Below are 57,671 nucleotides of genomic sequence, written 5' to 3'. Positions count from 1 at the left end.
CGCCTTGCGCCTCCTGCCACGGCATGCATGGTGAAGGCAACAGCGTTACTCCGGCTCTGGCGGGTCAGGTGCCCGAATATTTCGTGCGTACCATGAAAGCCTACCAGGGACATCATCGCAATAACGACGTGAACGCAGGCATGTCCCAATTCACCCACGATTTAACGGATGCGGAGATTGATGCACTGGCTCAATACTACGCCTCCCTAAACCGTAAACCATAAGGAGTCTGCCATGACTGGAATTAAAGCCATTATTTGGGGATTGATCCTCACGTTTGGTTCGGTTGCTCTGATGTGGTGGTTGAGCACACTGACTGTCGTATCACTGTAAGTACACCGTGCACAAAGCCTCTCACAATCGCGATTGTGGGAGGCTTTTCTATTTATAGGACACAAAATGAAGTTATTACGTCTTTTTTCCATACTGGAAGGCAGCTCCTTGCTGCTCCTGCTGTTTATTGCGGTGCCGCTTAAGCGCTTGCTCGACCTGCCCGAAGCGGTTTCGATCATCGGCCCGATTCACGGCGCGCTTTTCATCACTTTCAATGTGTTGCTGCTGTGGGGATTGATGAGCTCTCGCCTGAATGCCAATCAAACCCTGTTGGGTTTTATCGCCTCGCTGATCCCCTTTGGCAGTTTTATCTACAAAGCCAAAGTATTAAACAAGGCAGACGCATAATGCCAAGCACCGCCCATCCCTTGATTATGGAGGCGCGCGATCATGAATGCGATATTCAGGGCGTGGTCAATAACGCCCATTACCAGCACTATTTTGAACATGCCAGACACCGCTTTCTGCTTGAAAACGGCATCGACTTTGCCGCTTTAGCCAGACAAGGCATCAATCTGATGGTGTCCAAAATCGAAATCGAATACCTGCATTCGATCAAAGCGCACGACCGTTTTTACATTACGGTCGAAGTCAGCGCGCTGAGCAAACTGCGCTACCAATTTGTGCAACACATCTTTAAAGCAGGTTCGGATACCTTGCTGGCGACCGCCAAAACCACCGTCGTCACGGTGGATGCCATGCAAAAACCGCTACGCCGTTCCCCGCTTGCCCAACTTATCGCGAAACACATCGCCAACCGGTTCAGTCAAGGAGAGACAACATGACAACGCTTCTGAAAATCGCCATGACGAGCCCCAACGGACATACGCTTTCCGGCCATGCCGGCAAATGTCCCGGATATTTAATCTTTGAAATCGCAGACGGTCAAATCGTGCGCCAACACCACGTCAAATTAAACCGCGAACAAACCTTGCGCCACCTTGAAGGCGGTTTATCACACCATCCCGAACATCCGTTACACGGCATCAACGCCTTCATGACACAAGGGCTGGGTGACGGCTTGCTGCAACGCCTGCAACAGGACAATATCGCCGTTTACCAGACAGCCGCAGAAGACCCGATCAGCGCCCTTAAGCAACTGAACTTGCTTTAAAACGGATAGCCTACCCGGCCTGTTGAGTTTTTACGGCCCGATTTTTTCAGGCTTGCAAAAACAAAAAAGCCAGCATACAGCTGGCTTTGTAAGGCTTACAAGCGGTTATGAATCAAGCCAGATCGAATCGATCGGCGTTCATCACTTTCACCCAGGCATGCACGAAGTCTTTGACGAACTTCTGCTGATTGTCATCTTGCGCATAGACTTCCGCGTAGGCGCGCAGTACGGAGTTGGAGCCGAATACCAAGTCAACGCGGGTGGCCGTCCATTTCACCGCCCCCGTTTGACGGTCGCGGATTTCATAAAGGTTCTCACCCACCGGATGCCAGGTATTCGCCATATCAGTCAGATTAACGAAGAAATCGTTGCTCAACACGCCGACACGCTCGGTAAACACACCGTGTTCAGTGGCACCGTGATTGGTGCCCAGCACACGCATGCCGCCCACCAGCGCGGTCATTTCCGGTGCGGTTAGCCCCATCAGCTGAGCGCGATCCAACATCATCTCTTCCGGCGAAACCACATAATCCGCTTTCAACCAGTTGCGGAACGCATCGTGCAATGGCTCCAGGTATTCAAACGATTCAACGTCCGTCATCTGCTGCGTGGCATCGCCGCGTCCCGCAGCAAACGGCACAGTTAGCTTTACCCCGGCTTCATTGGCGGCTTTTTCAACTGCGGCGCTACCGCCGAGTACGATTAAATCCGCCATGCTCACGGGTTTGTGCAGATCCGCCCGGATGCCTTCCAAAACCCCCAGCACTTTTTGCAGGCGCTCAGGCTCGTTACCCAACCAATCTTTCTGCGGTGCCAGACGGATGCGCGCGCCGTTGGCGCCACCGCGCATATCCGAACCGCGGTAAGTGCGCGCACTGTCCCAGGCGGTGGCTACCAATTCGGCTATCGTGAGTCCGCTTGTGAGTATTTTGGTTTTTAAATCGATAATTTCCGCATCGCTTAGCGTGTAATCGACCTTGGGTATAGGGTCTTGCCAAATCAGGTCTTCAGCCGGAACATCGGCGCCCAGATAACGCGACTTCGGCCCTAAATCGCGGTGCGTCAGCTTGAACCAGGCACGCGCAAAGACGTCGGAGAAGTAATCCGGATTCTCGTAAAACTTCTTGGAGATCTCACGGTAAATCGGATCCTTAATCATCGCCATATCAGCGTCGGTCATAATCGGGTTGTAGCGTTTGCTCGGGTCTTCCACATCCACCGGCTTGTCTTCTTCCCTAATATTGACCGGCTCCCACTGATGGGCGCCGGCCGGTGATTTTTTCAGCTCCCAATCATAGTTGAACAGCAGGTAAAAATAACCGTTGTCCCACTGCGTCGGGTGCGTGGTCCAAGCCCCTTCGATACCGCTGGACACGGTGTTGCGGCCAATGCCCCGGCGGGTATGGTTATTCCATCCCAGCCCCTGCTCTTCAATGTCGGCCGCTTCCGGAACCGGACCCAACTCTGCTGCATTGCCGTTCCCGTGACATTTCCCCACTGTGTGACCGCCGGCGGTCAAGGCGACCGTTTCCTCGTCGTTCATCGCCATGCGTTTGAAGGTAACGCGCACGTCTTGCGCTGTTTTCAAAGGATCAGGCTGACCGTCCACCCCTTCTGGATTCACATAGATCAAACCCATCATAACGGCGGCTAGCGGGTTTTCCAGATCGCGCTCGCCGGAGTAGCGGCTGCCTTCGCTACCGGATGGCGCCAGCCACTCTTTTTCAGAACCCCAGTAGATATCCTTTTCCGGATGCCAGATGTCTTCGCGTCCGCCGCCAAAACCGAAGGTTTTCAGGCCCATCGACTCATACGCCATATTGCCGGCCAGAATCATCAAATCGGCCCAGGAAATCTTGTTGCCGTATTTCTTTTTGATCGGCCACAGCAGACGGCGTGCTTTATCGAGGTTAACGTTGTCCGGCCAGCTGTTCAAGGGGGCAAAACGCTGATTACCGGTACCCGCACCGCCACGACCATCGGCTACCCGGTAAGAACCCGCCGAGTGCCAGGCCATGCGGATCATCAGGCCGCCGTAATGCCCCCAATCGGCCGGCCACCACGCCTGAGAGTCGGTCATCAAGGCTTTCAGATCGTTTTTAAGCGCTTCCAGATCGAGCTTCTTGAACTCCTCGGCGTAATTGAAGCCCCGGTCCATCGGGTTGGTTTTGGTGTCGTGCTGATGCAGAATATCCAGATTAAGCGCGTTCGGCCACCAGTCCATCACTGACGATTTGGCCTCCGTGTTCGCCCCGTGCATCACCGGGCATTTACCTGCTGAGTGTGTCATGTCATATCTCCTCGGATCACGTCTAAAGGCTTGCATAAGCCTCTAGCTAGGTATAAGTCCTTAGAGTTCGTTTTACCAATAAATTAAACTGAAGCTATTGATAGTTTTTAACAATATTGATGAGCGCGCTCGACCTCACCCGCGCTGTTTGGCGGGATAGCCGGCTGTTGACCCTCCCATTGACACGCAGGCGCTCTGCCTGCCCACCTCTTCATTTTTTTTGATAGGGACATCCGCCCATTTAATTAATCCGGCACAACGCCGCTTTCCGCAGACCCGGCCTGTTGAATTTTTATTCGCGACTTTTTCGCAAGCCCGCTTCCAGGGCTTTACGCTCTTCCATCCAGCGTTTCTCGTCAAAATCGACATTCATGCAGTCGTAGCAATGCTCTTTGAAAATCCCGATCTTGGCGAGCATCCAATGCAGCTTGCAGCCCAGGCAAAACCCGAATACCGCTTCCAGCCACATCAGCAGAAAACACACCCCCACCAGCAAGGGGATAAAATCGGGCATCCAGTTGGCATCGGTGGGCAATAGCTGGCTGGCAACCAGCCCGTTGATAAAGCGCGCCGCCGTGTCGGGATTAAAAAACAGTAAGCAAGAGACAATCAGCGTGGCGCCGATCGACCAGGCAAAACGCTTGGGTTTTAAGGGTTCCCATTTAGGGCGGATATGGCGTGTCAACAAGGTCGCCAGATGGATCGTGGGCGACAAATAGGCGGTTTTGGTAAACATCCCGGCCAACATCTCAAACAGGCCGTAGAGCAACACCAGGCTGGGAACCGTGTAGTCGAAAGCGGTGCGAAACGCCTGCACATTGAAAATCGTGCGCAACTCATCGGTCATATCAAACGTTTCTTCCGCAAACGTATTGGGTACTACTGTCCAGGTCGGCGCCAGCACCGTCGTAAAGAGCACAATCACCATATAAATCGGCAAAATCAACATCAGGCCGGCACGCATCTGCACCGCATATCTGTTAATAAACACCACCTCTTCGGATTGGTCTCTAAACCATAAATGCTTGAAATGATAACGCCACATTGCTCTTACCTCTGCTCATTTAATAGGTGTCATGTGCCTATAGCATAAGAAGTGTAGCGGTCATTATCAATCAGTACATACCCTAAAAATACTTAGGCCGGATAAAAGGATATTATTAAACGCTTATAAACGGCTCTCAAAACAAAAAAGCCAGCAAGAAGCTGGCTTAAACAAACGCGTTTTGAAACGTCTTAAAAATGAACAGGGCGGGTAGGCTTCTCCGTTTTAGGAAACAAGCCCCTGCTTTTTCTGAATCGATTTGATGTTAATCAACATGGCAATCGAGATCAGCAACGCCACCACAAAGAAGCCTGAGAACACATACAAGGTTTCCGCATAAGAACCGGTAGCGTCCTTCACCATCGAAATAATCAGCGGCCCTACCAGACCGGCCGCGGCCCAGGCGGTGAGCACATAGCCATGAATCGCGCCCAGTTCCTTGGTGCCGAAAATATCGCCGATATAAGCCGGCAATGAAGCAAACCCGCCGCCGTAACAGGACATAATGAAATACAAAATCACTTGGAAAATAATGATTTCGGTAATCGACGGCAACGCATAAAACGCAACGGCCTGGGTCGCAAAGAAAATGATGTAAACGACGGGTCTCGTCAAATAATCAGACAGCGATGCCCAGAAAATACGCCCGGCGCCATTGAAAATCCCCATCAGACCCACTGCCGCCGCCGCGACCAGTGCCGACACCCCAAGCACCTCCTGCAACAACGGCGATGCCACGCCGATGATCGCAATCCCGCAGGTCACGTTAATGAACAGCATCAGCCATAAACCATAGAAACGCGGGGTTTTAACGGCTTCATGCACCCCCAGCATCGCCAGGTCTTGTTTGATGGTTTTGTGGCCGGCTTCCACCTTTTTCTTGAAGCCTTCAGGCAAGTAGCCCTCTTCCGGTTTTTCCAGATACAAAGCCGATGCAAACATAATCACAAAATAGGCCGCGCCTAGAATGATAAAGGTTGAAGCGACACCCACTTCGGAAATCAGAACCTTGATGGTCGGCCCCCACACGGCGGAAGCGAAACCGAATCCCATGATCGCCAAACCGGTCGCCATGCCGCGCTTATCCGGGAACCATTTGACCAGTGTGGAAACCGGGGCGATATAGCCGATCCCCAGACCACAGCCACCCAATACGCCATAGAAAAAATAGAGCAGCATTTTGGATTCCATCAGGATCGCAAGACCTGACCCGATAGTGCCCAAACCAAACAGCACGGCGGCAATAATCGCGGAGGCTTTCGGGCCGTTTCTTTCAACAAACTTGCCCATTAACGCGGCGGACAACCCCAAAAAGAAAATCGCGATACTGAATGCAATCGTTACATCCGTTAAGGTCCAATTCATCTCGGCCTTGATCGGATTAACGTAGACACTCCACGCATAGACCGAGCCGATACAGATATGCACCCCCACAGCCGCCAAGGCCATCAACCATCTATTTTTTCCCATTTGAATCCCCCTCTAAAAACTTCTCGTAAAGCAAACTGAAATTAAACCATAACAATATCGTGGATAAGTTTGCCCATGTCTACAAGCAACCGCGATTATCAAATTCAATAATTCTTACACCCTTATAAAAGGAAATAAAACGCGGCACGCCATCTGTATCAATCGTTTACCCGCCCTAGAAAGCTTCTGCCTCTAATCGGCCTTGAAACCGATCCACGCCCCCGATAACCTGGGCATGGCGCTGATAACCGACAGGACCAACGAAGCAAAATACGGCAAAGACTGCACCAGCAGCACGCCCAGCCACCAATTCACCTCTAAGGTTTCAAAGCCGAAATTCAGATAGAGTGCGATGGCACAGGCAACCAGCATCATAGCCATCAGTGCCTCTTCGTAGGCATCTATCAAGGCCTGCCAAAGACTATGGCTGTCTGCCAGTTTCGGCGTGCGCAGAAACGGCATTTTCCGACCTATAAACAGTCCGTAAAGCACCGCTTTGGCAATCGTGTGCGACAAGGCCAAACCGGCCGTAGCCGCCGCCACCGCCGTGCCGAAACGTGCGCCGACATGCCCCATATACAGCACCATCATCTTGCTGATTTTAAAACCGAAAAAGAAGATCGGGATCAGCGCCAGTTTCCAGTCGGGCGCATTGTAGTGGATCGGATCATACAGCATCAGCAGAGTCCAAACGATGGCCAGCAGCGTGAAGAGGTAGTTAAAACCGTCCGCAATCCACGGCAACCAGCCGGCAAAAAAGTGATAACGCTGCCCGGGTTTCAGCTTGGTCTTTTTCCAATCCAAAAAGGCCGCGGCGTGTTCGCGCAAAATCTGCATGGCACCATAAGCCCAGCGGTAGCGTTGTTTTTTATAATCGATGTAGGTATCCGGCATCAGCCCCTTGCCGAAACTCCGCTCGCTATAGACCGCCGAATAGCCGTTCTCGAAAATACGTAACCCCAGTTCAGCGTCTTCGGTAATGGTCGTTTCGCCCCAACCGCCGACCTCCTCAAGCACACCTCTGCGCACCATGGTCATGGTGCCGTGCTGAATGATCGCATTGCGTTCGTTTCGTGTGACCATGCCGATATGGAAAAACCCCTTATATTCCGCATAGCACATCGCCTTGAAGGCGTTCTGGTGGTAATCGGAATAGTCTTGCGGCGCTTGCACGATGGCGACCTGCGGCTCTTTGAACTGCCCCACCATTCGCTGCAACCAGTCGGGTCTGACAACATAATCGCTGTCGATAACGGCAATCACCTCTGCACGCTCGTCGGTTCGCGCCAAGGCATAATTCAAAGCGCCGGCTTTAAAACCGCTCAAAGGGGCCACATGATAAAAGCGGAAACGTTCGCCCAACTCCTGACAGTAAGCCTCAACCGGCCGCCATACCGTTTCGTCGCGCGTATTGTTGTCGATGACCAAGACTTCGAAACACGGATAATCCAGCTGGCTCAACGCATAAAGCGTCTCTTTCATCATCTCCGGCGGCTCGTTGTAGGCCGGCACATGAATCGACACAAACGGATGTTCACCCTCAGCCAAAGGCATCTCAACCAAGGGGCGGCGGCGCTGCTTAAACCAGATCGCCTCCGCCCATTCGTGCGCCTCGGCGAGAATGACCAAAATCACCCCCACCACACCCAACAGCAACAAGACGCCGACCACCACGCCGATCCAGGTATGGTACTCCTGCGAATAGTCGTAAATCAGCCAGATCATCAGCGAGGAAATCGCAAACGCCAGAAACGCCAAAAAACTGCGGCCACGCTTGCGTAAGGCGCCGCTGTCGATCAGCAGAAAGGTGATTAACACCACCGCCAGAATGGCCGAGGCGGCTGCCAGAAAGTGCCACTGCGGCAGGGCGATAATCGGCGTTTGCTGCTCAAACTTGAGCTTGCGGTTGACATCGTAAAGCCCCCAGTGACCGCCGACACTGCCTTCAATCGCGCTTTTCCAGGGCTGGTCGAACGCTTCCATCATGTAAAACACATAACCTTCCGCCTTGGCGCGATGGATAAAACGACGCATAAAAATCGCCTGATTGGCACGCGAAGCCACCGCCTGTTTAATCGTTCGACCTTTGCTTGGCCAGCCCACCTCGGTAATCACAATCGGTTTATTCGGAAAGGCCGCCTTCAACAGATTCATCTTAGCGACGATGTAATCAACCGCGTCCTTTAAGGCGACCCCCTCCCAGAAAGGCAGCATATGCACGGCGATGTAATCCACTTGTTCAGCCAGCTCGGGGTGCTTCATCCAGACATGCCAAGGTTCAGCCGTGCTCACCGGCACTTTCACCTGCTGACGCACCTGCTGCAACCACGCGATCAGCTCAGCTTCGTTGAGATCCTCGCGCAGCAGCACTTCGTTACCGACCAGCGCACGCACGATGTTGTAAGGCGGCTCTTCAATGAGCTGAATTAACGTCTCTACTTCACGTTGATTCTTAACCTGATCCTTATCCAGCCAGGCTCCCAAGGCGATATTGATTTTGTACGGATAGGCCAACGCCGGAATTTCCCCGAACACGCCGTCCACGGTGTAGGTACGTATCGCGTCGGCTTTGCCGGACAACAACTTCAAATCCTGCTCTATCTGTTCTGGTGTCGGAAATTTATTGAGAAAAGGACTCTGGTCTTTCTGATAGGGCGAAAAGGCGAACCCGGGAATGTCATCTGGCCAGGCCGGCTCTTCAATCGGCTGATTGAAGTACGCGTAGGTACCAAACACAATAGAAATAAACAGCGCGACGACCGAAATGATGTGCATGACACCTCCAAAAAATGGCCCCTACTAATGAGCGGATTCTAGCATAAAACCCTTTAAGCCATATTCATGCTCTACGCAGTATCTCACGGAGATTTTCAAACATAAAGGCCGAAGGATTGCTGACCCGGCCTGTTCAGAATTTTCGCAGGCATTTTTGCTGCGTTCACGAGGCAACCAACAAAGTGCGTAAATAGCAAAAACAGCCTATAAAAACAAAAAAACCGGCATAAAGCCGGTTCTTTAACACTCGTTTTTTAGGAGGCGTTTTTTCTGAGTTCGCGGCGGAAGTTGGCGACGTTTACAAATGGTAAACGAGCCAACTTCCAACAAAGAAATCAGGAAAATAAGCCCCTAAAAAATTAGTTTTTCTCTTTGTCTACGATTTTGTTCGCCGCAATCCAAGGCATCATCGCACGCAGTTTGTTACCGACGACTTCGATACCGTGTTCAGCGTTTTGACGGCGCTTGGCAGTCATTGAAGGATAGTTTGTCTGACCTTCAAGGATGAACTGCTTAGCGTATTCGCCAGACTGGATGTTAGCCAGGGCTTCGCGCATCGCTTTGCGAGATTCTTCGTTGATAACGCGAGGACCAGTGACATATTCACCGTATTCAGCGTTGTTAGAGATAGAGTAGTTCATGTTGGCGATACCGCCTTCGAACATCAAGTCAACGATCAGTTTCAACTCGTGCAAACATTCGAAGTAAGCCATTTCAGGTGCATAACCTGCTTCAACCAACGTATCGAAACCGGCCTTAACCAGTTCAACCGCACCACCGCACAGAACCGCTTGTTCACCGAACAGGTCAGTTTCACACTCTTCACGGAAAGTGGTTTCGATGATACCGGTACGGCCACCGCCTACACCCGAAGCGTAAGACAATGCGATCTGCTTAGCGTTACCAGAAGCGTCCTGGTGAACCGCGATCAAATCTGGAATACCGCCGCCGCGCACGAATTCAGAACGTACTGTATGACCAGGCGCTTTAGGCGCGATCATGATAACGTCCAGGTCTTTGCGTGGTTCGATTTGGTTGTAAATGATAGAGAAACCGTGTGCAAACGCCAACGTAGCGCCTTGCTTGATGTTTGGTTCGATCTCTTCTTTGTACAGTTTTGACTGGAACTCGTCAGGCGTCAGAATCATCACCACGTCAGCGTTCGCAACAGCGGTTGCAACGTCAGCGGTTTTCAGGCCGTAACCTTCGGCTTTCTTGATAGAAGAAGAACCGGCACGCAGACCAACCGTTACATCCACACCCGAATCTTTCAGGTTAGCGGCATGCGCGTGACCTTGAGAACCGAAACCGATGATGGCTACTTTTTTGCCCTGGATGATGGATAGGTCACAATCCTTATCGTAATAAACTTGCATTACTCTATTCCTTAATAGTCGTTAAATAATCGTTAGTTTTGAATTCGATAGCGCATGCCCGAAGGCATGCCCATAATTACCTGCAATAATGGCGGGAATTATCCATTAAGCCCTTACAGGTGTAAACATTTTTCGCCGCGCATCACACCGACCGTACCGGAACGCACGGTTTCCAGAATCAGGCCGGCATCGATCGTCTGAATGAACGCGTCCAGCTTCTTGCTTTCACCCACCATCTGAATGGTATAGGTGGTGGAAGTCACGTCGACAATGTCGCCACGGAAGATATCCGCCAAGCGTTTGAACTCCTCGCGCATCTCGCCGGTCGCAGACAGTTTGATCAACATCAGCTCGCGCTCGATATGCGAACCCTCGGTCAAGTCCAATACCTTAACCACGTCGATCAGACGGTTCAGGTGTTTGACGATCTGCTCGATCTGCTGATCCGTACCCGATGTCACCAATGTCAAACGCGACAAAGATTCGTCTTCGGTCGGCGCCACCGTCAGTGCATGGATGTTATAACCACGCGCAGAAAACAGACCCGCCACACGAGATAGCGCGCCGGATTCGTTTTCCATCAACATTGAAATCACATGTTTCATCGCCGTCTCCTATACCAAAATCATTTCGTTCAGACCTGCACCGGCCGGAATCATCGGATAGACGTTCTCCTGCTGGTCGGTAATGATGTCGATAAAGACAAAACGATCTTTGTATTTGTCGGAGAAAGCGTCTGCCAACTGCTCTTTCAGACGTTTCGGATCTTCAATACGCATGCCCACATGCCCGTAAGCCTCGGCCAGTTTGACAAAGTCAGGCAACGAGTCCATATAAGACATCGAATAACGACGCTCATAGAAGAACTCCTGCCACTGACGCACCATGCCCAGGAAGCCGTTGTTCAGACAGACTACCTTGACCGGCAATCCGTACTGCATACAGGTTGAAAGTTCCTGAATATTCATCTGAATGGAACCTTCACCGGTCACACACACTACGGTCGCATCCGGATGCGCCATCTGCGCGCCCATCGCGGCCGGCAGACCGAAGCCCATGGTGCCCAAACCACCCGAGTTCAACCAACGACGCGGCTTGTTGAACCTGTAGTATTGCGCCGCATACATCTGGTGCTGGCCCACGTCCGATGCCACATAGGCGTCACCGTTGGTCACTTCCCACAAGGCTTCAACCGCGGCTTGCGGCTTGATCTTGGCGCCCAGCGTGTCGTAACGCAGGCAGTTGGTTGAACGCCACTGTTCGATCTGTTCCCACCACTCTGCCAGCGCCTTCTCGTCCGGTTTCTGTTCGGTCTTGTCCAAAATGCTCAGCATTTCCGTCAGCACCTGCTTCACCGGCCCGACAATCGGCACATCGACGATGACGTTCTTCGAAATCGACGCCGGGTCGATATCCACGTGGATAATCTTCGCATCCGGACAGAACTTCTCCAGGTTACCGGTAACACGGTCATCAAAACGCGCGCCGATGGCGATAATCACATCACTGTGATGCATCGACAGGTTCGCTTCGTAAGTTCCGTGCATCCCCAACATCCCCACAAACTGCTTGTCATCGGCCGGATAAGACCCCAAGCCCATCAGCGTGTTGGTAATCGGATAACCCAGTTTTCTCGCCAGTTGCGTCAATTCTTCCGAAGCGTCACCCAACACGACACCGCCACCGGTGTACAGAATCGGGCGTTTGGCTGAAAGCATCAACTCCACCGCTTTCTTAATCTGACCGCTATGACCTTTCGTCACAGGTAGATAGGAGCGCATCTCAACTTCTTGCGGATATTCATAGGTGCTTTTGGCGTTTTGGACATCTTTTGGAATGTCAACGACAACCGGGCCGGGTCGGCCGGTCGTAGCGAGATGGAACGCTTTTTTGAGCGTAATCGCCAGTTCGCTGACATCCTTGACCAAGAAGTTGTGTTTTACGATTGGTCTTGTAATCCCGACCGTGTCGATCTCCTGGAATGCATCCAAACCAATCAGTGCGGTTGGCACCTGACCGGTGATACACACCATCGGGATCGAATCCATATAGGCAGTCGCAATACCGGTAACAGCATTGGTCGCCCCCGGACCGGAGGTTACAAGAACCACTCCTGGTTTACCTGTAGAGCGCGCATAGCCGTCCGCAGCGTGAACTGCAGCTTGTTCATGACGCACTAAAATATGGTTCAATTTTTGGGCGTCTGTATCCAGGGCATCATAGATAGGCAGAACTGCACCACCCGGATAACCCCATATATGCTCTACTCCCTCGTCTTCGAGATATTTAACGAAGATTTGGGCACCAGTCATTTCCACAACAATGGTCCTCCATAAAAACCCGATAAATCAAAGACTTCAAAAAGCTTTGTAAAAACAACCATTAAGAAGCTTAATTATCAAGCATAAACGTTTTCAAAAACCGTCCAGGATAATGGACGGTAAAGGGAGCAATTATATAAGACTTTGCTGTACTTTAGAACTCCAAGCGGCTGTTTTTTAGCCCAAATTCGGCATTTTTCCGTTTTTGGTCAAAAACCAGCAACCGCTTGAAAACAATGAGGTGACGATCAATCAGATGCCGTCTTTGAAGAGGTGTTCGCGATAATGCTTCAGCTCGCCGATGGATTCCATAATATCGGCCATGGCCAAATGCGAACCGCTTTTTTTGAAGCCTTGATAAACAGTCGGCGCCCAACGCACCGCCAGTTCTTTAAGCGTGCTGACATCCAGATTGCGGTAATGGAAGAACGCTTCCAGTTCCGGCATCTGCTCCACCAAGAAACGACGGTCCTGACAGATACTGTTGCCGCACATCGGGGATTTTCCTTTCGGTACATACTGACTCAGGAACTCGATGGTTTGCAATTCGGCGTCACGCATGGAAATGGCGCTCTCCTTGATGCGCTGCGTCAATCCCGAATTGCCGTGGGTGGTGGTACACCACTCATCCATTTTATCCAGATCTGCCTGTGCCGTCTGAATGGCAATCACCGGCCCTTCCGCCAACACATTCAATTCGCTATCGGTCACCACCGTGGCGATTTCAATAATGCGGTGCTCTTTCGGTTCCAAGCCCGTCATTTCAAGGTCAATCCAAATTAAATTCTTATCCGACTTCATAAAACCTTCTTTTCTTACAAACTGTTTCACATACAATAGGCGCTATATTAACCGAAAAGTTTCCTTTAAACGTAGCTTAAACGTAGCTTAAACGTAGCTTGAAAACGAAGACGAACCCTAAGAAGAACGCATGAACTGGATTACTCAACTGTTTTTGACCGCGCTGATTTTGAACCTGCTGATTGAAGTCTGGTTGAACATCAAAAATCAGTTTCATATTGGCCTGCATCGTAACCAGGTGCCGCAAGAATTCAGCGAAGTCGTCACCTTAGAAGCCCATCAGAAAGCCGCCGATTACAGCCGCGCCAAACTCCAACTGGGGCGACTGGCATTGTTTTACGACGCCGCCATTCTGGCCTTTATGACACTGGGCGGCGGCTTTCAGGAACTCCACAACCTGTGGCAGCAAACCCAACTCGAACCAATCTGGCGCGATGTCGCTTTCCTGCTTTCAACCCTGTGGTTCTTGTCGGTACTGCACCTGCCTTTCAGCGTGATGAGTACCTTTAAAATCGAGGCGGAATTCGGCTTTAACCGCACCACCGCCGGCAAGTTCGTCAGCGACCTGTTCAAACAATGGGCTTTGATGCTGGCATTGGGTTTGCCGCTGATCTGGGCGATTGTGTGGATTATGAACGCCTATTTTGAACAGGCCTGGTGGCTTTACACCTGGCTGGTGTGGATGGCGTTTCAACTGGTGATTATGTGGGCCTACCCGAAATGGATTGCACCGATTTTCAACAAATTCACGCCGCTGGAAGACGAAGCCATGAAAACGCGCATTCAAAACCTGTTGGCGCGTACCGGTTTTGAATCCAATGGCATCTATGTCATGGACGGCTCCTCCCGTTCCGGCCACGGCAACGCCTATTTCACCGGATTTGGCAAAAACAAACGCATCGTGTTCTTCGACACCCTTCTGGAAAAACTCACGCCGGACGAAGTCGAAGCGGTACTGGCGCACGAACTAGGCCACTTCAAACACGGTCATATCAAACAACGCCTGATTGAAAGCACCGCGCTGAGCTTTATCGGTTTGGCCTTGCTGGGCTGGCTGGCACAACAGCCGCAGTTTTATACCGGCTTGGGGATGAGTACACAATCGCCGGCCGTGGCATTGCTGCTGTTTATGACCGCCGTGCCGATGATGTTCTTTTTTCTCGGCCCGATTATGGCCATCAAGAGCCGCAAACACGAATTCGAGGCGGATGCCTTTGCCGCCGAGCAGGTCGGCGCGCAACATCTAGTGTCGGCCCTGCTTAAGATGTACCGCGACAACGCCAGCACATTGACACCCGATCCAAGCTATTCGGCTTACCATGACAGCCATCCGCCGGCCAAAATCCGCATTGACCATCTCAATGCCTTGCCGACGAACACACAAGACATTTCTTTGGAGGTAAAACACGATGACAACCGCTAACCCACTCGTCAAAGAACTCGCCACGCAACACTGCGAGCCCATCGCCAAAGGCAGCAAGCCGCTGATTATTCCGGCGATTGAAAGCAACCTGAGTCAGCTGGAAGGCTGGGAAGCGCCTCTGAATTATGCGGAAATCAACAAGACCTTCAGCTTCAAAAACTACCATCAGACCGTCGCCTTTGTGAACGCGGTCACCTGGCTGGCGCATCGCGAAGATCACCATCCGCAAATCTGCTTTGGCTATAACCAATGCAAAATCACCCTGACCACCCACAATGCCGGCGGTTTGACGCATAACGACATGATTATGGCGGCCAAAATCAACGCCCTGCTTGAAGACTAACAACGCCTTTTATGAGCAAGCGCAAACTCACCACCCAACAAAAACGGCGTGTCAGCGACAAACGTCAGAAAAATCGTTTTGAACAGGCCGGCTCTGCAGAAAACAGCCAAAGCTTGCTCGGCGCCGAACAACCCGGCCTGGTCATTACCAGTTTCGGCAAACGCGTGCTGGTGGAAGGCGACGACGGCCAAACCTACAACTGCGCCATCCGCCAGCATTTAGGCAAGCTGGTCGCGGGCGACCGGGTCATCTGGCAAACCGATGTGGAACCGCAAAGCGGCGTGGTGATTAGCGTGCTGCCGCGCTCTCACGAACTCAGCAGGCCGGGTTTTCGCGGGCAGACCCGAATGGTGGCCGCCAATATCGATTTTATCGGTATCGTCATGCCGGTGGTGCCCGGCATCCATCCCGACATGATCGACCGTTATCTGGTGGCCGCCAAACAGCTTGATATTCCCACCATCATCATTATCAACAAGGTCGATTTGCTGCAAGGCGACGAGGACTGGGAAGCGGTGGCCGATCTGCTATTGCCGTATGATGACATGGGCATCGATATTGTGCCGGCTTCAACCGTTTCGCAGGAAGGACTGAAAGAGTTGCGCGCCATTATGGCCCATAAAAATTCGGTGTTTGTCGGCCCGTCGGGTGCCGGAAAATCGTCCTTGATTAACGCCCTGATCCCCGATCTGGGAATCCGTGTCGGTGCGCTTTCCGACGCTTCCGGCCTGGGCAAGCACACCACCACCAACAGCATCCTCTATCACCTGCCGGAATCAGCCCCCGGCTTGCACGACGGCGGCAATCTGATCGACTCCCCCGGCGTGCGTCAATTCACCCCCGCCCCCTGCAGCCTGAGTGAACTGGAAGCCATGTACCCCGATTTTGCGCCTTTTCTAGGGCAGTGCAAATTCAATAACTGCACCCACACCATCGAACCCAAATGCGCCATCAAACAGGCGGTTGAAGACGGCGACATCGCCTATTCACGCTATCAGAGTTTCCAGCGTTTGCGCGAAGAGTTCAAAGCCGCCGAACTGGAAAACAGCCATTAAAGGTTCTAGGCTTGGCTGGTAAACCACACCGACAAGCCATAAAACAATAAGGTGGTTCCCATAATCACCGCAATCCAGAACAATAAAACCAGGCCGATATGTTTGGGGCGATTAATCAACTTCAACACCAGCCAACTCAGCGCGGTCATCACCAACACCACTATCCACAATCTGAACAAATTCCTCTCCTTTTGCGCATTAAACTCACAGGATACGCACTTTCAATCAGTCCGTTTTGAGCCTGTAAAAATGCATCATCCAAGTTTTGCAAAACATTGCGTGTCACTTTATCAAAACTTACTTTAAAACCTTATGGTTTTATTCATTATTTGACTGTTTTTTCAGGGTTACTCAAGGTTTCAACCTTGACTAAGATAGGGATTTCGTTTGTAATTGCATCCAGGGAAAAACCCGAATTTTTTATCACGTGCTTTAGGAGAGTACATTATGAAAAAGTTAACAATCGCACTGGCAACTGCTGGTCTTCTATCTTTCGGTGCAGCTGCTCAAGCTGGTGACGTTGCTGCTGGTCAAGCTGCTTACGCTACGTGTGCAGGCTGCCACGGTGGTGCTGGTGAAGGCGGAGTAGGTCCAAAACTAGCTGGTCAACCAGCTGCTGACGTTGCTGCAAAACTTCACAAGTACAAAGCTGGTGAGCAATTGGGACCAATGACGTCTATGATGGCTCCTATGGCTGCTGGTCTTTCTGACGCAGACATCGAGAACATCGCTGCTTACACTGCTTCTCTGTAATTCAGAGTCAGCTTTCAAGCGAAAAACCGCTGATCTTTTTCAGCGGTTTTTTTTTGCCCTCATTTTGCTAAGAATCCAAACATTGCCGCGCTTCAATGCGCCGCGCGACTTGACCCCAACGCCATCTTGGATTTTAATGGTGGGCGATTCAGTTAATTTATGAACGGGAACGGAATAATGAAAAAATTACTACTTGTTACTTTGACCGCCGGACTACTGGTAACCGCTTCTGCTCAAGCGTCTGAAGCTCCAGCAAAAGCCAATACCTGCGTAGGCTGCCACGGTATGGACGGCAACAGCGTTGTGCCTAATTTTCCAAAACTGGCGGGTCAGCACGCCGCCTACCTGGAAAAACAATTGAAGGACTTCCGCGACGGTTTCCGTAAGGACGCGACCATGACGCCTTTCGCCAAAGGCCTGACCGACGAAGAAATCAAAGCCCTGGCGGGTTATTACGCGGCACAAGCTGCTAAGTAATCAAAGGCAAAATACTACCCGGCCTGTTGAGTTTTTTCAGGCCAATAAAAAAGCGCTCGTTTGAGCGCTTTTTTATTGGGTTTAACCGATCTAAACTGCCTTTTAAAGCAAGACTTTCTCGATACCACCGGCTTGCAGCTTATTGAGGAACTCCTCATTCCAATGCTCGCCGTAGCGGTTTTTCATCAACTCGACAACAATATAATCGGTATCCAAACCGGTGCTGTCGCTGTATCGATTCAAGCCTTGCTGACAGGCCGGACAAGAAGTCAGCAGCTTGACACTGCCATCTTTGACCTTGTCATTACCGGTCAGGTCAATCAAGCCTTTTTTCAGCTCCGCTTCTTTTCTGAAGCGCAACTGGTTGGCAATATCCGGACGTGCCGTCGCCAGAGTCCCCGCCTCGCTGCAGCAGCGGTCACTGAACTTCACCTCGGCCTTCAGCAAATCTTTGGCAACGGTGGTACCGTCCATCTGCTTCATCGGATCATGGCAAGGCGCATGATACAGATATTTTTTGCCGCTGGACTGCTCCAGTCCCATGCCCTTCTCGGTCAGGAACTCGTGGATATCCATCAAGCGACAGCCCGGGAAAATGCGTTGGAACTCATATTGCGTCAGCTGATCGTAACAGGTACCGCAGGAAACGATCACCGTTTTGATATCCATGTAGTTCAAGGTATTGGCAACACGATGGAACAACGCACGGTTTTCGGTGGTGATCTGCGAACTCTTGTCCGCCAGACCGGCCGCCGCCTGCGGATAACCGCAACACAGGTAACCCGGCGGCAAGACCGTCTGCACGCCGGCATCATACAGCGACGAAATCGTCGCCAAACCGATATCGCTGAACAGACGTTCCGAACCACAACCCGGGAAATAGAAGACCGCTTCCGAATCCTCGGTGGTTCGCGCCGGATCACGCACAATCGGCACCTGGGTTGCATCTTCCAAGCCCAGCACGTTACGGTAGCTGGATTTATTCGGACCGGTATTCAACGGTCTGCGTACAAAGTTGATGACCTGCTGCTGAATCGGCGCCGGTTGACTGGTGCTGGATGGCAACGCCTTTTTGCTGCCGAGCAGTCCGCTCCACTTGGCCAGTTTGTGTCCGAGCGTCATCGCAATGGAACCCCAGCCGATCATGGTTTTGCGCAACACCTTGATGGTCAGCGGATTGGTTGTGTTCAGGAAGATCAACGCCGCCTTAACCATCAAGCTGGTACGCTTCTGCCCCATATTCGTCAAAATGGTACGCATGCGGATGGAAACATCACCAAAGTCAATGTTCACCGGGCAAGGCGTGGCGCACTTGTGGCAGGTGGTACAGTGGTCGGCCACATCGTTCATCGCATCAAAGTGATGCAACGAAATTCCGCGACGCGTCTGCTCCTCGTAGAGGAACGCCTCAATCACCTGACCCGTGGCCAGAATCTTGTTGCGCGGTGAATAGAGCAGATTGGCGCGTGGAATATGTGTCTGGCAGACCGGCTTACATTTACCGCAACGCAAACAGTCCTTGATGTCGTTGTTCAACGCATCCAACTCGCTCGCTTCCAGAATCAGCGCTTCCTGTTGCACCAGGCTCAACGACGGCGTATAGGCGCGTTGCAACCCGGAACCCGGCAGCAATTTGCCTTTGTTGAAATAGCCTTGCGGATCCACCTTGTTCTTATAATGAACAAACGCCTCGATCTTCTCTTCTTCCAAATACTGGAACTTGGTAATGCCAATGCCGTGCTCGCCGGAGATAACACCGCCCAGCTGGTGCGCCACCGCCATAATGCGATCCACCACCTTATCGGCCAGATGAATCATCTCGTAGTTGTTGGAGTGCACCGGAATATTGGTGTGGATATTGCCGTCACCGGCATGCATATGCAGAGCTACAAACAGGCGCGCATTGCGCAGTTCGGCGTGAATTTCATCCAGTTTTTTGCGCAAGGCTTCAAAATCGTTACCGATAAAGGTCTGTCTGAGGAAGTCCATGACCTCTTTACGGTAGGAGATGCGCAATTCGCGACGCAGCAACAGATTAAGCACCTTGTCCTCAGGACGGATTTTCGCAGCGACACCTTCATGGTAAAGGTTAAGGTGTTCAGCCGCCGGCGCATCCAGATGCGCCAAAATCGATGTCCAACGCTGACGCACCTGATTGAGGTGCGCTTTGGTCGCCTCGACCTTGCCTTTGAAATAGCTGGCCGGCCCTTTACTGTCTTCAAAATCGTCCGCCTGGCTGAACTCCTTGATCGGTTCGGAGAAGTAACCATTTACCGCCTCAATAATATCGAGCTTGTTCTTGATCGACATTTCGATATTGATGCGCTCGATTTCGACGTTGTAGTCGTTGAGGCGTGCCAGTGGAATGACCACGTCTTCGTTGATTTTGAAGGCGTTGGTATGCGCCGAAATCGCCGCGGTGCGTGAACGGTCCGACCAGAAACGCTTGCGTGCTTCTTCGCTGACCGCAATAAAACCTTCGGCATCGCGTTTGTTGGCAAGCTCGACGATTTCCGAACAGGTCTTGGCCACTTCAAAGCCGTTCTCGCCGCACACATCGGCCAACAGAATCATCTTCGGCAGTTCTTTTCTATCCGCCTTGGTGTTGTATTTGACCGCCTTGATATAGCGCTCGTCCAAGTGTTCCAAACCGGCCAACAAGATACCTTGCTGCTTCTTGCTTTCGATATAGTCGGTAATCTCGACAATCGCCGGCACCGCCAAGCTCAAGTCTGTACCAAAGAACTCCAGGCAGACGGTACGCGTATGGCTCGGCATGCGATGCACCACAAAGCGCGCCGAGGTGATAATGCCGTCACAGCCCTCTTTCTGCACGCCCGGCAGGCCGCTCAAAAACTTGTCGGTAACGTCTTTGCCCAACCCGGCCTTGCGGAAAGCGGAACCGGGCATCTCCAGACGTTCCGGCGCGCCGATTTCGGTTTTGCCGTTGGTTTCATAACGCTGCATCTCGAAGACGACGGTTTTCTGATCCTGTAGCTTGCCGAGGTTATGATTGATGCGGCGAATTTCCAACCAGGTCGCATCCGGCATCACCATTTTCCACGAGGCCAGGTTGTCCAGCGTGGTTCCCCACAATACCGCCTTTTTGCCGCCGGCATTCATGGCGATATTGCCGCCGATGCAGGAGGCATCCTGCGAGGTCGGATCAACCGCAAAGACATAGCCGAAGCGTTCCGCCTGTTCGGAAACGCGACGCGTCACCACACCGGCGCCCGTCTGAATCGTAGGCACCTTGCCGATTCCCGGCAGTTCAACCTGTTCGACCAGACTCATATACTCGAGTTTTTCGGTATTGATCACGACCGAATCCGGATGCAGCGGAATCGCACCGCCGGTATAGCCGGTACCGCCGCCACGCGGAATCATCGTCAGCCCAAGTTCAATACAGGCTTTGACGATATAGACAACCTCTTCTTCCGTGTCCGGAGAGACCACCACCAGCGGCAACTCCACACGCCAGTCGGTCGCGTCGGTCGCATGCGACACACGCGCCAATCCGCCAAAATCGAGATTGTCGTTACGGGTAAATTTGGACAGTTTTTTGCGCACCGCATTGCGCAGCGCAATCTGGCGCGGGAACCACTCTTTGAACTCCACCACTGCCTTGTTGACCGACGCCAACAATTCCGCCGCCAAGGCATTACCGTTCAAACGTTTTTCCACCTGATTCAGGCGGTGGTTCAAAGCATCAATCAACGCATCGCGGCGTTTCGGGTTTTCAATCAAATCATCCTGAATATAAGGGTTACGGGTCACGACCCAAATATCCCCCAACACCTCAAACAGCATACGCGCCGAACGGCCGGTATTGCGAGAATCGCGCAAAGACTCGATTGTCTTCCAGCCCGACTCCCCTAAAAAGCGCGCTACAATCTCTTTATCGGAGAACGATGTATAGTTGTATGGGATCTCACGGATGCGTTTAGCCGGATTTGGACTCATGCTATCTGAACTCTTAACAGTGATGCTTTAAAAAACGAAACCGTTTTGCAACGGTTTAACTTATTACTCTTACCTTGCACGTAAACGCACAACGTTATTGACTCTTACGCCGTGGCAAGGCTTTCTTTTTCTTCTTTTTCATGGCAACCGGTCCATCGTCTTTCTGGCGGTTGCGTTCTGCCAATTTGTTTTTGCGACCTTCAAACGGGTTCTCGGTCACTTTGTATTCGACCGAAACAGGCGTGCCCACCCATTTGAACGCTTTGCGGAAAACATTAATCAAATAACGCGTATAAGCCTGCGGCAATTTATCGACCTGCGTGCCGTGGATAATGACACGCGGCGGGTTCAAACCACCCAAATGGGCATAACGCAGTTTGACGCGTCGCCCGCCGATCAACGGTGGTTGATGCTCCAACACGGCCTGCTCAAGAACACGGTTAAGATCGGACGTCGATACACGCTTCATCGCGGCCTGGTACACCGCATTGACGGTTTTGAACAGGTCGCCCACGCCACTGCCGTGCAAAGCGGAAATCATATGCGGCTTGGCGTAATCAATAAATTGCAGGCGGAAATCCAGATCGTGATTCACTTTCTGGCGTTGCTCAGGCGTGAGGTTATCCCACTTGTTCACAGCCAATACCAAACCTCTGCCCGAATCAATCGCCAGACCGAGCAACGTCAAATCCTGGTCGGTCAAACCTTCGGTACCGTCGATCACCAGAATCACGACATGCGAATCTTCCATCGCCTCGATCGCCTTGACGATACTGAACTTTTCAATCTTTTCGGAGATATTCTTACGACGGCGCACCCCGGCGGTATCAATCAAGGTATAGGCCTGGCCGTTACGCTCAAACGGTACATAAATACTGTCACGCGTCGTTCCCGGCATATCGAATGCCACCACACGCTGTTCACCGATCATACGGTTGATCAGCGTGGATTTACCCACATTCGGACGACCGATCACCGCGACGCGGATGCCCGGGGTATCGTCCAACTCCAACTCGCCTTCCGCCGTTTGTTTTTCGGGCACCTGAGCTAAAACATGATTGATGACCTGGGTGACATTGTCGCCGTGTGCCGAAGAGATCGGCTGCGGGCTTCCCAATCCCAAACCGAAGAAATCGGCCTTAACCAGTTCGTAGTTGCAGCCTTCGGCCTTGTTGACCACGACCTGTACGATCTTGTCGAACTGACGCACATACTGGGCGATCACTTCATCGCCATGCGTCAACCCTTGACGGCCATCCACCAAAAACAGCACCGCATCCGCCTCTTCCAGCGCGGCCTGCACCTGTGACGCCATTAAAGGATCGACCCCGTCGCTTTCCCCGCTCAGGCCGCCGGTATCCACCACAATATACGGTTTCTCGCCGACGCGTCCGGTACCGTACTGACGATCACGCGTCAGGCCGGGATAATCGGCCACAATCGCATCACGCGAACGTGTCAAACGGTTAAATAACGTGGATTTACCTACGTTGGGGCGTCCCACTAACGCAATGACCGGTTTATTACTCATTGCTGTTCAGGCTCCTGTTTGGCAGAGCGCATCTCTGCCTGTTTAAAAAGCGCTAAGTCGGAAGGCTTGATTTCATAACGGTTGATACTGCCGCCGCTGTCGAGCATGTAGAGCACATTCCCTTCGGTGACCGCCCGAACCACGCGGTTCTGGTCGCCATAGTCGTTGCTGTGTTTCACGCGTGCCACAATCGTGCCGTGGGTTTTATCCAGCCAATGTACATAACCATAGCCGTCAATCGCCATTATGTTGTCCTGATACTCCACCAGGTCGGCCAGATTGCGGTACTTCAGACCTACCTGACTCCACAGTTTCGTGCCGTTTGAAAGATCATAAGCCTGGACGATATCATCTTCATCCACAACATAAATGGCATTGTCATCAACTACAAAGTCTCGGAAACCGGAAACATCCTGGGCAAAATACAAATTGCCGTTATCCAGATTAATCGATACCAGTTTGCCGTGGAAAGCCAACGCAACCAGTCGGTTATGCTTCAACACCAGTGCCGACTGTACATCCACCATACGCTCCAGATCGGTACGCCCGCGAGGAATGGCAATACGGGTTTCCCACAAGCTCTTGCCGGACTCGGCGGAAACCGCTTCGACCTTGCCGGTCTCCCAACCGATATAAAGCACACCCTGGTGATACAGAACCGGCGATGTACCGCGCAATGACAGGTTGGGAACCTGATGCTCCGTCACCCATATCTGGGCGCCATTCTCCAACTGCAAGGCATAAAGGTTGCCGTCGACGGTACGCGTAAAAATCTTGCCATCCGCAACCACCGGACGACTCAACACCTCACTGGAGAGTTGGGTCTGCCAAAGCACCTCACCCGTCTGCTCAGCCAGAGCAATCAGCTTGCCTTTGGTTGTGCCAATCAGAACAAACTTGTCGGCATAGGTCGGACCGGAAGCGATTTTTTCGGCAATTTGCGTCTGCCAAACCACCTGATCAGTCCAGCGCGACTGGTTAGCCTTTTTAAACGCCGATACCAGGCCTGTTGAATCTGCACTGAAAACCATCGTCTGGTTCTGCGCGATATTCAATCCGCCTTCGTCACCACTTTGCATGGCATGCAAAGTGACCTGCCAGTTATGTGCCAGCTGTAACGGCGAGTCTATCGAAACCAACTCCGCAGGCGTTCTGACGACCTTGCTTGAAGAACAGGCAGCCAATTCGACGGCTAAAACCAACCACGTTGCATTACGTAACCACTTCACTTATTTTTTATCCCAACTTATGGTGTTTTGTTATGGCTCAACCCAACAATCCAACCACTATGGTCGGACTGTTTCAGATAAAGCTTACTGCGCCAAATCGTCCAACTGCACTTGCGCAATACCCTTCAAACTTTTGGACGCGCCGGCGTTGCTCAACACTTTACCAAAAGCGTCGCGAGCTGCGGGTAGATCGTTCTCCCCCAGTGCAATCAACGCTTGTACATAGTCAAAATTAGCCTGCTCTACGGCCATAGCGGCATCCAGTTTAACTGTTTGCAGAGCCTGCTTCGCTTCTGAAAACGCTTTTTGATCCGCCAAAATACGCGCCAAACGCAAACTAGCCGTCTGCTGCAACGCCGCGTCCTCTGCATTGGAAATCACCCACTGCAACTGCTGCTTGGCTTCATCCACTTCGCCTTTTTCAAGATGGTATTTAGCCACCAGCAACGCCGCGCCCGCCGCATAAGGGCTTTGAGGCTGTTCCTGAATCAGTTTCAAGCCTTCGCGCGATACTTCACCAAAACTGCCTTGCTGCATATTGGCTTGCAAAATCTCATAAATTGCGGAAGCATTGGCTGACTGCGCCTGATTATAACTTGTCCAATAACGCCAGCCGGAAAACGCCACGGCCACGACTAAAACACCCGTCAGCAACTGGGTACCGTTTTTCTTCCACCAAGCCTTGATGGCTTCAACCTGTTCTTCTTCCGTTTCGTAACGATTCATCACGCTTCCTTAAAAATGAGTCATGGTATCTATTGTTTATCTCGAAATCATGCAAACAGCGGCTTTAAATAAGCCGACAATTCATCCCAGCGCAGGGTGGCCTGTTCAGTTGTATCGCGCAGCGGTTTGACGGCAACCGTTTGATCCTGCACTTCCTGGTCGCCAAGAATAATCGCATAACGCGCACCGGATTTATCGGCTTTTTTAAACTGGCTTTTGAAGCTGCCACCGCCGCAGTTCATCTGTACATTCAAAGCGGGGAAGTCGTCACGCAGCTTTTCGGCAATTACGATGCCGGGACGATTGACCTGCTCCCCCACCAGCACCAGATAAAGATCGGCATCGGTATGCGCAGGTACCAGCTGCTTGTCCATCAACAGCGCAGTCAAACGCTCCAGCCCCATTGCAAAACCGACCGCCGGCGTGGCCTTGCCACCGATTTGCTCAACCAAACCATCATAGCGTCCTCCGGCGCAAACCGTGCCTTGCGCCCCCAACTCGGTCGTGACCCATTCAAAAACCGTACGGTTATAATAGTCCAAACCACGTACCAGATTCGGGTTGACGACATAGTCGATACCCAAATCGTCCAAATAGGTTTTTAGCGCTTCAAAATGCGCTTTGGATTCTTCATCCAAATGTTCCAGTAATTTCGGAGCGCCCTCAATCAGGGCTTTCATATCCGGATTTTTACTGTCGAGGATGCGCAACGGGTTGGTTTGCAGACGGCGCAGACTATCTTCGTCCAAATGCGCTTCATGCTCCAGCAAATAGGCCACCAACTTGTCACGATACGCCTGGCGCGCCTCTTGTGAACCTAGCGAGTTGATCTGCAACTCCAGATTTTCCAGCCCCAGTTTTTCCCACAGACGTGCCGTCATGGCAATCAGTTCCGCGTCGATGTCCGCCTCGCTCAAACCGAACACCTCCACACCCAACTGGTGAAACTGACGGTAGCGTCCCTTTTGCGGACGTTCATAACGGAACATCGGGCCGCTGTAATACAGCTTCTGCACCTGGTTATGGGTCAAACCGTTTTCAATGACGGCACGCACGCAGCCGGCCGTACCTTCTGGTCGCAATGTCAAACTGTCACCGTTGCGGTCGGCAAAGGTGTACATCTCTTTCTCGACGATATCGGTCACTTCACCGATGGAACGGGCGAACAGTTCGGTTTTTTCAACAATCGGCAAACGAATCGATTGATAACCGTATTGATGCAAAGTCTGCTGCGCCTGAGCCAGCAAGTAATCAAACGCTTCAACCTCAGAACCATAAAGGTCATTCATCCCGCGAATGCCGGTAATCTGTTTTCCCATAAAACTCTCTAAACTTTCTAACCTAAATTCTATTTTTGACTATTACAGCTGCGGCCACAGCGTCCATAACAATGCCACCATCACTAGCACAAAGAGCAACCACATTATAAAACGCAAAAAACCACTTTTAATCAGCGGCTTAGGCGCATCATATTGAAAGCGACGCATGGATTTAAGTTCGCTCCCGATCTCTTCCGCTTTGGGAAACAAGGGTTCATAGAGCGCACTGTCCAGTTCCAGCAAAATGGCGTAGTTGCGTAAATAACCGCGTTCAAAAGGCGACATGGCTGGCACATCCAAATCCTGCTCTTCAAAAGCCAGAAGCTGGGTTTGTGTCAGATTCAATTTCTGAGCCGCCTCCTCCAGCGTCATCCCCTTGCGCTCACGGGCCTGAGCCAACAGTTCATTCAACGGGGTTTGGAGGTTCTCTTGCTGCTCAGCCATCTGTTTTCCTTTTATTGCAAGCTCTCAAGCTTAGCTATCGAAATGCACCCTATGCAAGGTTCGCTTGGTACGGTCTTTGACCTTTCCGGCCAACTGCCCACATGCGGCATCAATATCATCTCCGCGTGTTTTACGCACGGTACAATTCAACCCGGCATCCATCAATTTTTGCTGAAAACGATGAATCGCATTATTGGATGAACGCTTGTATTCGGCATTCGGGAAAGGGTTGAACGGAATCAAGTTGATCTTACAGGGTAGATCGCCTAGCAGTGCAATCAGCTGATCGGCATGTTCGGGCAGATCGTTGACCTTATCCAACATCACATACTCAACCGTTACGTGCTTTTTGCTGTGACCACCTTCCACGAAGCGATGCAAGGCAGGCATCAACTCTTCCAACGGATATTTCTGATTGATTGGCACCAAGATATCGCGCAATGGATTGTTGGGCGCATGCAAGGAAATGGCCAGACTGACATCGACCTCTTCCTTGATTTTATCAATCGCCGGCACAACACCCGCCGTACTGATAGTCACGCGACGCTTGGAAAGCCCGTAAGCGTAATCGTCCATCAGAATACGGGCGGCGGGAAAGACATGAGTCACATTCAGGAGCGGTTCGCCCATCCCCATAAACACCACATTGGAGATGCGGCGCTCCTCTTTGGGCTTGCAGCCGAGCGCCTTATTGGCAACCCACATCTGCGCGATGATCTCCCAGTTTTCCAGATTGCGGTTAAAACCCTGCTGCCCGGTGGAGCAGAAACGGCACTCCAGCGCACAGCCGACCTGCGAGGAAATACACAGGGTGCCGCGCGACTTTTCGGGAATGAACACCGTTTCAATACAGTTGTGGTGATCCACTTCCAACAGCCACTTGATCGTACCGTCATCGGAGTGTTGTTCAGCCACGATTTTAGGGGTGCGTACCTGCGCAATGCGCTTGAGCTTGTCGCGCAACGCCTTGCTCAGGTCGGTCATCTCGTCAAAATCGCTGACACCATGTTGATGAATCCATTTCATGACCTGCGCGGCCCGGAAAGGCTTCTCACCAATCTCAGTAAAATACGCCTGCATGGACTCACGATCCATGCCGAGCAGATCGACCTTTTCACAGAGTGTTTGTGGTTGAGCAATAGTATTTTCTGTCACGTCGAACATTCTTAGTTGTCGCCTCTGGCACACAATTCAGTCTGACTGAAAAAGTAGCTGATTTCGCGCGCCGCGCTTTCCGGCGAATCCGAACCGTGTACGGAGTTTTCGCGGACAGATAGCGCAAAATCTGCGCGAATCGTCCCTGCAGCAGCCTTCTGCGGATCGGTCACGCCCATGATCTGGCGGTTTTTCTGAATGGCACCTTCACCCTCCAAGACCTGCACAACCACCGGAGCCGAGGTCATGTAACCGATCAAAGGCTCATAAAAATCGCGCCCTTTATGCTCGGCATAAAAGCCTTCGGCCTGTTCTTTGGTTAAACGCAACATCTTCGACGCCACCACGCGCAACCCGTTGCTTTCCAGGCGTTGCAGAATCGCGCCAATTAAATTTCGACTGACCGCGTCCGGCTTAATGATCGAAAAAGTACGTTCCATCGAATTTCCCTTAAAAAATAATCGCATTATTCTAACAATTATTGTGGCCTACTGCATAAAAACAAAACCCCAGATCAAACTGGGGTCAACCGCTCGGATGCCAGACTGCAAACTTAGACGGTGAAGGATTCTCCACAACCGCAGCTGTCCTTGACATTGGGATTTTTAAAATCAAAGCCTTCGTTCAGCAAACTCTCTTTGACATAATCGATCACCATGCCATCGATATTGGCCAGACTTTTGGGGTCTACCACCACTTTCACTCCGAAAGAGTCAAACACGGCATCGCCCTCTTTAATCTCGTCGGCATAGTCCACTACGTACGCAAAACCGGCACAACCGCTGACCTTGGTACCCACGCGCAAGCCCAACCCGGAGCCGCGCTTGGCTATCATATTCTTGACGCGCTGTGCTGCTGCCTCAGTTAAAGTAACGGCCATCTCTCTTCCCTCAAATGCCTAAACACCTTAGGCGAATTTAATTTCTTTAATATTCGAATGCTTTTTATCCAGCAATGACTGCAGTGTAATATTTCCCAAGAAGGAGTCAATCAAAACACTCAAATCACTCCACAATTCATGCGACAGACACTGGTCGCCGCCATGACAGTTGGCTTTTCCTGCACATTTGCGTGCATCAATCACCTCATCAACCGCGTGGATAATCGCGCTGATTGAAATCTCATCGGCAGGACGGCTCAAGCGGTAACCCCCGCCCGGCCCTCTGGCACTTGCCACCAAGTCCGCTTTCTTGAGCTTGGCAAACAATTGCTCCAAATAAGACAACGAAATCCCTTGACGCTCTGAAATCAACGACAACGTGATTGGCCCATGCTGTTGATTTAACGCAATATCAATCATCGCTGTAACGGCGTAACGCCCTTTTGATGTCAACTTCATTGTTTTATTCCCACGTTAAATGAATGGCTAAAGTATATAATAACCTTGCATTTAACTCAAGTATTGAAATAAGCTTCTTTTATGACTGCATGACCCTATTTAATCATGCTTCTGGCCGCTTTGCTTCAAGTGCGCAGCCTGCTCCGGATCACTAGGCTCCAACACCACGTCGTCGAGCTTGGGCAGGTGCATATCGATGGTTTCCCCGCCCAAACGATGCAACGCTTGCGCCATTTTTTCGAGTTTCTCATCCTGCACCTGAATATGATCGAGCAAACTGTAAATCGCCTTCTCCACCGGATCAGTCACATCCTGCTTGACCCCATAGGCATCAAAACCGATTTTTTCCGCCATTTTTTCGCGGCGCTTCAGCGTTTCCGATTTATTGGGTTCGACGATACGTCCCGGAATCCCCACTACAGTTCGTCCTTCGGGCACCTCTTTGACCACCACCGCATTGGAACCGATACGCGCATCATTGCCGACCGTAATCGGCCCTAACACCTTAGCGCCGGCCCCAACGACGACACGATCCCCGAGCGTCGGGTGACGTTTGCCTTTCTGCCAGGTCGTCCCGCCCAAGGTCACGCCATGATAAAGCGTGCAGTCATCACCGATTTCCGCGGTCTCACCGATCACCACCCCCATGCCGTGGTCGATAAACAGGCGTTCGCCGATTTTACAGGCCGGGTGGATTTCAATACCGGTGAACCAGCGCGCCGCCGTCGAGATGAAGCGCGCCAGCCACTTCAAACGTTTGTTCCACAAAAAATGCGCTGCACGGTACCATAAAATGGCATGCAACCCCGGATAGGTCGTCAACACCTCAAAGGTATTGCGTGCCGCCGGATCGCGTTCAAACACACACTGGATGTCCGATTTGATTCGCTTAAACACCTTCACTCCTCTCCTTGCCCAAGCTGCTGAGCGCGTTCCGCCTGGCGCTGGGCGGCAGACAAAATACCGCGCAAGATATCAATCTCTTTGACATCCAACTGCGTACGGTTAAACAGTCGACGCATGCGACGCATAAAACGCGCATTTTTAGCCGGATCCAGAAACTCGATATCCTGTAGCGTCTGGAACATATGCTCGTAAAAACCTTCCAACTGGTCGGCTGTCGCCAATTTATGACGGTAGCCTTTGCTATGTTCGCGCTGCAGATCGGCGGCCATCAGACACTCGTAGGCAAAGACCTGCACCGCCTGCCCCAGATTGAGCGAGCTATAAACCGGATTGCTCGGAATATGCGCCAGATAATGACACTTATCCAGCTCGGCATTGCTTAAACCGGAATCCTCACGACCGAAAACCATCGCAATCTCACCCTCTTCGGCGGTTTGTAACGCCAGCATCGCCGTTTCACGCACATCCAGTTGCGGCCAGGCGACTTTACGCAAGCGCGCACTCGCCCCCACCACCAGCTTCGCGCCCACCACCGCTTCATCCAATGTAGCGACCACTTGGGCATTATTCAAGATATCGGCCGCACTCGACGCCCGCTGCGACGCTTCCTGACTCGGGAAATGCTTGGGGGAAACCAAGACCAAACGGCTTAATCCCATGTTTTTCATGGCGCGCGCCACCGCGCCGATATTGCCCGGATGCGAGGTTTCCACCAGCACGACTCGGATTTTGGACAGGCCGGGGTGCAGACTGTAATTGTCGAAATAGACCTGTCTTGAATCAGAATCTTGCTTGTCACTCTCTTCAATCATCTTATTTTCCGTTATAATATTTTTCTGCGCTATTTTAACGCCTTAGCCGTCAAAATTCGCAACCTTGCTCTCTTTAACAATAAAAAACACGCAAAACAGGAACTCCGCCATGCATCCTTTACTCAATATCGCGATCCAAGCTGCCCGCAGCGCCGGTCAAAAAATCATGCACCATTTGGACAACATCGATCGTCTCAATATTGAGCACAAAGGCAAGAACGACTACGTCAGCGAAGTCGACAAAGAGGCGGAGCAGGCGATTATCCAAACCATCCGTAAATACTATCCGGATCATCATATCCTCGCGGAAGAGAGCGGCAAAAACCCGGCTAAAAACAGCAAATCCGACATTGAATGGATCATCGATCCGCTGGACGGCACTACCAACTTCCTCCACCAGTTCCCACAATTTGCGGTATCCATTGCAATTAAAGAGAAAGGCAAACTGATGCACGGCGTCATTTACGACCCGCTACGTGACGAGATGTTCAGCGCCAGCCGCGGCAGCGGCGCCAAACTCAACAACTTCCGTATCCGCGTGAGCGAACAGAAAACCCTCGACAACGCGTTGTTGGCGACCGGCTTCCCGTACCATGATTTCAGCTATCTCGACAGCTATATGGCAAGCTTGAAAAGCTTTATGCAATCGACCGCCGGCATCCGCCGTGCCGGTTCTGCGGCGTTGGACTTAGCTTATGTAGCGTGCGGCCGCGTAGACGGTTACTGGGAGTTCAACCTGAAACCTTGGGATATCGCCGCCGGCGCCTTGATTGCCAAAGAGGCCGGCGCACTGGTAACCGATTTTATGGGCGGTGAAAACTACCTGCAAAGCGGCAATATTCTGGTTTCCAACCCGAAACTCTATAAAGAGATGGCGCAGACGCTGGCCAAAACCATTCCGACCGAATTGCGCAAATAACCCGGCCTGCTGACTTTTCAGCCGACCACTTTCAAAGAGGACAAGACATCAAAATCGCGTCCTCTTTGGTTTCAACCAACGCGCCCTTTTCCTCGTCCCATTCATGGCAACGGTAATAATTGGCACGCACTCCGTCACGGTTAAAGCCGCAACGTTCATAAAGCTTCAACGCCGCTTCGTTCGAACCTCTCACCTCCAGGAACATGATATTGAAATCACTTTCCTTGAGCTTGCTTTGCAATGTTTGCAACGCCTGTTTCCCCAACCCTCTGCCCTGGAACTTAGGCGCCACGCAGAGATTCAGCAGATGCGCTTCATCCAATACCGTCAGAACGCACGCATACCCCAAACCTTCACCGTCGGCATTGCAGAAAATATAGTTCAACCCCTGATCCAGGCTGTTCTCAAACCCTTGCAGACTCCAGGGAAAGTCATACGCCTGCTGCTCAATCTGCAACACCCAGTCAAGGTCACTTTCCTGCATATTACGCAAGTAACTCAGTTCCATCATCATGTAATTAACTTAAAACTATCAGAAATGTGTATCGGAAAGGGAGTGGAATCAGGCGCGCATCAGCGTTTCGTAGAAGTCGCGCTTGGCATAAGGGTCGGCCAACATATCGCTTAAACTGGGTACTGTCAACACCGCAAAGCCTTCGGCCAACTGTTCGGACAACGCGTGCTCCGGCGCCATAGACAACACCTGCTCGACATCCAACGCCATGATCTCCTCCAAGGTGGTAAAAACCGCCTCTTCGGAACTCAATACATCGGTATCGAAATAGGTCACCTGTTCTTCGGGCCAAGCGAACGCCCGGCAGATGTTCAGCCACAGTTGCCATTCGAGCGCCTCGTCGTTCTCCCAAATGGCATTCAGACCGCTGCCGATCAACACCAAACCGGCTGGCTCAAGCTGATGCCGTTCAGATAATACCGAAACAGGTGCCAACGACTGCGTTTTCAGCGAAACCGCTTCACCTTGCCCTCTGGATTCCACAACCGCGGAGGCGTTTTTTTGCGCCTGCCAAAACTCAGCAGGCCGGGTCTGCCAGACCTGGCCGCCGAGCTGTACAAACAGATCAGAGGAGAACTTGACCACGACCGAACTTATACCGGCGCTTGCGGATGAGCTTTGGCGTTGCCCGCCAGCAACTTGTTCAGGGCATTGATATAGGCTTTTGCCGAGGCGGTGACGATATCGGTATCCGCCCCCTGCCCGTTGACGATGCGCCCTGCCAATTCCAGACGCACCGAGGTTTCACCCATCGAATCGGTACCGTTGGTGACGTTGCTGACCGAATAAAGTTCCAGCGTCGCCCCCGACTTCACCAGGCTTTCAATCGCCTTGAAGGTGGCATCCACCACGCCGCCGCCATCGGCACGCGCACTGTTCTCTTCGCCATTCACCCACAAGGTCACTTCCGCATGCGGACGCTCGCCGGTTTCGGTCGCCACCTTCAAAGCCACCAGACGGTAGATTTCATTTTCGGCGCGCTCGGCGGAACTGTCGGTCACCAACGCCTGCAGATCTTCGTCGTAAATCTCATGCTTGCGATCCGCCAACTCTTTGAAACGGCCAAAGGCGTCATTCAACTCCTGCTCGGTGTCAAAGGTCACGCCCAGTTCTTCCAGGCGGCTGCGGAACGCATTGCGGCCGGAATGTTTGCCCAGCACCATCTTATTGGTCGTCCAGCCCACATCTTCGGCGCGCATGATTTCATAGGTTTCGCGGTGCTTCAGCACGCCATCCTGATGAATGCCCGACTCGTGCGAGAACGCATTGGCACCGACAATCGCCTTGTTGGGCTGTACCGCAAAACCGGTAATGCCCGACACCAAGCGCGAAGCCGCCAGAATTTCACGGGTGTTGATACGCGTATCCACCGTAAAGATATCCTGCCGCGTCTTGATAGCCATAACCACCTCTTCCAAAGCGGTGTTACCGGCACGCTCGCCCAGGCCGTTGATGGTACATTCGATCTGGCGCGCGCCGTTCTGCACCGCTGCGAGCGAGTTGGCCACCGCCAGTCCCAAATCGTTATGACAGTGCGCCGAGAAAATGGCTTTATCGGAATTGGGGATACGTTCGATCAGCGTCTTGAACAAAGCGCCGAACTGGTCGGGCACGTTATAACCGACCGTATCGGGAATATTGATGGTCGTCGCCCCCGCGGCAATCACCGCCTCAATCACGCGGCACAGGAAATCCGGCTCGGAACGCCCGGCATCTTCCGGTGAAAACTCGACGTTGTCGGTATAGTTTCGTGCCTTTTTGACCGCCCAGACGGCACGTTCCACCACTTCATCCGGCGTCATGCGCAATTTCTTTTCCATATGGATCGGCGAGGTGGCGATAAAAGTATGGATACGCCCGGAATTCGCCGGTTTGATCGCCTCGCCGGCGCGCATAATGTCGTTTTCCACCGCGCGCGCCAGACCGCAGACAGTGCTGTCCTTGACCACCGAAGCCACCGCCTTGACCGCCTCAAAATCGCCGGGGCTGGCCGCCGGAAAACCGGCTTCAATGACATCGACCCGCAGCTTTTCCAGCTGTTTGGCAATACGCACCTTCTCTTCCTTGGTCATGGAAGCGCCGGGGCTTTGCTCACCATCGCGCAAAGTGGTATCAAAAATAATGACTTGTTCTTTCATTTTCAGTGTTTCTCTTCTGAGGCGGTATCGAACCCGGCCTGTTGAGTTTTCGGCGTGCTGTTTTCGGCAATCGCTTCTGCCGGTGCCGCAACATTCTCCGCGGCCTCTTTTTTATGCTGCTTGCGCAATTCGCGGGTTTTCTTCAATGCCAGCAAGGTCATCGTCGGGCCGGAGATCGCATAAACCAGGAAAATCAGGAACAGGAACATCGCCGGCTTCAAGGTGATGACCACCGCCACCAACACGATCAGAATCAGGGTCACAAACGGCACTTTGTCTTTCAGGCTCAACTCTTTGAAAGAACTAAAACGCACATTGCTGACCATCATAATACCTGCAAACAGCGTTAGCAGCAGCGCCGCAAACGGCACGGTGGCGTTTTGCATCTGATTGGTTTCGACCATCCACACCAGTCCGGCCAACAATGCTGCGGCTGCCGGGCTTGGCAGTCCCTGAAAATAGCGTTTGTCGGCAATGCCCACCTGGGTATTGAAGCGCGCCAGGCGCAAGGCCGCCGCCGCCGTATAGATAAACGCGACGACCCACCCCAGTTTTTCAAAATCCTGCAAGGCCCATTGATAAACCAGCAAGGCCGGCGCAAGGCCAAAAGAAACCATATCGGACAGGCTGTCATATTCTGCACCAAACGCACTGGTGGAGTTGGTCATACGCGCTACACGCCCGTCCAGACCGTCGAAAATCATCGCCACAAAAATGGCGATGGCACCCGCCTCAAAATGCCCCTGCATTCCGGCTATGACCGCATAAAAGCCGGCAAACAGGGCCGCGGTTGTCATCAAGTTGGGCAGTAAATAAATGCCACGTTCAAACGGTTTCATAACACTCTCTTTCAACTAATTTAAATGTGAAATAGGCAGACGGCTGCTATTCTACTCTTTTTTAGGCTCGGCAATAAACCGGGCACGGCTTTATTAGCGAATCAAACCGCTCAGACAATCTCACCGCGCCCGACACCGAAGTAGCGGAAACCGCGTTCCATAACGCGATCCGGTTCATAGATATTGCGCCCGTCAAAAATCACCGGCTTGCGCATCAGCTGCTTCATGCGTTTAAAATCCGGATTCCAGAACGCTTTCCACTCGGTCATAATCAGCAAGGCATCCACGTCTTGCAACGCCTCATACATATCGTTTACCAGCTCCAAGCCTTCTGGATGATGCCAATGGGCGGCAAAGTCTTTCATGGCTTTGGGGTCATAGGCTTTCACAATGGCGCCTTGTTCGACAAACGCCTCGATGGTCTTCAAACTGGGTGCATTTTCGACCGTGGAGGTATTGGGTTTGAAAGACAGACCCCAGACCGCGATTTTACGCCCTTTCAAGCGCGTATCAAAAAAGCGCCACGCCTTGCGAAACAGCACCTCTTTCTGGATTTCGTTATTGCTGAGCACTGCTTTCAGCAGATCGGCATCATAACCCTTGCTCTGTAAGGTACCGACCAGGTTTTTGACATCGGCAGCAAAGCTCGGCCCGCCAAAACCGCAGCCCGGGTAGAGGTAGTTAAATCCGATACGATGATCAGAGCCCAACCCCTGGCGCACCTCTTCCATGTCGATATTGAAATGCTCGGCATTATTGGCCAGTTCGTTAATCAAGCTGATTCGCGTTGCCAAAAGCGCGTTGACTGCGTACTTGGTGTATTCGGCGGCACGCGTACTCATGACTTTAAATTGATCGATGACACGGTTGAACGGACGCATCAGATCACGCACCTGCTGAATCGCTTGCGGATCATGACTTCCCAAAATAATGCGATCCGGCTTGACGAAGTCGCTGATGGCCGAACCCTCACTGATAAATTCCGGCATGGCCACGACCGCCACTTTAGCGACCAAACCGCGCTGCGCAAACGCCAGCTTGATTTGCGCCTCGAAACGGTCCGCGGTGCCGATCGGAAATGAGCTTTGATTGACCACCAGCACATCCCCTCTGGCCTGTTCGCCAATGGTTTTGATGACCTCTTCGGCACGCTCCAGGCGCCAGGACGGCATACTCAGAATCAGCACTTCGCCATGCGCGACGCCTTTTTTCCAATCCCCCTCAAACTGCAAACGCCCTTCTTCGACCTGCGATTGCAACAAACCGTCCAATCCCGGTTCATTGCGCGGCAGAACCCCGCGCTTCAAATCGTCCACCTTGACCACGCCTATCGGCAAGGCCAGCACCTGATTACCGGTTTGAGCCAGGGCGCCGGCCGTCACCAGACCGCTCAATTCGCAACCAAATACCGATACTTTCATTTTGCAATCCTCTTAATCAGGTTTTGGGTGGATGAATCAAAGGCCTCGGATAAAGCAACATCTTTAATGGCTGCATGGGTTTCTTTGGCGATCAGCTTGCCAAGCTCCACCCCCCACTGGTCAAACGGATTGATCTCCCAGATGACCGCTTCCACAAAAGTCTTATGCTCATACAGCGCCACCAACATTCCCAAGGTTTTGGGTGAAATGGTTTTTAACAAAATCGTATTGGAAGGCTGATTGCCGGGATAATGTTTGAAAGGTGAATCGAACTTGGCCTTGATCGACTCGGGAATGGCGGCATCTCCCAACATCAACACGCGTGACTGGGCAAAACAATTGGCCATAGCCAGTTGATGCTGATAACGCAAGCTGTGATCTTTTTCCGTACCGGCATCCGTCTTGAAATCATCACGTTCGACGGGCGCGATAAAATCGCACATGACAGACTGGGTACCCTGATGCAGTAGCTGATAAAACGCATGCTGCGCGTTCGGCCCTACCTCGCCCCACAGAATCGGGCAGGTTTTGTAGCCTACCCGCTCACCGGCGCGATTGACCGACTTCCCGTTGCTCTCCATGACCAGCTGCTCAAAATACGCCGGCAAATACTTCAAACGGGCGTCATACGGCAAAATGGCCTTGGCCTGAATATCCAGAAAGTTGATATTCCAGATATCGATCAATCCCATTAAAACCGGTATATTCTGCGACATAGGGGCCGAGCCGAAATGCTTATCCAGCAGATGTGCGCCCTGCAACATCTCCCTGAATCCGTCCATTCCCACTTTCAGCGCAATCGGCATACCAATCGTCGACCACATGGAATAGCGCCCGCCTATCCAATCCCAAAACAACAGCTGATTATCCTCCGGAAGCCCCCATTCGCTCATTAAATCAGGACGGGTCGAGACCCCCAGAAAATGTTGGGACAACAGGGTTTGCGAATCTGCAATCTTCTCTTCCAACCAATCCTTTGCAGTTTCCGCATTGGAAAGGGTATCAATCGTCGTAAACGATTTGGAGGCGAGAATAAAAAGGGTGGTTTCCTGATTGAGATGGTTCAATAGATTGGATGTCTGCGTGCCGTCAATCGACGAGATGAAGTGCAAATTCACCGGCGACTCAATCGTCTGCAAAGCATGGGTGACCATCAAAGGCCCCAGATCAGACCCACCGACACCGATGTTGACGACATCGGTAATCGGCTTACCGCTGAAGCCGCGCCAGTGGCCGGAGCGGATCTTGTCGACGATTTTGGCCATTTTCTGCAGCTGCAACTCGATATCGGCCTGCACCTCGGCCGCCACACCCTGCACATCCTCACCTTCTGCCCGCGCGGCGGTATGCAGCGCCGGGCGCGCTTCCGTATCATTAACCACATCGCCGGTCAGCAGACGGCTGATCCAATCCGGCAACGCTTGCTGTTCAGCCAGGGCTATTAATAAAGAGAGGGTTTCCTCGGTAATGCGATTCTTGGAGTAATCCAAAAACAATTCGTCCAACTCAATGGAGAAGTGTTCCGCACGATGCGCATCGGCAAACAACGTTTTTAAATGCTGCTGCCCCGCTCCGTCCTGGCAATGTTTCTGCAAAGCCATCCACGCTTGACTATGTTGCACCCCCATTCATCCCCCTCTTTGACTTCAACTGTCCTGATTTATCGTTGAACCACTCATCTCATCCGGCAATATCAACGCGCCTGCAAGTCAAGTGACATCAGATATTCTCTAAATGTATCGCCGAGTTTGGCGTCGCGCAACGCATATTCAACATTGGCCTGCAAATAACCGTGCTTGTCGCCGCAATCGTAGCTTTTACCGCCTTTGAACTCAAACCCGAACATCACCTCTTCCTGCAATAACGCATCCATGGCATCGGTGAGTTGAATCTCGCCGCCGGCCCCCGGTTGGGTATGCTTCAACAAGCTCATCAAGCGCGGCGTAAAAATATAACGCCCCACTACGGACAAATTGGACGGCGCCTCGTTGACCTTGGGCTTTTCAACCAATCGCGTAATACGCAAGTCCGGCCCCTGCACTTCGGCGATACCATACTTTTCAACCTGGTCGTCCGGCACCTCCTCCAGCGCCACCACACTGGTGTGCAATTTCTGATAGGTATCGACCATTTGTGCCAGACAACCTTTCTGCGGATGGTGCATCAATACATCCGGCAACAGTACCGCAAAAGGCTCATCTTCGGCGATCACCGGCGAGGCGCACAAAATGGCATGCCCCAAACCCAAGGCTTCCGGCTGACGCACGCTCACTAAGCGAACCCCTTCCGGAGTGATTTCCCGTAACGGCAGCAGACGTTCCTGCTTGCCGCGCAGCGCCAATTCGGTTTCCAGCTCATAGTGCTTGTCAAAATGGTTTTCGATGGCGCCCTTGCTGGAATGAGTCACCAAAATAATATCGGTAATGCCCGCCTCAGCCGCTTCATGCACAATATATTGAATCAATGGCTTGTCGACGACGGTCAACATCTCTTTGGGGATGGCTTTGGTGGCCGGTAAAAAACGCGTGCCCAGTCCGGCAACCGGAAGCACTGCTTTAGTAAGGGGTTTGTAAGACATTTTTCTCTCTAAATTTAATCAATAACTATATTCAAATCGTAGCAACGCTGACACAGACGCATCAACCACAAGCGGTCTGCGCCTTTTAAATAAACAGGCTCTGATTTTCAGGCGTATGCACAAAATAGGTGGGCGCTCCGGCAAATTCGATGCCGTCGATAAAATCATCCGCTTCAAAACCGAACAGGTCGACGGTCATTTGACATGCCGTCATCTTGACCCCCAATTCAAGGCAAAGTGCGCGCAATTCGGCTATCGGCATCTGCCCCTGCCTGGCCATCTGCTTTTTAAAGCCATGCGTTACCAGTGTCGCCATCCCCGGCAAGGTCCACACCATGCCCGGCAACGCCCGATTCCAATCAATGCGCTTAAACCAGTCCGGACCGTGCGGACTGCGGATAATCATGTCGGGGCGCCCCAGAGGGGACACTTTTAAGCCGCGCGTATCCTTTAACAAACACTGCAGACCATAAAAACTGAAAAACAGCTCAACCCTTTTGTCCATCACTGCCGCACTGCTTGCCAGAATAAACGTGGCATAGGCCCAATCCAAGGTACCTTTGGAGTGGATGATGCTGAACTGTGCGGGCAAACTATCGGAATGGGGCTGTGTATGCATAAAATCATCCATGAATTTGGAATTGAATGGGGACATTATCGCTGACAAGCTGACATGCCAGCCCTTTTTGAAGGCAAAAAGCGGGAATATCCTTCAACGCCCCTCTATCAGAAACCGACACGAGAAAAGGCCGGCTCTGACCGGCTGTTTCAGCCAAATATTTTTTTAATTTAATCAGCGGCATTGGACAGGCCAATCCGGTTAAATCCAAGCATTCCATCTTGATTCCATCCAATAAAAATGAAAGTGACTAAAGTCTGGATTTATATTATCACATAACCCATAGATTGCACTTTAACCCTATAATAAACAGAAATATCGCCCAAGCCCGCGCTACCCGGCCTGCTGAGTTTATTTTTCCCTCAATCAAACGACAGACACCTGATGAACTTCTCGACACTCACCTACCCTTTTTGGTTGACCACAGGTCTGATGTTAGCCTGCCTGTTATGCACGCCCCCCGTAAAAGCGGAAACGCTGCCAAATCTTGGCTCCAGCGACTTAGTCGAATATACCCCCGAAAAAGAGGCCGAACTTGGACGCGCCTTCACGGCAGCACTGCATGAAGAATATCAAATCGTCTCGGATGCCGACATTAACAATTACATTCGTCGAATAGGGCACAAAATCGTCCAACACACAGGGGAAAATCGACACTTCGCGTTTTACGTCATCGACGAGCCGTCGATCAACGCCTTCGCAGGACCCGACGGCGTGATAGGCATCCATACCGGACTCATCCGAGCCGTACGCAGCGAAGACGAACTGGCCTCGGTCATCGCCCACGAAATCGCCCACGTGACCCAGAATCATCTATCACGACGCTATGAAGCGCAATCCGGCAGCAACCTGGCGAGCCTTGCCTCATTTATTGCCGCGATACTGGTCGGATCACAGAACGCCGAAGCCGGCATGGCGGTACTCATGGGAAGCATGGGGGCTTCCATGCAACAACAACTGAAATTCTCACGCGCCCACGAATCAGAAGCCGATTTTACCGGCATCGCCTACCTCTACAAGAGCGGTTACAACCCGTTTGCAATGGGCGACTTTTTTGGGCGTTTGGCGCAGGAGTACCGCAACAATGAATTCAAACCGCTTGAAATCCTCTTAACCCATCCCGTCACAGAGCACCGTTTAGCAGAGGCTAAAAACAGGGCCTATAGTTTCCCGCCTCTGATATTCAAGGCCGATGAAGAAAGCCTCAACCTGATTAAACTGAAGCTTAAAGCCATCAGCAAGCACGAGGATCCCACCCTGCCGGCAACACTAAGCGAAACGCAGACGTGCTACTGGAAGAGTTTACAACGGACAGACACTCTGAACATTACGGCAGATAACTCAGCGCCAATCTTTGATTGCTTACAACAAGCCATCAAAAACAACCCGACGCAGCGTCTATTCCAAACCCGATTGTTAGCATTAGCCAACCTGCAAACCAACCAGCCGGAATTCAACCCCCAAAAGCAAGCCGAATTGACACTCGAACTGTTTCCACAAGACAGCGCGGTAATCATGGAGTATGCAAAACTGCTGGAAAAGACAGGCGACACCGACAAGGCCATCAGCGTACTGGAGTCCAGAATACCCACTCTCAAATACCAATACGACCCATACAAATTATTAGCCATGCTCTATCAAAATCACCATAAGACAGCGCACGCCTACCTTGCCGAAGCACAAGCCTACTTCAATATCGGCAACCTCAAGCGTACGCAGATTTATCTCAAAAACGCGGAAAACGAAATGCCGCCAACAGACGAAAAACTCAAACAGAAAATAGCCGCGTTTAAACTAAATAACGCCAACCTGTTGAAAGAGAAGCATAAAGAAGAAAACTGAGAAACGCGCCATAAGAATTTATTAAGTTTTTATTAAATAATACTATGGGAATTTCGAGCAAAAAACTTGCGTTTCGATTTTTACTGGGTAAGCTAAGTCTCCAAGAGCAAATTTTGTTCAAAAACTATAAGAAACCCGAATACCAAACTATATAAACGGGAACGTAATAAAACTCTTTAGGAGGAGAAGAATGTTGAATTCTAGCATGAAGAAGTTGTTGACTGCTTTAGCACTTACATCTGTTGTAATGACGCCTGTAGCTGCAAACGCTGCAGATGCCGCAAAAACTTTGACACCCGTTGAACAAGGCAAGAAATTGGCTTTTGACCGTTCAAAAGGCAATTGCTTGGCTTGCCACATGACGGGTGACGGGGCTATGCCAGGGAATATCGGACCTGCATTGATTGCAATGAAGCTTCGCTACCCTGACAAGCAAAAGCTATTCAACAAAGTTTGGGGCACACCTGAAACTCAGACTGTACCAAACAGCATGATGCCTCCATTTGGACAACATGGAATCCTTACGGATGATGAGATCAGCAAAATTGTTGATTACATCTACACTCTGTAATTTTTATTGATCAAAACCTTAACCGGGAGTTTAAAACCTTATGAAACGTAGATCTTTCCTTAAAGGTACCCTTGCAACTGGCGCAGCTGCTGTAGCAGTTAATGCTGGTCTACTAACACCAAGCACTGTTCTGGCTGACTGGAATGCTAAAGCATTCGCAGCTAAAACAACTGATGACGCGCTAAACAGCGTATACGGTTCAGCTGCTGCCGCTGCTTCTGGCGACATCAAACTGAAAGCGCCAGCTATCGCTGAAAACGGTGCTGTAACTCCTGTTACTGTTGACGCTACTTCAATGAGCGGTGTTGAATCTATCGCTATCATGGCTAGCAAAAACCCAATGCCTCTAGTTTGTACTTACAACTTCGGCGCTGCTGCTCAAGGTTATGTTTCTACTCGTATCAAAATGGGTGAGACTATGAATGTTATCGCTATCGTTAAAGCTGGCGGAAAACTATTCAAAGCAGAACAAGAAGTTAAAGTAACTATCGGTGGTTGTGGCGGTTAATCCCCACTCGTAAACTATCACTAAGTTTATATAGACACTGAAGAATTAGTAAAAGGATAAAACATGGCTATCAATATCAGAATGCGTGGTAAAGCAAAAGGTGGCGTTGCAGAAGTTAAAGCGCTAATCAAGCACGAGATGGAATCTGGCGTGCGTATGAACAAAAAAACTGGTAAACCATACCCAGCTAAGTTCATCAACAACGTTAAAGTAACTGTTAACGGTGTAGAAGCAGTTAACTCTGACTGGTCTGGTGCAGTTTCTGCTAACCCATACATGGCAATCATGCTAAACGCTAACAGCGGTGACGAAGTTAAAATCTCTTTGACTGACAACACTGGTGACACTGGTGAAGAAACACTGAAAGTGTAATTTACTAAGTGGTATGCCTGCTAACTAGCAGGCATACACAGCTTGCCAAATAAAATAATAAAAGAAATAAACAGAGCTCTCGGACGGAGGATTGGAATGAAAAAAGCGTTACTAATCGCCTTATCATTGGGTGTATCGGTTACTGCCACAACTACTATGGCAGCTAACGTAGACCCTGAAACAGACCGCGCACAGCAAGTCGACTATTTCAAGGCTAAATTGCCAAAAGTTGATGTTGCTGACTACAAAGATGGCGCGTACATTTATTCAGCAGACAAAAAGGCTCAATGGGAAGCCATCGAAGAATTCCCTCCATACACTGATGCAGTCGATGCAGGTGAAGCAGCTTGGAACAAAGATAAAGCTGTTTACGAAAAATGCTTCGGCTCCGACGTTACACAAATCCGTGCAAAATACCCCTACTTTGACAACGCTGCCAATACAGTTGTGACTCTTGAAGGTGCTATCAACAAGTGCCGTACCGACAATGGTCTGAAAGAGTACAAGTGGGAAAAAGGTGATCTTGCCAACGTAAGCGGTTATCTAGCTTATCAAGCACGCGGTCAACAGATTAACGTCAAGATTGACAGCGAAGGCGCAAAAGCAGCCTATAACAAAGGCCGTGAAATCTATTTGACGCCTCGTGGTCAGCTAAACCTGTCTTGTGCTAAGTGTCACACTTACAACTCAGGGCGTTTGGCTCGTTCGAACATCTTGTCTCCGAGCGTAGGTCACACTACTCACTTCCCGGTATACCGTGCGGGCAACCAGTTCCTGAGCACGCTTCACAACCGTTACGTGGGATGTATGAAAAACATGCGTGCTACACCATTCAAAGCTCAGAGCGAAGAGTTTAAAAACCTAGAGTTCTTTGAAGCTTACATTTCTAATGGTTTAGAAATCAATGGTCCAGGCTACCGCGAGTAATCCTCACGGCTTCGCCTTAAGAACCCAGCACTCTGCTGGGTTTTTTATTGTCTGAACTTTCTACCTGCCTGTATCTTTAAATCCGGCCATAACCAACGGCGCGCTACACAGATTCTAGCTATAAAAAAACCGGCTAATGCCGGCTTATAACAAGAACTTGTGAAGGCTTCAGTACTTCAGCATCTCTTCGCCTTCGTAAATCCAATCGAATCCCTGACGAACCCAATTTTCAATGCGCATGAGCAGCTCAGGATCATTCAATCCCATCTTTTGGGCGATCATAAATACCTTGTCCTGCTCTTCTTTACCAAAGTGACCATCTTTATAGGAGATTTTAATAATCTCCTGCAAGGTAATCACTCTGGACTGCTTGCTATCCAACTTCTGAATCGACTCGCTAATATTAATATTAGCCTTATTAAGATCATATTGAATACCATAGGCATCGCTAAAGTCTTTCAGATACTGAACTTCTTCCTCGGATACATCATTGTCGGCTGCCGCAATATAGGCCGCCAAGTCAAACACAACCTGACGCTGTTCTTGGGTTAAGCGATCTGCAAACATTCCCTACTCCACTTATTTATTGCGTTCAATTTGATCTACATCACGCACAGCGCCAAACGCAGCGCTAGTCGCCATGGCCGCATAGGCTCTCAAAGCGGCAGAAACCTTACGTGTTCTTGGCGCACTCGGCTTCCAGGCATCGCGCCCTTTCGCCTTCATTGCCAACCGGCGCTCAGCCAACTCTTCATCGCTCAATCTTACATTAATTGTACGATTCGGAATATCGATCTCAATGATATCGCCATTTTCCACCAAACCAATATTGCCACCTTCGGCCGCCTCAGGTGACACGTGACCGATCGACAGTCCTGAAGTCCCGCCAGAGAAGCGCCCATCGGTTAACAATGCACATTCCTTGCCCAAGCCTTTCGACTTTAGATAGCTCGTCGGATAAAGCATTTCCTGCATCCCCGGGCCACCCTTCGGTCCTTCATAACGAATAATAACGACTTCACCGGCCTGGACTTCATCCCCCAGAATGCCCGCAACCGCTGCATCCTGGCTTTCGTAAATACGCGCCTTACCGGTAAATTTGAAGATTTCCTCGTCTACACCCGCCGTTTTAACGACACAGCCATCCTGAGCGATATTGCCGTACAATACCGCCAAACCGCCGTCTTTGGTATAGGCGTGCTCAACGCTGCGAATACAACCGTTTACCTCATCCTTGTCAAGCTCCTTCCAGCGCTTGTCCTGGCTGAAGGCTACTGTGGTACGAACATTACCCGGAGCCGCCTTAAAGAATTTTTCCACGGCCGGATTATCGGTTCTGCGGATATCCCACAACTCCAGTGCCGCCCCCATAGTCGAGGCATGCACCGTACCCACATCGGTATGCAGCAGATCACCGCGCTCTAGCTCACCCAGAATGCGCATAATGCCGCCGGCGCGATGCACGTCTTCCATATGATAAATCTTGGAGTTCGGTGCCACTTTTGACAAACAGGGAACGCGGCGAGAGATATGATCGATATCCGCCATCGTAAAGTTCACTTCCGCTTCACGTGCAATCGCCAACAGATGCAAAATGGTATTGGTCGAACCGCCCATGGCCACATCCAAAGACATTGCGTTTTCAAAGGCTTCAAGCGTAGCAATCGAACGTGGCAGAACGGAATCGTCATCCTGCTCATAATATTGCTTGGTGATTTCAACAATACGGCGTCCGGCTTCCTCAAACAAATGCTTGCGATCGGCGTGCGTGGCCAGCGTCGTACCGTTACCTGGCAAGGCAATACCCAAGGCTTCCGCCAGACAGTTCATCGAGTTGGCGGTAAACATCCCCGAGCAAGAACCGCAAGTTGGGCAGGCCGAGCGTTCGACCTCTTCGACATCACTGTCCGAACAGTGGCTGTCGGCGGCCATGACCATCGCATCCACCAGATCCAGCTTGATACCTTCGCCACCCAACACGGTCTTGCCCGATTCCATCGGACCGCCGGTGACAAAGATGGTCGGAATATTCAGACGCATCGCCGCCATCATCATGCCCGGCGTAATCTTGTCGCAGTTGGAGATACACACCAGCGCATCTGCACAGTGCGCGTTACACATATACTCCACCGAATCCGCAATCAGGTCGCGTGATGGCAACGAGTACAACATACCATCATGTCCCATCGCGATACCGTCATCCACGGCAATGGTATTGAACTCTTTGGCGACACCACCGTGCTGTTCGATCACGCGTGCGACCAACTGCCCCATGTCCTTGAGGTGCACATGCCCCGGTACGAATTGTGTGAATGAGTTGGCAATAGCAATAATCGGCTTGCCAAAATCCTGAGTTTCCATTCCTGTGGCACGCCACAGAGCACGGGCACCGGCCATGTTACGGCCGTGGGTACTGGTTCTTGAACGGTATTGCGGCATTTCAAACTCCTTAAAGCTGAGCAATGATTTCACAATCACTGCGGGGCTGTTATACTCTTAAAACTATTTGGCATTATTTTCGCATATCTGACTTTAAGATACCTAGGATATGACTCAATCGGCGCGGTTTTTTCATCAATCCGCCATTACTGACACGTGACAGGCCATGCAGAAATCTGAACTCGAATTCATCAATAGTCTTAGACAATCGTCTCGTTACATAGAACAACACCGCGAGAAAACCTGTGTTATCTACCTGCCTGGCGAACTGCTCATCACCGCGGAGAGCCGCAAACAGTTGGCACAGGATGTCGGACTGTTACACAATCTGGGCCTGAAAATAGTGTTGGTGATGGGAGCCACCCCGCAAATCAACGATGCGCTGCAAGATGCCGGCTTAAACTGGCAAACCCACCGCCATTTCCGTATCACCAGCAGCGAACTGCTACCGGTTTTTCAGCAAACCATCGGCAGCGTGCGCAGTCAGGTCGAAGCCAGTTTCAGCCAGGCCAACTGCATGCAACCCACCCCGCTGACGATCACCTCCGGCAACTGGGTCATCGCGCAGCCAAAAGGGGTCATTGACGGCGTTGACTACCAACATACCGGCAAATTAAGAAAAATCAATCATCAGGCCATTTCCGCCAACCTCAATGCCGGCCAGATCACCCTGCTGACCCCATTAGCCTATTCACTGACGGGTGAGATTTTCAATCTCAATACACTGGAACAGGCCTGCGAAGTGGCTTCCGCCCTCCAGGCGGACAAGCTGATGATTTTCACCACGCCGGAAGAGATGGCCGGCCTGCCGAAACAACTCAGTGTGCCGGAACTCCATCAGCTGATGCAATCACCGCAAAATGCCGAACAGGAACACCTACTGAAACAGGTTCGCAAAGCCAGTGAAAAGGTGCGCCGCATCCATTTAATGGATAAACAGGATCCCAGCGCCATTCTGCTCGAACTCTTTACCCGCGACGGCGTCGGCACTCTGGTATTCAGCGACCGCTATCACCAGGTTCGCCAGGCTAGCATCGAGGATGTCGGCGGCATACTCGACCTGATCGCCCCGCTTGAACAGCAAGGCGTGTTGGTCAAGCGTTCGCGCGAGTTGCTGGAACTGGAAATCGAAAACTTCATCGTGCTCGAACGCGATCACCTCATTATCGGCTGCGCGGCACTTTATCAGCATGAAAACGGTTTTGGCGAGCTCGCCTGTCTGGCGGTGCATCCGCAATATCAGGGCCAGGAACTCGGCGAAGAGCTGCTCAACGCGATTGAGGCCAAAGCCAAACACACCGTCATCAACAAGTTATTCTTATTGACGACCCATACGCACCACTGGTTTATCGAACACGGTTTTGCTTTGAGCGCGGTGAACGCACTGCCTGAAAAGAAACAGCAACTCTATAATTATCAACGTAACTCCAAAGTACTCATTAAGCCTTTATAATGGTGCTTTCTAACTCCACTCTTTAATGCTGCCAAAGCAGCTAAAGCAGCCCATGTCACGAATTACCCATATTAAAGAGCGCTTTCGCGGCTTTCTGCCGGTGGTGGTCGATGTTGAAACCGCGGGCTTCAACGCCGACACCGATGCCCTCATCGAAATGGCCGTGGTCACACTCAAGATGGACCATAACGGCGATCTATTACGCGACGCGACCTTCGCCAAAAACATTCTGCCGTTTGAAGGCGCCAACCTTGACCCCTCCGCTCTCAAATTCATCGGTATAGATGACCCTTATCATCCTTTTCGCGGGGCCGTGAGCGAAAAGCTGGCGTTGCAGTATCTGTTTGCCCCCATTCAGCAACAACTCAAGGAGACAGGTTGTACGCGTGCGATTTTGGTCGGTCATAATGCCTTCTTTGATCTGGGCTTTGTCAAAAAAGCCGCCGAACGCTGCCAACTGAAATCACCGTTTCACGAATTCAGCACCTTCGATACAGTCTCACTTGCCGGACTTGCCTACGGTCAAACGGTGCTGGCCAAAGCCGCCGAAAAAGCCGGTATGGCGTGGGACAATGCACAGGCCCACTCCGCGGTGTATGACACCGAAAAGACCGCAGACCTGTTTTGTGAAATTGTCAACCAATGGCCGCTTTATCGGGAAGTCGACTGAACCCGGCCTGTTGAGTTTTTTTGCGGCATAAAAAAACGCCCCGTGTGGTTTGTCACACGGGGCGTTTATTTTTAGAGAACCGAAATCAATCAGGCGAAATCAATCAACCTTGCGCAGCGGCATTCGCTTTTGCCATCATCTCTTTCAAATCTCCCGCTGCCGCCAGTTCCAGCGTAATATCACAGCCGCCTTGCAGTTCGCCGCCGATGTATAGCTGCGGGAAAGTCGGCCAATCCTGATATTTCGGCAAATATTCAAAAATCGCCGGATCGGCCAAGACATTCACAAATGCAAATTTTTCGCCGGTTTCCATCAATGCCTGCGCGGCACGGCTCGAAAAACCGCATGACGGCATCTGCGGGGTGCCTTTCATATACAGTACCACCGGATTATTCGTGACCTGATCGTGGATGCGCGCGAGTGTTTCTTTTTCCAAAGCTTCTGACATGGTGACTCCTTCTGCAAAGCCCATTAAACGGTTGTGTAATTTCATACTATTTTACTAGGTTATACTCTAAAAATACAGCCCAATATAGATTCGACTTATATGGAATTAGCAATGCTTATTACAATGTCTTATCCACATGCATCTGCAACCAATATTCCAATAAAGCGGCGTGCCACAACTTGCTGCCCTGAATGGCCGTAAATGCCTCAGGGGCCTCAGGATTGTCCAACAGTCTCTGCAACGCGGCTTCATTAAAGATGCCGCGTGCCTGGGCCTGCGGGCTGGTCAGCACTTTTTTCATGAAATCGTAGAACTCACCGCGCACATACTTCAATGCCGGCATCGGAAAGGCCACCTTGGGACGGTCGATCACCGCATCGGGAATCAAGCCTCGTGAAATGCGCTTTAGCAGGTATTTGCCGTTCTCTTTCAGTTTCAACTCCGGCGGCGCCGACATGACCAGTTCCACCAGCTTATGATCCAAAAACGGCACGCGCGCTTCCAGCCCCCAGGCCATCGTCATGTTATCGACGCGCTTCACCGGATCATCCACAATCAGGGTGGTTACATCCAGACGCAACACCTGATCCAAAAAGGTGTCCGCACCGGGCTCGGTCAGCCGGTCGCCGATGTAATCGGAGGTCACGTCCCCCACATGGTATTGCGGATTGATGACGTCCAGCCACTCCTGATGCGAGCGGTCGAAATAATAAGGTCTGAAAGCCGCTAGCGCCGCCTGCGGATTGGTCAGATCGATCCCTTCACCGGCCGATGCCATTTTCGGATACCAGAAATAACCGCCAAACACTTCGTCCGCCCCTTGGCCCGACATCACCACTTTGACGTCCTGAGCGACCTGTTCGGACAACAGATAAAACGCCACCGCATCCTGCCCCACCATCGGCTCGGCCATGGCCGCCACGGCATCAGACAAGCGCGGCAGCACCTCGGTATTGGAGATCAGGTATTTTTTGTGATCGGTATTGAAACGCTCCACCACCTTGTCGGAAAACTCAAACTCGCTGCCTTTCTCTTCCGGCGCATCTTCGAAGCCGATGGAAAAGGTTTTGATATTTTTAACGCCGGCTTCATGCAACAAACCCACAATCAGACTGGAGTCGATACCGCCGGACAGCAACACCCCTACCGGCACATCCGCCGCCGTCAAACGCTTGTGGACCGCTTCTTTGAGCGACTCATGCACCGCATCCACCCAGGCCTGCTCAGTTTTGGGCGCATCGGCGCCCTGCGGTCGTTTTGCCTCTAAAAACCAGAAACGTTTCTTGTAGATCTGCCCGTCCGGGTTGACGATCATCCAATGCCCGGGTTCCAACTTGCGAATCCCCTTAAGAATCGTATAGGGCGCCGGAATCACGGCGTGCAGCGTCAACTGATGATGCAACCCCACCGGATCAATCGATGTATCGATGTCGTCCGCCGTCAACAGTGCCTGGGTATTGGACGCAAAACGCACCCCTCCCTTGACCGGCGCATAATAGAGCGGCTTGATGCCCATGCGGTCTCTGGCCAGCAGCAGCTGGTGCGTGTCATCATCCCAGATTGCAAACGCAAACATCCCTTCAAAACGGCTCACGCACTCCATACCCCATTGACGGTACGCCTTTAAAATGACCTCGGTGTCAGAGTGCGAATGGAATTCGTGGCCGAGCGCCTGCAGCTCGGCGGTGAGCGCCTGATAGTTGTAGATACAACCGTTGAAAACCAAGCTCAGCTCTCGGTCACGCATCGGCTGATGGCCGCCATCTGTCAAGTCAATAATCGACAGGCGGCGATGCCCCAAGCCTACATGATCCTGCACCCAGGTGCCGCCATCATCCGGCCCGCGGCGTTCCAGTTCGCTCAACATCGGCTTCAGGCGCGATTCGCTCGCCAATTGGCCATCCCAGTAAATTTCTCCACAAATTCCGCACATCGATTTATTCCTTACCTTGCTGACGGATCTAAATATCCAATGATTGACACCATTGTATCAAAACCTGTGTTTTGAACATGGATCAGCTTAGGCAATGACGCAGACATCCATTTATCGCCCTAGAATCACCATAACCAACATGGAACGCCATAAAATAAGTAATTGACCTTAAAAAGGAATACTATTTCCTAAGCTGTTTACCTGTATTGGAAGTTCTGCTAATCTTTACCCAACCTTAGAATTCGCAGTAAAAAGGCAACGCATGTCTCAACAGATAAATTTTCTCAGAACCCTCCAACGGATTGCCGTTTTACTTGCGTCGCTCTCCGTTTCCGCGTTTGCACAGGTCGTCACCCACACGATTCCCGGCCATGACCTGAAAGCCGAGGCCGAATTTTTCAAGGGCGAGGCAAACAAACCCGCCGTGCTTATTCTGCATGGTTTTCTGACCACCAATCAGTTCCATACCGTCAAATCCATGGCCAACGCCATGCAAGAAGGCGGCTACACCACGCTCAGCCCGACACTGACTTTGAACATCAACCTGCGCAAACAATCGGTTAAGTGCAATTCCATCCACACCCACACCTTGCAGGACGACATCAACGAGATTGAAGCCTGGATCGCCTGGCTTAAACAGAAAGGTTATCAGGATATCGTGCTTGTCGGCCACTCCAGCGGTAGCCAGGAACTTCTGGCCTATCTGGAACAACAACAGGATCCGGCGATCAAATTAGCCATTTTCACGAGCCTGTTCTATCTGAATGGCCCTGAATTGGGGACACAGTCGTCAGATATCGCTTATGCGACACAAGCCATCAAAGAGAACAAACTCGCCCCCCATAAATACAGTTTTCTTTTCTGCAAAAAAGACTATTACGCCACCCCGGAGAGCTTCCTCTCCTACCAGAAGCTGGATCGCGCCTATATCCTCAAACAGCTTTCCAATTTAACCATTCCCTCTTATACTCTTATGGGAAGTGCCGACAAGCGCCACCTAGATGTGGGATTGGACTGGTTGGACGAGTTAAAAAACACCCCTACCCACCTGATCGTAGTGGAAGGCGCCAACCACTTCTTCTCCAGCGAATATGAATTTGACCTACAAGAACAACTGATTAAAATTCTTGGCCAACACTTTAAATAACCTCATTCCGGGCACTTTGTGAAAACAAAATATACATTAAAACTCACACAGCCAAGCCACTTCTATTTTGTCTCGTTTTTAACTATTGGAACCCTGCTACTATCGCTGATGATCTGGTCCTTTTATAAAGAGGGCAAGGCATTGCAGGCTTCCATGCTGCAGCAGACCCACAAAGAGGCCCAGCAGGAACTCTTTAAAGCGCTCAATCACACGCTGAACACCACCTACGAGCAGCTGCAGACCCTGGCCGACTGGGACGAAGTCCACCAGCAGCTGCACAACCCGAGTTATTACTTCTTCTGGCACGACGAACGCTTCAAAGAGAGCGCCTATTTCCAACCCTACTACCAAGAGATCGAGCTTTATAACCGCAAGGGAAGCCTGCTGGCGCCGGCCTCGCCGCAAAGCGATCTCGACAGTCTGCTGCCGGAGCACATCGACACCCTCCCCAAGGCCAGTCTGAAGTTTTCCCGCAACGACTTGCCCTATGTGGTGGTGTTTCATCCGATTTACCAACGCGACAACCAGGAACTTCTGGGATACGTCGGTCTCGCGCTGGATATCAAACAAGCCCTGCTCAAACAGAACCAGTTTTTTTATCTGGATAAAAGCTCGCTGATCTTTGAACCTAGCCCATCACTGTCAACCGAAGCGGTCATCGACCATATCCAGTTCAAAGCGGTGGACAATCCAGTCAACTTCTATTTGTGGGAGCTGATCCAGAAATTTATTCTCGAACTCATCGTCACCCTGGCGTTGGTGGCCGGCCTGGTCATGCTGCTGCTGAACAAGCTGATGCGCTCGCCGCTGATTACGCTCTCGAACTACCTGCACGCTCTTAAAGCCAATCCCAACAGCGAACAGCGTCCTCCCGCCGAAACCTTCTGGCTTAAGGAGCTGGAAGAATTTAAAGAAACGCTGTTCGAATTTCATCACAACCTGCAACAGACCCAGACACAGCTCGACCAGCAGAACCTGATTGTCTGGGAACAGGCGCGGCGTGACCCTTTAACCAATATCTACAATCGACGCGCGTTCGACGAGGCCTGGAACGAAGTCATCCAAAACTATCATAAGCACCCGATTGCCACCGCCTTCATGCTATTTGACTGCGACTTCTTCAAGGCGCTCAACGATACCTACGGCCATGAAATCGGCGACGAAGTCATCCGCATCTCCGCCAAGGTCATCCAGCAGGCACTGCCGCTGGAAAGTCCGGCCTATCGCATCGGCGGCGATGAATTTGCCGTGATTATCCAACACCGCACCGAAAAAGAGATTCTGGAAATCGCCGAGAAGTGCCTGGTGGCATTGAACGACTATCCGTTCCAGAGCATCGGCATTAAGGAAAAAATGACCTTCAGCATCGGCATCAGCAGTCTTGCCACCCAGAAGGAAGACTTTCTGACCAACCTGCCCCGCCAGGCCGACATTGCGATGTACAAGGCCAAACAGTCGCATACCAGCAAGATTCAGACTTACAACCTCATGCTCGAAACCGAAGCCAGCGCCCTGGTTTCCAACAAAGTCATCAACCGCGTGGTTTCCAGCGCCCATACCGGCAAACACATTCAGCTGCATTTTCAGCCTATCGTGTCGCTGAGCAACCCAACCTTCTACTACGAAGCCCTGCTGCGCATTGAAGGCGAAGAAGGTCTCATTCAGCCTTACGAAATCTTCAAGGTCATCGAACGCCGCCGCTTGGAAGTCGAGATCGACCAGCAGGTCATACTCGCCGCACTCGAGGTACTAAAAAAAGGACAGCTGCCCGAACGCAGCGGGCTGTCCATCAACCTCTCCGGCAAAACGCTGCTGCAGCCCAACCTGGTTTCGCTGTTCGAGCCCTTCCTGCCGCTATTGCAACGCTATAAAGTGGTTATCGAAATTACCGAAAACGTGCTCATCGACCATATCGAATACGCCCAAAAAGTGCTCAACAAACTGCGCCAGCAAGGCTTCAAAATCGCGCTGGACGACTTCGGCAGCGGTTACTCGTCAATCCGCTATCTGGCCAGCATGCCGGTTGATATCATTAAATTCGATATGTCGATGAGCCGCGCCCTGGGCTCCGACAGCAAAACCCAGCAGATCATTATGGCGACGGCGGATATGATTATCCAAGCCGGATTCGATCTGGTCATGGAAGGGATCGAAGACAGCCACATGCTCGAACAGGCCCGTCTGGCAGGCGCCACCCATGTGCAGGGTTATCTGCTGGGCAAACCCGCGCCCGACTTCACGCCGCCATCCCTTCAAGCCCATGAAGAGGCTTAAAGTCATCGGTTTGACCGGCGGCATCGGCAGCGGCAAAAGTACCGTTTGCGGCCTCTTGGCCGAGCACCATGCGGCGATTATCGATACCGACCAGATTGCCCGTGAAGTGGTGCAACCGCATAGCGAGGGATTACGTCAAGTCATCGCCGAATTCGGCCAAGACTATTTGACCGAGCAAGGTGAACTCGACCGCGCCAAGCTGCGCGCCACGATCTTTGCCGATCCAACCCAAAAACAGCGCCTGGAAGCCATTTTGCATCCATTGATACGCCAAACCATGCTGGCAGAGATTGAAACCTGCCAACAGCGTTGGCAACAAGGTGAACCTATCGCCGCGATTGTCGTGGCCATCCCGCTTTTGGTGGAAACACTGCAAGGCGAAAAACCCGACTATCTAGACGAAATCTGGGTGGTGGATTGTGACGAAGCCACGCAACTGACGCGCGCCAGCCAACGCGACGGCCAGACAGCCGCACAGATTCAAGCCATCATCCAACAACAGGCCAGCCGTCAACAACGCCTGCACTGGGCCGACCGTATTATTGACAACAACGGCGATCAACAGGCGCTGCAGCAGCAACTTAGCGAACATTTGCCCGAATGGTTTATGTTTGACAACGCCGCTTAAAACGCACAAATCCGCCTTTTAAAAACTCAACAGGCCGGGTAAACAGCTTGCTACCCGGCCTGTTGAGTTTTTTTGACGCAAACAAACGCGTTTAAACCGATTCCGGCCAAGCCCCTTTGGTCAGCGCCACACCCTGTGCGCCGTGCGCTTTAGCCTCTTCCTTATCACTCATTTTCATGCCGCCCAACGCATAGACCGGCACCGGCAGTTGCGTAATCATCTCCGCCATACCGTCCCAACCCAGTGCCTGCAAATCGGGATGCGCCGCCGTGGCCTTGATGGGGGATAACGTCAAAAAATCCGCCTGCAACTGCAACGCCGCCTGTGCCTGCGACAGATCATGCACCGATACCGCCAACAGCTTGTCATCGGAAATCGGACGCCTTGCATAGGCCCCCGCCTGCTTGGAAGACAACTGGATCCCCGCCGCCAACGGCACCCGTTCCAGCCACGCCGGTTCGGCATTCAACAACAGCTTGGCGCCGTGCAGATGGGCCAGTTCCGCCATGTCGTTGGCCAGCGTTTCAAAAGCGGCATCATCCATGCCTTTGGCCTTTAACTGCGCCAGACGCACGCCATCCTGCAAGGCTTTTTCAAAACGGGCCAAGGCATCTTCGTGGTCAATAAAATCACCGACGCTCATGTAAATATCCGGCAATAACAAGGCTTGAACGATGCCGCGATTGGCTTCGGGAAAGTTCACCTTCGCCAGATCGTCCACTGCACACCACAACAACGCCTGTCCCTCTTTGCCGTGGGCTTCACCCTCAAACTGCGCGGTTTCATAAACATGCAGCCGCACCGCGACCTTTTCATAACGCCAAGGCACCACCATGACCGGCTTCCAGGCGGCGGTTTGAACGCCGATTTCCTCTTTGAACTCGCGCTCTAAAGCGGCTTCAACGCTTTCACCCGCTTCGATCTTACCGCCGGGAAATTCCCAGAAATCCGCCAGGTGCTGATGCGCCTGACGCTGCGTCAAACAGATCTTATCCTGCTTGCGCAGCACCCCTATCGCCACGTCAATCCAGTTGATGGTTTCCTGCTGCATAGTGTTCCTTCAATCCGTTTAAAAAATCTCAACAGGCCGGGTCAGGCCCATTCCTTGATGGATTATTTTATCGCAAGCGACTCTATAGATTTAAACCTTCCCGCCCGGCTTGGGTTAAAATACAGCTCATTTCATCTAATTTACAGTGGATCACGCTATGAGTCAGTTTTGGAGCCCGATCGTTCACAAACTCACCCCTTATGTGCCCGGCGAGCAGCCGAAGGTCAGCAATCTGGTCAAACTCAACACCAACGAGAACCCATACGGCCCCTCGCCAAAAGTGTTGGCGGCGATTGCGGCGGCCAATAATGACTCTTTGAAGCTCTACCCCGATCCCAATGCCGAAGCCTTGAAACAGGCGATTGCCAACTACCACGCGCTTGACGCCAATCAGGTGTTTGTCGGCAACGGTTCCGACGAAGTCTTGGCGCACGCCTTCCAGGCACTGCTCAAGCACGATGCGCCACTGCTGTTCCCTGATATTTCCTACAGTTTCTATCCGGTGTACTGCGGTCTTTACGAAATCGATTACCGCCAGATTCCGCTGAACGACGCCTTTGAAATCGACGTTAACGATTACAAACAAACCTGCGGCGGGATTATCTTCCCCAATCCTAACGCGCCGACCGGCCGAGTGCTGCCGTTAGCCGCGGTGGAAAAACTGTTGCAAATGCACCCACATGCGGTGGTGGTGGTCGATGAAGCCTATATCGACTTCGGCGGGGAGAGTGCCGCCAAATTGATCAACCAATACGCCAATCTGTTAGTCGTGCAAACCCTCTCCAAATCGCGCTCATTGGCCGGTATCCGCGTCGGCTTTGCGCTGGGGCAGGCGCATCTGATCGAAGCGTTGGAACGCGTCAAAAACAGCTTCAACTCCTACCCGTTGGACCGTTTGGCGATTCCGGCCGCCATCGCTGCCTTTGAAGACGAAGTCTATTTCCAGCAAACCTGTGGCAAGATTATCGCCACCCGCGAAAATCTGGTCAGCCACCTCACCTCTTTGGGCTTCGAAGTGCTGCCATCTGCGGCCAACTTCATCTTTGCACGCCACCCTGAGCACGATGCGGCACAACTCGCGCAAGCGCTGCGTGAAAACGCGATTATTGTGCGCCACTTCAAACTGCCGCGCATCGACCAGTTCCTGCGCATTACCATCGGTAATGACATTGAAAACGCCCGTCTGTGCGAAGTCATGAGCCAGATTGTCGCCAAGTAAGCCACCAAACTAAGCGCATAAAAAAACCGGATTGAAATGAAGTGACCCCCAAATGTTGGACACCAACTTTGGGGGTTTTTCATGTCCAAATACAGTCGCAATACAAAAGTCACCATAGCAAAGCGCTATCTTCAGGGCGAAAATTCTACCGCTCTCTCAAC

At 51.6% G+C, this 57,671-nt stretch carries 56 protein-coding genes (1 of these 56 running past the window's edge); 21 read left to right on the top strand and 35 right to left on the bottom strand.

The window, feature by feature from the left end:
* The 4 genes from HZ297_RS09225 to HZ297_RS09210 form a co-directional block, all read left to right on the top strand.
* Positions 1 to 224, top strand: partial view of a c-type cytochrome gene (locus tag HZ297_RS09225; protein ID WP_178863048.1) — the 3' portion only. Its footprint begins 487 nt before the window's first position; only the last 224 of its 711 coding nucleotides appear in the window; the start codon falls outside the window, past its left edge; it ends in the stop codon at positions 222 to 224.
* A gap of 175 nt (positions 225 to 399) precedes the next feature.
* A complete protein-coding gene (locus HZ297_RS09220) occupies positions 400 to 681 on the top strand; it encodes a DUF3817 domain-containing protein (RefSeq protein WP_178863046.1) in 282 nt (93 codons plus the stop codon).
* The gene (locus HZ297_RS09215) at positions 681 to 1,118 is read left to right on the top strand and encodes an acyl-CoA thioesterase (protein WP_246261837.1); all 438 of its coding nucleotides are present in this window, start codon (positions 681 to 683) and stop codon (positions 1,116 to 1,118) included. Before HZ297_RS09220 ends, HZ297_RS09215 begins: the two co-directional genes overlap by 1 nt.
* Positions 1,115 to 1,447, top strand: a complete 333-nt coding sequence (locus HZ297_RS09210) for a NifB/NifX family molybdenum-iron cluster-binding protein (protein ID WP_178863044.1) — start codon at positions 1,115 to 1,117, stop codon at positions 1,445 to 1,447. Before HZ297_RS09215 ends, HZ297_RS09210 begins: the two co-directional genes overlap by 4 nt.
* A 112-nt stretch (positions 1,448 to 1,559) precedes the next feature.
* On the opposite strand, the gene katG is transcribed toward HZ297_RS09210, so the two are convergent.
* The 8 genes from katG to orn all read right to left on the bottom strand — a co-directional run bounded on the left by katG (position 1,560) and on the right by orn (position 13,525).
* Entirely contained in the window at positions 1,560 to 3,737 is a 2,178-nt protein-coding gene (gene katG / locus HZ297_RS09205) for a catalase/peroxidase HPI (protein WP_218644597.1), read from the bottom strand.
* Positions 3,738 to 4,029: 292 nt separating this feature from the next.
* Complete coding sequence (locus tag HZ297_RS09200) at positions 4,030 to 4,782, bottom strand: DUF4395 family protein (RefSeq protein ID WP_178863040.1); 753 nt, start codon at positions 4,780 to 4,782, stop codon at positions 4,030 to 4,032.
* A gap of 225 nt (positions 4,783 to 5,007) precedes the next feature.
* Positions 5,008 to 6,252: an L-lactate MFS transporter gene (locus tag HZ297_RS09195; RefSeq protein ID WP_178863038.1), complete on the bottom strand. Its 1,245-nt coding sequence runs from the start codon at positions 6,250 to 6,252 to the stop codon at positions 5,008 to 5,010.
* Between the two features lie 192 nt (positions 6,253 to 6,444).
* Positions 6,445 to 9,027, bottom strand: coding sequence for a glycosyltransferase (locus HZ297_RS09190; protein WP_178863036.1), 2,583 nt, complete (start codon positions 9,025 to 9,027; stop codon positions 6,445 to 6,447).
* Between the two features lie 359 nt (positions 9,028 to 9,386).
* Complete coding sequence (ilvC, locus tag HZ297_RS09185; RefSeq protein ID WP_178863034.1) at positions 9,387 to 10,403, bottom strand: ketol-acid reductoisomerase; 1,017 nt, start codon at positions 10,401 to 10,403, stop codon at positions 9,387 to 9,389.
* A 113-nt stretch (positions 10,404 to 10,516) separates the two neighbouring features.
* Positions 10,517 to 11,008 carry an acetolactate synthase small subunit gene (gene ilvN, locus HZ297_RS09180; protein WP_178863032.1) on the bottom strand — a complete coding sequence of 164 codons (492 nt, stop codon included), beginning with the start codon at positions 11,006 to 11,008 and terminating at the stop codon, positions 10,517 to 10,519.
* A 9-nt stretch (positions 11,009 to 11,017) separates the two neighbouring features.
* A complete protein-coding gene (locus tag HZ297_RS09175; RefSeq protein WP_343034800.1) occupies positions 11,018 to 12,721 on the bottom strand; it encodes an acetolactate synthase 3 large subunit in 1,704 nt (567 codons plus the stop codon).
* Between the two features lie 255 nt (positions 12,722 to 12,976).
* Positions 12,977 to 13,525 (bottom strand): oligoribonuclease, encoded by a 549-nt coding sequence (gene orn / locus HZ297_RS09170; RefSeq protein ID WP_178863023.1) that lies wholly within the window; start codon positions 13,523 to 13,525, stop codon positions 12,977 to 12,979.
* 130 nt (positions 13,526 to 13,655) lie between these two features.
* On the opposite strand from orn, the gene HZ297_RS09165 reads away from it, so the two are divergent.
* From HZ297_RS09165 to rsgA, 3 genes are read left to right on the top strand one after another with little or no spacing between them, the layout of a single operon-like run.
* Entirely contained in the window at positions 13,656 to 14,948 is a 1,293-nt protein-coding gene (locus tag HZ297_RS09165; protein ID WP_178863021.1) for a M48 family metallopeptidase, read from the top strand.
* The gene (locus HZ297_RS09160) at positions 14,935 to 15,291 is read left to right on the top strand and encodes a 4a-hydroxytetrahydrobiopterin dehydratase (RefSeq protein ID WP_178863019.1); all 357 of its coding nucleotides are present in this window, start codon (positions 14,935 to 14,937) and stop codon (positions 15,289 to 15,291) included. Before HZ297_RS09165 ends, HZ297_RS09160 begins: the two co-directional genes overlap by 14 nt.
* 11 nt (positions 15,292 to 15,302) lie before the next feature.
* Positions 15,303 to 16,346 (top strand): ribosome small subunit-dependent GTPase A, encoded by a 1,044-nt coding sequence (rsgA, locus tag HZ297_RS09155; protein ID WP_178863017.1) that lies wholly within the window; start codon positions 15,303 to 15,305, stop codon positions 16,344 to 16,346.
* A gap of 5 nt (positions 16,347 to 16,351) precedes the next feature.
* Here the strand turns inward: rsgA and HZ297_RS09150 are convergent, their stop codons facing one another.
* Entirely contained in the window at positions 16,352 to 16,525 is a 174-nt protein-coding gene (locus tag HZ297_RS09150; protein WP_178863015.1) for a hypothetical protein, read from the bottom strand.
* Positions 16,526 to 16,793: 268 nt separating this feature from the next.
* Here HZ297_RS09150 and HZ297_RS09145 point away from each other — a divergent pair, with 268 nt between their 5' ends.
* Positions 16,794 to 17,099, top strand: coding sequence for a c-type cytochrome (locus HZ297_RS09145; protein WP_178863013.1), 306 nt, complete (start codon positions 16,794 to 16,796; stop codon positions 17,097 to 17,099).
* Positions 17,100 to 17,276: 177 nt separating this feature from the next.
* On the top strand, positions 17,277 to 17,576 hold the full coding sequence (locus HZ297_RS12120; RefSeq protein WP_178863011.1) for a c-type cytochrome: 300 nt from the start codon (positions 17,277 to 17,279) through the stop codon (positions 17,574 to 17,576).
* A gap of 102 nt (positions 17,577 to 17,678) precedes the next feature.
* Here HZ297_RS12120 and HZ297_RS09135 read toward each other — a convergent pair whose 3' ends face one another.
* From HZ297_RS09135 to HZ297_RS09080, 12 genes are all read right to left on the bottom strand, one after another.
* The gene (locus tag HZ297_RS09135) at positions 17,679 to 21,539 is read right to left on the bottom strand and encodes a DUF3683 domain-containing protein (protein ID WP_178863010.1); all 3,861 of its coding nucleotides are present in this window, start codon (positions 21,537 to 21,539) and stop codon (positions 17,679 to 17,681) included.
* A gap of 94 nt (positions 21,540 to 21,633) precedes the next feature.
* The gene (gene der, locus HZ297_RS09130; RefSeq protein ID WP_178863008.1) at positions 21,634 to 23,070 is read right to left on the bottom strand and encodes a ribosome biogenesis GTPase Der; all 1,437 of its coding nucleotides are present in this window, start codon (positions 23,068 to 23,070) and stop codon (positions 21,634 to 21,636) included.
* On the bottom strand, positions 23,067 to 24,299 hold the full coding sequence (bamB, locus tag HZ297_RS09125) for an outer membrane protein assembly factor BamB (RefSeq protein ID WP_343034799.1): 1,233 nt from the start codon (positions 24,297 to 24,299) through the stop codon (positions 23,067 to 23,069). The genes der and bamB overlap by 4 nt, the downstream gene beginning before the upstream one ends.
* 84 nt (positions 24,300 to 24,383) lie before the next feature.
* Positions 24,384 to 25,025, bottom strand: coding sequence for a YfgM family protein (locus HZ297_RS09120; protein WP_178863006.1), 642 nt, complete (start codon positions 25,023 to 25,025; stop codon positions 24,384 to 24,386).
* Between the two features lie 47 nt (positions 25,026 to 25,072).
* Positions 25,073 to 26,344 (bottom strand): histidine--tRNA ligase, encoded by a 1,272-nt coding sequence (hisS, locus tag HZ297_RS09115; protein WP_178863004.1) that lies wholly within the window; start codon positions 26,342 to 26,344, stop codon positions 25,073 to 25,075.
* A gap of 42 nt (positions 26,345 to 26,386) precedes the next feature.
* On the bottom strand, positions 26,387 to 26,788 hold the full coding sequence (locus tag HZ297_RS09110) for a helix-turn-helix domain-containing protein (RefSeq protein ID WP_178863002.1): 402 nt from the start codon (positions 26,786 to 26,788) through the stop codon (positions 26,387 to 26,389).
* A gap of 30 nt (positions 26,789 to 26,818) precedes the next feature.
* The gene (gene rlmN / locus HZ297_RS09105; protein WP_343034798.1) at positions 26,819 to 27,943 is read right to left on the bottom strand and encodes a dual-specificity RNA methyltransferase RlmN; all 1,125 of its coding nucleotides are present in this window, start codon (positions 27,941 to 27,943) and stop codon (positions 26,819 to 26,821) included.
* An 11-nt stretch (positions 27,944 to 27,954) separates the two neighbouring features.
* Positions 27,955 to 28,383, bottom strand: a complete 429-nt coding sequence (gene ndk / locus HZ297_RS09100) for a nucleoside-diphosphate kinase (RefSeq protein ID WP_178862998.1) — start codon at positions 28,381 to 28,383, stop codon at positions 27,955 to 27,957.
* Positions 28,384 to 28,496: 113 nt separating this feature from the next.
* The gene (locus HZ297_RS09095; RefSeq protein WP_178862996.1) at positions 28,497 to 28,823 is read right to left on the bottom strand and encodes a HesB/IscA family protein; all 327 of its coding nucleotides are present in this window, start codon (positions 28,821 to 28,823) and stop codon (positions 28,497 to 28,499) included.
* A 27-nt stretch (positions 28,824 to 28,850) separates the two neighbouring features.
* A complete protein-coding gene (locus tag HZ297_RS09090) occupies positions 28,851 to 29,282 on the bottom strand; it encodes a Fe-S cluster assembly transcription factor (RefSeq protein ID WP_178862994.1) in 432 nt (143 codons plus the stop codon).
* Positions 29,283 to 29,381: 99 nt separating this feature from the next.
* A complete protein-coding gene (gene cysE, locus HZ297_RS09085; protein ID WP_178862992.1) occupies positions 29,382 to 30,179 on the bottom strand; it encodes a serine O-acetyltransferase in 798 nt (265 codons plus the stop codon).
* 2 nt (positions 30,180 to 30,181) lie between these two features.
* The gene (locus tag HZ297_RS09080; RefSeq protein ID WP_178862990.1) at positions 30,182 to 31,000 is read right to left on the bottom strand and encodes an RNA methyltransferase; all 819 of its coding nucleotides are present in this window, start codon (positions 30,998 to 31,000) and stop codon (positions 30,182 to 30,184) included.
* Between the two features lie 109 nt (positions 31,001 to 31,109).
* On the opposite strand from HZ297_RS09080, the gene HZ297_RS09075 reads away from it, so the two are divergent.
* Positions 31,110 to 31,919: an inositol monophosphatase family protein gene (locus HZ297_RS09075; RefSeq protein WP_178862988.1), complete on the top strand. Its 810-nt coding sequence runs from the start codon at positions 31,110 to 31,112 to the stop codon at positions 31,917 to 31,919.
* A 31-nt stretch (positions 31,920 to 31,950) separates the two neighbouring features.
* Here HZ297_RS09075 and rimI read toward each other — a convergent pair whose 3' ends face one another.
* From rimI to HZ297_RS09030, 9 genes are all read right to left on the bottom strand, one after another.
* Positions 31,951 to 32,433, bottom strand: a complete 483-nt coding sequence (gene rimI / locus HZ297_RS09070) for a ribosomal protein S18-alanine N-acetyltransferase (RefSeq protein ID WP_218644596.1) — start codon at positions 32,431 to 32,433, stop codon at positions 31,951 to 31,953.
* Positions 32,434 to 32,481: 48 nt separating this feature from the next.
* Positions 32,482 to 33,018 (bottom strand): hypothetical protein, encoded by a 537-nt coding sequence (locus HZ297_RS09065; RefSeq protein WP_178862986.1) that lies wholly within the window; start codon positions 33,016 to 33,018, stop codon positions 32,482 to 32,484.
* A gap of 8 nt (positions 33,019 to 33,026) precedes the next feature.
* Positions 33,027 to 34,571 carry a 2-isopropylmalate synthase gene (locus HZ297_RS09060; protein ID WP_178862984.1) on the bottom strand — a complete coding sequence of 515 codons (1,545 nt, stop codon included), beginning with the start codon at positions 34,569 to 34,571 and terminating at the stop codon, positions 33,027 to 33,029.
* A 2-nt stretch (positions 34,572 to 34,573) separates the two neighbouring features.
* The gene (gene pssA / locus HZ297_RS09055; RefSeq protein WP_178862982.1) at positions 34,574 to 35,410 is read right to left on the bottom strand and encodes a CDP-diacylglycerol--serine O-phosphatidyltransferase; all 837 of its coding nucleotides are present in this window, start codon (positions 35,408 to 35,410) and stop codon (positions 34,574 to 34,576) included.
* A gap of 110 nt (positions 35,411 to 35,520) precedes the next feature.
* Positions 35,521 to 36,831: a UDP-glucose dehydrogenase family protein gene (locus HZ297_RS09050; RefSeq protein ID WP_178862980.1), complete on the bottom strand. Its 1,311-nt coding sequence runs from the start codon at positions 36,829 to 36,831 to the stop codon at positions 35,521 to 35,523.
* Positions 36,828 to 38,459 (bottom strand): glucose-6-phosphate isomerase, encoded by a 1,632-nt coding sequence (pgi, locus tag HZ297_RS09045; protein ID WP_178862979.1) that lies wholly within the window; start codon positions 38,457 to 38,459, stop codon positions 36,828 to 36,830. Before pgi ends, HZ297_RS09050 begins: the two co-directional genes overlap by 4 nt.
* A gap of 65 nt (positions 38,460 to 38,524) precedes the next feature.
* Entirely contained in the window at positions 38,525 to 39,409 is an 885-nt protein-coding gene (galU, locus tag HZ297_RS09040) for a UTP--glucose-1-phosphate uridylyltransferase GalU (protein ID WP_178862977.1), read from the bottom strand.
* Between the two features lie 85 nt (positions 39,410 to 39,494).
* The gene (locus tag HZ297_RS09035) at positions 39,495 to 40,028 is read right to left on the bottom strand and encodes a DsrE/DsrF/DrsH-like family protein (RefSeq protein WP_178862975.1); all 534 of its coding nucleotides are present in this window, start codon (positions 40,026 to 40,028) and stop codon (positions 39,495 to 39,497) included.
* A 4-nt stretch (positions 40,029 to 40,032) separates the two neighbouring features.
* Complete coding sequence (locus tag HZ297_RS09030; RefSeq protein WP_178862973.1) at positions 40,033 to 40,248, bottom strand: sulfurtransferase TusA family protein; 216 nt, start codon at positions 40,246 to 40,248, stop codon at positions 40,033 to 40,035.
* 164 nt (positions 40,249 to 40,412) lie between these two features.
* On the opposite strand from HZ297_RS09030, the gene HZ297_RS09025 reads away from it, so the two are divergent.
* The 5 genes from HZ297_RS09025 to soxA all read left to right on the top strand — a co-directional run bounded on the left by HZ297_RS09025 (position 40,413) and on the right by soxA (position 44,248).
* The gene (locus tag HZ297_RS09025) at positions 40,413 to 41,870 is read left to right on the top strand and encodes a beta-barrel assembly-enhancing protease (RefSeq protein WP_178862971.1); all 1,458 of its coding nucleotides are present in this window, start codon (positions 40,413 to 40,415) and stop codon (positions 41,868 to 41,870) included.
* A gap of 190 nt (positions 41,871 to 42,060) precedes the next feature.
* Positions 42,061 to 42,441: a sulfur oxidation c-type cytochrome SoxX gene (gene soxX, locus HZ297_RS09020; RefSeq protein ID WP_178862969.1), complete on the top strand. Its 381-nt coding sequence runs from the start codon at positions 42,061 to 42,063 to the stop codon at positions 42,439 to 42,441.
* Positions 42,442 to 42,481: 40 nt separating this feature from the next.
* Positions 42,482 to 42,949: a thiosulfate oxidation carrier protein SoxY gene (gene soxY, locus HZ297_RS09015; protein ID WP_178862967.1), complete on the top strand. Its 468-nt coding sequence runs from the start codon at positions 42,482 to 42,484 to the stop codon at positions 42,947 to 42,949.
* 63 nt (positions 42,950 to 43,012) lie between these two features.
* Positions 43,013 to 43,321 carry a thiosulfate oxidation carrier complex protein SoxZ gene (gene soxZ, locus HZ297_RS09010; RefSeq protein WP_178862965.1) on the top strand — a complete coding sequence of 103 codons (309 nt, stop codon included), beginning with the start codon at positions 43,013 to 43,015 and terminating at the stop codon, positions 43,319 to 43,321.
* Positions 43,322 to 43,417: 96 nt separating this feature from the next.
* Entirely contained in the window at positions 43,418 to 44,248 is an 831-nt protein-coding gene (gene soxA, locus HZ297_RS09005) for a sulfur oxidation c-type cytochrome SoxA (RefSeq protein ID WP_178862963.1), read from the top strand.
* Between the two features lie 168 nt (positions 44,249 to 44,416).
* Here soxA and HZ297_RS09000 read toward each other — a convergent pair whose 3' ends face one another.
* On the bottom strand, positions 44,417 to 44,815 hold the full coding sequence (locus tag HZ297_RS09000) for a tellurite resistance TerB family protein (RefSeq protein ID WP_178862961.1): 399 nt from the start codon (positions 44,813 to 44,815) through the stop codon (positions 44,417 to 44,419).
* 12 nt (positions 44,816 to 44,827) lie between these two features.
* Positions 44,828 to 46,687: a dihydroxy-acid dehydratase gene (gene ilvD / locus HZ297_RS08995; protein ID WP_178863109.1), complete on the bottom strand. Its 1,860-nt coding sequence runs from the start codon at positions 46,685 to 46,687 to the stop codon at positions 44,828 to 44,830.
* Between the two features lie 166 nt (positions 46,688 to 46,853).
* On the opposite strand from ilvD, the gene argA reads away from it, so the two are divergent.
* Together argA and rnt are read left to right on the top strand one after the other, a co-directional pair.
* Entirely contained in the window at positions 46,854 to 48,140 is a 1,287-nt protein-coding gene (gene argA / locus HZ297_RS08990; RefSeq protein WP_178862959.1) for an amino-acid N-acetyltransferase, read from the top strand.
* Positions 48,141 to 48,192: 52 nt separating this feature from the next.
* On the top strand, positions 48,193 to 48,810 hold the full coding sequence (rnt, locus tag HZ297_RS08985; RefSeq protein WP_178862958.1) for a ribonuclease T: 618 nt from the start codon (positions 48,193 to 48,195) through the stop codon (positions 48,808 to 48,810).
* Positions 48,811 to 48,913: 103 nt separating this feature from the next.
* Here the strand turns inward: rnt and grxD are convergent, their stop codons facing one another.
* Both grxD and HZ297_RS08975 read right to left on the bottom strand, forming a co-directional pair.
* Positions 48,914 to 49,258, bottom strand: coding sequence for a Grx4 family monothiol glutaredoxin (grxD, locus tag HZ297_RS08980; RefSeq protein WP_178862956.1), 345 nt, complete (start codon positions 49,256 to 49,258; stop codon positions 48,914 to 48,916).
* Positions 49,259 to 49,376: 118 nt separating this feature from the next.
* Positions 49,377 to 51,191, bottom strand: a complete 1,815-nt coding sequence (locus HZ297_RS08975) for an N-acetylglutaminylglutamine amidotransferase (protein ID WP_178862954.1) — start codon at positions 51,189 to 51,191, stop codon at positions 49,377 to 49,379.
* A gap of 262 nt (positions 51,192 to 51,453) precedes the next feature.
* On the opposite strand from HZ297_RS08975, the gene HZ297_RS08970 reads away from it, so the two are divergent.
* From HZ297_RS08970 to coaE, 3 genes are all read left to right on the top strand, one after another.
* Entirely contained in the window at positions 51,454 to 52,338 is an 885-nt protein-coding gene (locus tag HZ297_RS08970; protein ID WP_178862952.1) for an alpha/beta hydrolase, read from the top strand.
* Positions 52,339 to 52,446: 108 nt separating this feature from the next.
* Positions 52,447 to 54,612: a bifunctional diguanylate cyclase/phosphodiesterase gene (locus HZ297_RS08965; RefSeq protein ID WP_178862950.1), complete on the top strand. Its 2,166-nt coding sequence runs from the start codon at positions 52,447 to 52,449 to the stop codon at positions 54,610 to 54,612.
* The gene (gene coaE / locus HZ297_RS08960; RefSeq protein WP_178862948.1) at positions 54,599 to 55,240 is read left to right on the top strand and encodes a dephospho-CoA kinase; all 642 of its coding nucleotides are present in this window, start codon (positions 54,599 to 54,601) and stop codon (positions 55,238 to 55,240) included. Before HZ297_RS08965 ends, coaE begins: the two co-directional genes overlap by 14 nt.
* 91 nt (positions 55,241 to 55,331) lie before the next feature.
* Here coaE and HZ297_RS08955 read toward each other — a convergent pair whose 3' ends face one another.
* Positions 55,332 to 56,291, bottom strand: a complete 960-nt coding sequence (locus tag HZ297_RS08955) for a Nudix family hydrolase (RefSeq protein ID WP_178862946.1) — start codon at positions 56,289 to 56,291, stop codon at positions 55,332 to 55,334.
* Positions 56,292 to 56,448: 157 nt separating this feature from the next.
* On the opposite strand from HZ297_RS08955, the gene hisC reads away from it, so the two are divergent.
* Entirely contained in the window at positions 56,449 to 57,510 is a 1,062-nt protein-coding gene (gene hisC / locus HZ297_RS08950; protein ID WP_178862944.1) for a histidinol-phosphate transaminase, read from the top strand.
* The last annotated feature ends 161 nt before the right edge of the window (positions 57,511 to 57,671 follow it).

It is taken from the genome of Thiomicrorhabdus cannonii (genome assembly GCF_013391695.1).
GTDB lineage: Bacteria > Pseudomonadota > Gammaproteobacteria > Thiomicrospirales > Thiomicrospiraceae > Thiomicrorhabdus > Thiomicrorhabdus cannonii.
The sequence above is the reverse complement of the archived record's forward strand: the minus strand, read 5'-3'. Positions and strand labels throughout refer to the sequence as shown.

Excerpts from the sequence above, each read along its gene's own strand:
- HZ297_RS09120 (WP_178863006.1), bottom strand. The coding sequence starts at position 25,025 with ATGAATCGTTACGAAACGGAAGAAGAACAGGTTGAAGCCATCAAGGCT.
- HZ297_RS09050 (WP_178862980.1), bottom strand. The coding sequence starts at position 36,831 with ATGAAAGTATCGGTATTTGGTTGCGAATTGAGCGGTCTGGTGACGGCC.
- HZ297_RS08975 (WP_178862954.1), bottom strand. The coding sequence starts at position 51,191 with ATGTGCGGAATTTGTGGAGAAATTTACTGGGATGGCCAATTGGCGAGC.
- HZ297_RS09060 (WP_178862984.1), bottom strand. The coding sequence starts at position 34,571 with ATGAAAGAACAAGTCATTATTTTTGATACCACTTTGCGCGATGGTGAG.
- HZ297_RS08965 (WP_178862950.1), top strand. The coding sequence starts at position 52,447 with ATGATCTGGTCCTTTTATAAAGAGGGCAAGGCATTGCAGGCTTCCATG.
- HZ297_RS09090 (WP_178862994.1), bottom strand. The coding sequence starts at position 29,282 with ATGAAGTTGACATCAAAAGGGCGTTACGCCGTTACAGCGATGATTGAT.
- soxY (WP_178862967.1), top strand. The coding sequence starts at position 42,482 with ATGAAACGTAGATCTTTCCTTAAAGGTACCCTTGCAACTGGCGCAGCT.
- pgi (WP_178862979.1), bottom strand. The coding sequence starts at position 38,459 with ATGGGGGTGCAACATAGTCAAGCGTGGATGGCTTTGCAGAAACATTGC.
- HZ297_RS09030 (WP_178862973.1), bottom strand. The coding sequence starts at position 40,248 with ATGGAATGCTTGGATTTAACCGGATTGGCCTGTCCAATGCCGCTGATT.
- HZ297_RS09195 (WP_178863038.1), bottom strand. The coding sequence starts at position 6,252 with ATGGGAAAAAATAGATGGTTGATGGCCTTGGCGGCTGTGGGGGTGCAT.
- pssA (WP_178862982.1), bottom strand. The coding sequence starts at position 35,410 with ATGAAACCGTTTGAACGTGGCATTTATTTACTGCCCAACTTGATGACA.
- der (WP_178863008.1), bottom strand. The coding sequence starts at position 23,070 with ATGAGTAATAAACCGGTCATTGCGTTAGTGGGACGCCCCAACGTAGGT.
- orn (WP_178863023.1), bottom strand. The coding sequence starts at position 13,525 with ATGAAGTCGGATAAGAATTTAATTTGGATTGACCTTGAAATGACGGGC.
- galU (WP_178862977.1), bottom strand. The coding sequence starts at position 39,409 with ATGTCTTACAAACCCCTTACTAAAGCAGTGCTTCCGGTTGCCGGACTG.
- HZ297_RS09220 (WP_178863046.1), top strand. The coding sequence starts at position 400 with ATGAAGTTATTACGTCTTTTTTCCATACTGGAAGGCAGCTCCTTGCTG.
- ilvN (WP_178863032.1), bottom strand. The coding sequence starts at position 11,008 with ATGAAACATGTGATTTCAATGTTGATGGAAAACGAATCCGGCGCGCTA.
- HZ297_RS09025 (WP_178862971.1), top strand. The coding sequence starts at position 40,413 with ATGAACTTCTCGACACTCACCTACCCTTTTTGGTTGACCACAGGTCTG.
- HZ297_RS09210 (WP_178863044.1), top strand. The coding sequence starts at position 1,115 with ATGACAACGCTTCTGAAAATCGCCATGACGAGCCCCAACGGACATACG.
- coaE (WP_178862948.1), top strand. The coding sequence starts at position 54,599 with ATGAAGAGGCTTAAAGTCATCGGTTTGACCGGCGGCATCGGCAGCGGC.
- HZ297_RS09095 (WP_178862996.1), bottom strand. The coding sequence starts at position 28,823 with ATGGCCGTTACTTTAACTGAGGCAGCAGCACAGCGCGTCAAGAATATG.
- hisC (WP_178862944.1), top strand. The coding sequence starts at position 56,449 with ATGAGTCAGTTTTGGAGCCCGATCGTTCACAAACTCACCCCTTATGTG.
- HZ297_RS09000 (WP_178862961.1), bottom strand. The coding sequence starts at position 44,815 with ATGTTTGCAGATCGCTTAACCCAAGAACAGCGTCAGGTTGTGTTTGAC.
- soxX (WP_178862969.1), top strand. The coding sequence starts at position 42,061 with ATGTTGAATTCTAGCATGAAGAAGTTGTTGACTGCTTTAGCACTTACA.
- HZ297_RS09145 (WP_178863013.1), top strand. The coding sequence starts at position 16,794 with ATGAAAAAGTTAACAATCGCACTGGCAACTGCTGGTCTTCTATCTTTC.
- ilvC (WP_178863034.1), bottom strand. The coding sequence starts at position 10,403 with ATGCAAGTTTATTACGATAAGGATTGTGACCTATCCATCATCCAGGGC.
- HZ297_RS09135 (WP_178863010.1), bottom strand. The coding sequence starts at position 21,539 with ATGAGTCCAAATCCGGCTAAACGCATCCGTGAGATCCCATACAACTAT.
- HZ297_RS09165 (WP_178863021.1), top strand. The coding sequence starts at position 13,656 with ATGAACTGGATTACTCAACTGTTTTTGACCGCGCTGATTTTGAACCTG.
- rnt (WP_178862958.1), top strand. The coding sequence starts at position 48,193 with ATGTCACGAATTACCCATATTAAAGAGCGCTTTCGCGGCTTTCTGCCG.
- HZ297_RS09215 (WP_246261837.1), top strand. The coding sequence starts at position 681 with ATGCCAAGCACCGCCCATCCCTTGATTATGGAGGCGCGCGATCATGAA.
- HZ297_RS09200 (WP_178863040.1), bottom strand. The coding sequence starts at position 4,782 with ATGTGGCGTTATCATTTCAAGCATTTATGGTTTAGAGACCAATCCGAA.
- HZ297_RS09190 (WP_178863036.1), bottom strand. The coding sequence starts at position 9,027 with ATGCACATCATTTCGGTCGTCGCGCTGTTTATTTCTATTGTGTTTGGT.
- HZ297_RS09075 (WP_178862988.1), top strand. The coding sequence starts at position 31,110 with ATGCATCCTTTACTCAATATCGCGATCCAAGCTGCCCGCAGCGCCGGT.
- HZ297_RS08970 (WP_178862952.1), top strand. The coding sequence starts at position 51,454 with ATGTCTCAACAGATAAATTTTCTCAGAACCCTCCAACGGATTGCCGTT.
- HZ297_RS12120 (WP_178863011.1), top strand. The coding sequence starts at position 17,277 with ATGAAAAAATTACTACTTGTTACTTTGACCGCCGGACTACTGGTAACC.
- rimI (WP_218644596.1), bottom strand. The coding sequence starts at position 32,433 with ATGATGATGGAACTGAGTTACTTGCGTAATATGCAGGAAAGTGACCTT.
- HZ297_RS08955 (WP_178862946.1), bottom strand. The coding sequence starts at position 56,291 with ATGCAGCAGGAAACCATCAACTGGATTGACGTGGCGATAGGGGTGCTG.
- hisS (WP_178863004.1), bottom strand. The coding sequence starts at position 26,344 with ATGGGAAAACAGATTACCGGCATTCGCGGGATGAATGACCTTTATGGT.
- ndk (WP_178862998.1), bottom strand. The coding sequence starts at position 28,383 with ATGGAACGTACTTTTTCGATCATTAAGCCGGACGCGGTCAGTCGAAAT.
- katG (WP_218644597.1), bottom strand. The coding sequence starts at position 3,737 with ATGACACACTCAGCAGGTAAATGCCCGGTGATGCACGGGGCGAACACG.
- HZ297_RS09035 (WP_178862975.1), bottom strand. The coding sequence starts at position 40,028 with ATGCATACACAGCCCCATTCCGATAGTTTGCCCGCACAGTTCAGCATC.
- soxZ (WP_178862965.1), top strand. The coding sequence starts at position 43,013 with ATGGCTATCAATATCAGAATGCGTGGTAAAGCAAAAGGTGGCGTTGCA.
- rsgA (WP_178863017.1), top strand. The coding sequence starts at position 15,303 with ATGAGCAAGCGCAAACTCACCACCCAACAAAAACGGCGTGTCAGCGAC.
- soxA (WP_178862963.1), top strand. The coding sequence starts at position 43,418 with ATGAAAAAAGCGTTACTAATCGCCTTATCATTGGGTGTATCGGTTACT.
- HZ297_RS09080 (WP_178862990.1), bottom strand. The coding sequence starts at position 31,000 with ATGATTGAAGAGAGTGACAAGCAAGATTCTGATTCAAGACAGGTCTAT.
- argA (WP_178862959.1), top strand. The coding sequence starts at position 46,854 with ATGCAGAAATCTGAACTCGAATTCATCAATAGTCTTAGACAATCGTCT.
- grxD (WP_178862956.1), bottom strand. The coding sequence starts at position 49,258 with ATGTCAGAAGCTTTGGAAAAAGAAACACTCGCGCGCATCCACGATCAG.
- ilvD (WP_178863109.1), bottom strand. The coding sequence starts at position 46,687 with ATGCCGCAATACCGTTCAAGAACCAGTACCCACGGCCGTAACATGGCC.
- HZ297_RS09160 (WP_178863019.1), top strand. The coding sequence starts at position 14,935 with ATGACAACCGCTAACCCACTCGTCAAAGAACTCGCCACGCAACACTGC.
- HZ297_RS09110 (WP_178863002.1), bottom strand. The coding sequence starts at position 26,788 with ATGGCTGAGCAGCAAGAGAACCTCCAAACCCCGTTGAATGAACTGTTG.